Raw genomic sequence first — 56157 nt, 5'->3', positions numbered from 1 at the left:
GGCGGGCTTCCGTGGCGCGCTGACCCGTACCTTGAACAACTACATGGAAAGCGAAGGCTTCCTGAAGAAGGAAAAGGTCTCCACCACCGGTGATGACGCCCGCGAAGGCCTTACCGCGGTGATTTCGGTGAAGGTTCCGGATCCGAAATTCTCCTCACAGACCAAGGAAAAGTTGGTGTCTTCCGAGGTGAAAACCGCGGTTGAGCAGGTCATGGGCGAGCGCATGCATGATTACCTGCTGGAAAACCCGGCTGAAGCACGCCAAGTGGTGCAGAAAATTATTGATGCAGCGAGGGCGCGCGATGCGGCGCGTCGGGCGCGGGAAATGACCCGTCGCAAAGGTGCATTGGATATCGCTGGCTTGCCTGGCAAGTTGGCTGATTGCCAAGAAAAGGACCCAGCGCTGTCCGAACTCTACCTAGTGGAAGGAGACTCGGCGGGCGGATCAGCTAAACAGGGCCGTGACCGCCGTACCCAGGCGATTCTGCCGCTGAAAGGTAAGATCCTGAACGTGGAGAAGGCCCGCTTCGACAAGATGCTCAGTTCGCAGGAAGTGGGCACCTTGATCACGGCATTGGGCTGCGGCATCGGCCGCGATGAATACAACGTCGATAAACTGCGTTACCACAGCATCATTATCATGACTGACGCGGATGTGGACGGTTCGCACATCCGTACTCTACTGCTGACCTTCTTCTTCCGTCAGTTGCCAGAGCTGGTTGAGCGCGGCCATATCTACATCGCTCAGCCGCCGCTGTACAAGATCAAGAAGGGCAAGCAGGAAAGCTACCTGAAGGATGACCAGGCGCTGGAGGATTACCTGACCAATATAGCCCTGGAAAATGCCGCGCTCTACCCCGGCGCTGAAGCCGCACCGATCACTGGTGAGCGGTTGGATGCGTTGATTCGTGAGTACCGCCAGGTACAACGTCTGATTGAGCGTCAATCACGCGTATTACCTGAAGGCATCTTGCAGGAGTTGGCGTATCTGCCAGGATTGTCAGAAGAATTCTTGCGCGATAAAGCCGGTTTGGAAGGTTGGTGCAAAGAGCTAGAGCGCCGCACCAATGCCAATACCCCGGATGCCACGCAGTACACGGTGTCATTGGCGGAGGATGCGGAAAAAGGCGTGTTCCTGCCGAGTATTCGGGTATTGGCCCACGGCGTAGAACGAGATTACGTGATTTCCGAGGAGTTCATTGATTCGCCGGATTACGGCCGCATCCGCATGCTGGGCGACAAGCTTGCTGGCCTGCTGGATGCAGATGCATCGATCGCCCGTGGAGAGACCCGTCGTGCGATCGGCAGCCTTGCTGAAGCCATTGATTGGTTGATGCAGCAGGCGCGTCGTGGCGCCAATATCCAGCGCTACAAAGGTCTTGGCGAGATGAACCCGGAACAGCTGTGGGAGACCACCATGGACCCGGAGGTACGGCGCATGCTGCAGGTCACGGTGAAGGACGCGATGAGCGCGGATCTGATGTTCACCACCCTTATGGGGGATGACGTGGAACCACGCCGTGCCTTTATTGAGTCCAACGCCCTGCAGGTAGCGAACTTGGATATCTGATCCAGGTTTGCAGCCAATAAAAAAGGGGCCCTCATGGCCCCTTTTTTATTGCATCTGAATTTAGTGGATCAGATGGCGAAGTCTTCGAGCGCCTTGCCGTTGGCCAGCTCCGCGGCCAACCAGTTGGGACGCTTGCCACGACCGGTCCAGGTCAGGCTGGGATCTTCCGGGTGACGGAATTTCACCGGTGCCGGGCGACGTCCGGTTTTGGTGGTGGCTTGGGCACCGGCTTTCAGGCCCAGCAGTTCTTCGATGGTAATCCCGGCTTTGCGCGCAATAGCCTCCACTTCAGCACGTGCGTTGCGGATGTGTTCCGTCTTCTTTTTCTCAATCAGCGTCCGTGCGTCAGTGATGACTTGCTCCAGCTCTTCAACAGAAAGCGGTGCCAGGTTGATATTCATATTCCAAACCCTTTGTTGGCTTACATGTGTTTCCGGGCGGCATACCCAATGTGAATGCCAGCGGCGTCACTCTATCACGGTCAATACCATTGGGTATTGTGAATTGCACCGTTTGAGCGGCAAACCGGAGGGAAAGTTTCAATTTTTCCAATTGGGTCCCAATCTGCTAACGCCATTTTAATAAAACATGCGTTTGATCGGAACGAACGCCCCTATATAAAGGCCAACTGGCGGCATCGCGCAATGGGGTAAGTCGCATTAACAGGGTGCAAAAAGAGACGAAATCAAACTTTTACACGGAAGTGCCAGCGGCATCGCGTAAAAGCCAATCGACAAATGCAGGCAGGTCATCAAATACCGGGGTATCGGCAAACTCGGCGGGTAATCCTTTATCAAGGGTGCGCTGGCCCTTACCAGTGCGCACCAGCGCCGGCCGGCAACCGCGCGCTACGCCCGCCTGCAGGTCGCGCAGGGTATCGCCGACCATCCAGCCGCCGGCGACCGGTGCGCCGCGCAAAACGGCGATCTGGTCGAGCAGGCCTGGTAGCGGTTTGCGGCAGCCACATTGTGCATCGGGACCGTGGGGACAGAAGGTGATGCCATCAAAATGCGCACCGGCATCGGCGGCTATAGCGCACATCTTTTTATGAATATCACTTAGGGTGTCGAGCGAGTAATAACCTCGTGCAATACCCGATTGGTTAGTGGCCACATAGACATCGAAGCCCGCCTGGTTAAGACGGGCGACAGCGGCTGCCGCACCGGCAATCGGAATCCATTCCTGCGGTGATTTGATGAAGGCATCGGAGTCCTCATTGAGGACTCCGTCGCGGTCGAGAATAACCAGGGGTCGCATCAACTACCCAACTCGGAAATATCTGCCACGTTGAGGAACAGGTCACGCAGGAATGACAGCAGCGCCAGTCGATTTTCGCGCAGTGCGGCATCGTCAGCCATCACCATTACTTGGTCAAAGAAACGGTCTACCGGATCACGCAGATTGGCGAGCAACGCCAGTAGCGCCGCGTAATCACCGGCATCAATCAGTGGTTCGCCTTCGGCATAGGCGTCCACCACTGCGTTGGCCAAATCATTCTCGGCGTCGTCCACCAACAGTGCACCGTCGATTTCATCGCCGGGCGCGGTGTCGAGTTTCGACAAGATATTGGCCACCCGCTTGTTGGCTGCAGCCAGCGCGGCCGCTTCCGGACGGTTGCGGAAGGCGGCGACCGCTTTCACACGGCGATCGAAGTCCAGTGGCCGCACCGGACGCACTGCAAGCACTGCCAGGATGACTGGCGTGTCGATGCCACGGTCGTGGTAGAACGCGCGGTAACGGCCAAACAGGAACTCTAGCGCTTCACGGCCAGCGGCGGCATCAATGCGGTCGCCGAAGCCAGTGATGGCCTGTTCTACCAGGGCCTCGATATCCAGCGGCAGCTCGCATTCGATGATGATGCGCAGGATACCCAGCGCGGCGCGGCGCAAGGCATAGGGATCTTTGTCGCCGGTGGGTTTTTGGCCGATACCGAAGATACCCACTAGAGTGTCGAGTTTGTCCGCCAGTGCCACCGCTTGGCCGGTGCGGGTTGCCGGCAGCATGTCGCCGGCAAAACGTGGCAGGTATTGTTCGCGCAGTGCCTCGGCCAGTTCGTCTGGGCGGCCTTCATGGCGTGCCAGGTAATAGCCCATGGTGCCCTGCATGGTGTCGAACTCGTACACCATCTCTGAGGCCAGGTCGGCTTTGCAGAGACGGCCGGCTTCGGCCGCCAGTGCCGCATCGCCGCCGATGTCCTGGGCAATCACGGCAGCCAGCGACGCAATGCGCTGGCATTTGTCTGCCAGCGTGCCGAGCTGCTGTTGGAACACCACGTTCTGCAGTGGCTCGGCGTGTTGGTCGAGCCGCTTGGCGCAGTCGTTATCGTAGAAAAAGGCGGCGTCGGCCAGACGCGGACGCACTACTTTCTCGTTACCGGCAATCACTTGCGCTTTGTCGGTGCTGTCGAGGTTGCTGATGGTGATAAACGCATTCATCAGCCTGCCGTTGGCATCCACCACCGGGAAGTACTTTTGGTTTTCCTGCATGGTGGTGATCAGTGCTTCCTGCGGCACCCGCAGGAATTCCTCATCAAAGCGCCCCACCAGCGGCACCGGCCATTCCACCAACGCAGTCACTTCATCCAGCAGCTCGTCATCGATCACTGCGCTGCCGCCGGCATCTTTACCGGCCTGAATAGCGGCGCTACGGATCTGGTCACGGCGGGTGTTAAAATCGGCCACCACTTTGCCGTGCTGCTGCAGTGCCTGTTCGTAATCGCGGGCATGAGCCAGAGCCAAGGCCTGCGGTGCATGGAAACGATGGCCGTAGGTGTTGCGGCCGGCGTCCAACTCCAGCAGTGACAGCGGCAGTACTTCATCGTCCAGCAGTGCCACCAGCCAATGCACCGGACGCACGAACTGTACTTTGCGGGCGCCCCAGCGCATGCGCTTGGGGATCGGCAGTCGCTGCACCGATTGGGCCAAGAAGGCTGGCAGCAGCTCCACCAACGGACGCCCCGTTTCCTGGATCTGGGCGACCAGCCAAGCGCCTTTGTCGGTTTCGACACGGCTCAGTTGGTCGACGCTCAGACCCACCGATGCGGCGAAGCCTTGCGCGGCTTTGGTGGGCGTTCCATCCGCGCCGAAGGCCGCGGCCACGGCTGGGCCGCGGCGCTCAAGCGTGCGGTCGGCTTGGCGGGTCTCCAACGCTTCAATACGGAAGGCCAGGCGGCGCGGCGCGGCAAATACCTTCACCGCGCCGTGTGCCAGCTGGGCTTCGTCCAGTTGGCGCACTACTTCATCGGCAAACGCCTGCGACAGTGCTTGCAGGGATTTCGGCGGCAGTTCTTCGGTACCGAGTTCAATCAGCAGATCGGCGCGGCGCACCGCGTGTTCAGCAGCGCTCATCACTGGTCTCCCTTGCTGGCGCGGTCATTCTGGCGGGCGTCTTGTTGTTCCAACTGCGCCAATACTTCGTCACGCAGGGCGGCCGGGGCCATCGGGAAACCCAGTGCCCGGCGTGCTTGGAAGTAAGCGTCGGCCACGGCGCGGGCCAGCGCCCGCACGCGCAGGATGAAGCGTTGGCGCTCGGTGACGGAGATGGCCTTGCGGGCGTCCAGCAGGTTGAAGGTGTGGGACGCTTTCAGCACGTATTCATAGGCCGGCAGCGGCAAGCCCAGTTCGATCAGCTTGCGGCTTTCCTGCTCGAACAGGTCGAACTGCTCGAACAGCGCTTCCACATTGGCGTGCTGGAAGTTGAAGGTGGACATTTCCACTTCGTTTTGCAGGAACACATCGCCGTAGGTGACGGTGCCGAACGGGCCGTTAGACCACACCAGGTCGTAGACGGAGTCGACGCCTTGCAGGTACATGGCGAGGCGCTCAAGGCCGTAGGTGATTTCACCGGTGACTGGGTAGCAATCAATGCCGCCGACCTGCTGGAAGTAGGTGAACTGGGTCACTTCCATGCCGTTTAGCCACACTTCCCAGCCGAGCCCCCAGGCGCCCAGCGTCGGGGATTCCCAGTTGTCCTCGACGAAGCGGATGTCGTGTACCAGGGTGTCGAAACCGAGCCGTTTGAGCGAGCCCAAGTACAGCTCTTGAATGTTGTCCGGCGACGGCTTCAGCACCACCTGGAATTGGTAGTAATGCTGCAGGCGGTTGGGGTTCTCGCCGTAGCGACCGTCGGTGGGACGGCGCGACGGTTGCACGTAGGCACTGTTCCAGGTTTCCGGGCCGATGGCGCGCAGGAAGGTGCACGGATGGAAGGTGCCGGCGCCGACTTCCAGATCCAGGGGCTGCACGATCACACACCCCTGCTCTGCCCAGTATTGTTGCAGGGCCAGAATCAAGCCCTGGAAAGTGCTGCTATCCACTTGCGGTTGAGCCGCCATGATCAAACCTGCTGCGTTGAAATGGGACACGCGCCCGCAACACCAAGCATGGTGGGGGCGTCAAAACAAGGGGCCAAGTATAGCGATCCGTCGGGAGAGCGGATACCGGACGGCGGTGCGTGGCCATCGCAGCGAGGTGTTCTCGCTGCGATGGCCAGTCTCAGCGGTTGCTGCCGAACACGCTGCCGAGCAACGCGCTGCCGCGGCTGAGCGGATCCGCGCGCAGCAGGCTCTCTTCCTCGGCCATCTTGGTGAACAGGCCGTTCAGGCTCTGGTCCATGACGTAGTCTTCCAAATCCAAGTTCGGTTTACTGGCCAGCGGCAGAGCGTTGTAGGTATTCAGCAGCGTTTTGTACTGGTCGTAGAAGCCGACTCTTTCCAGCTGGCCACGAATGATCGGCTGGTAGCGCTCGCGCAGGGTGGGCTCCGAGGTGCGGCGGAAGTAGTCGGTGGCAGCGGTGTCATCGCCGCGGATGATGCCCATGGCATCGGTGACGGTCATTTGGCGAATGCTGGTGAGAAATACGTCCTTGGCTTCCGCAGCAGCCAACTCGGCGCCACGGTTCATCAGTGCTTCCACCTGCGTCACGTAGCTGTCGAGACCGAACTTGCTGAGCGTGGAGGTGATGGTGTCGAATTGCGCCGGCAGGCCCAGCCGCCGCTGCGGGTCGTTGGCGTAGCCGCCTGGCTGTGACAGTTCCGCCGAGGCGCGGTTGCTACTCAGCTCCAGCGCCTGCTTCACCGCAGCGGACAGGTCCAGCGGTGCACCGGCTTCGCGGCCGCCGCTGTCACTGCCGGCGTTGAGGAATTGGTTCATGCCTTCACAGCCGCTGGCAGCGAGGGTGATGGCGAGGATCAGAGCGGCCTTGCGCATGGGATCTCCTTGCAGGATGGACGTGCCGGAAACGGCGAAGTGGCTACTATAACGGACCGCTGTCCAAGATGGCTTTGCCGGAGTGCTTTGTGTCTGACGACGATCGTTACCGTGCCCAGCACCAACGCCGGTTGGCGTACATGCCGTGGTTGTATGCGCGTTTGAAAGCGCGCCACCGGGCCTGGGCAGAGCCGTGGCAGGCGGCGTTGCAGGCTGAACTGGCGGCAATGGAGACGGTACGTTTCGGCCGTGACTGTTTCATTGCCCCGGACGCGCAGCTGTTTGCCGAACCCGGGCGCGACATCGTGCTCGGAGATGGCTGTCTAATTGCGGCGGGCAGTTTCCTACATGGGCCGATCCGGCTCGGTCATGGCGTATCGATCAATCATGGTTGCAGTCTCGATGGCGGTGCGGCCGGCATCCACATTGGCGACCACACTCGTATTGCTGCCCGCTGCACCCTGTTTGCGTTTAATCATGGCCTCGACGGCGATCGGCTGATCAGCGAACAGCCGGTGTCGTCGCGGGGCATCCGCATTGGTCGTGATGTCTGGATCGGTGCCGGCGTCGGGATTGTCGACGGTGTCACCATCGGCGATGGCGCGGTGGTGGGCATGGGCGCGGTGGTCACCCACGAGGTGCCCGCTGGAGTGATTGTGGCCGGTAATCCGGCGCGGCCGATCGGCCAACGTCGTTAATACTCAGTGACGGATTGCCACGCCGGACGCCACAAGCCGGTGTTAAGCTGTGCCGATTTGCCGCTGGCTCTGCACAGGAACGCAGAACATGAAGGAAGCTGTCTCACTGACCGGGTTGTTGGCCAAACGCCGCTTCGGTCCTTACTTTGCGACCCAATTCTTCGGCGCATTCAACGACAACGTGTTCCGCCAAGCATTGATCCTGCTGATCACGTCCGGGGTGGTCACCCAGGTGGCACCCAACACCCTCAACAACGTGGCGTTGGGGCTGTTTATCCTGCCGTTCTTCCTGTTCTCCGCCCTCGCCGGCCAGTTCGCTGACAAATATGAGAAAGGCATGCTGATCCGCCGGCTGAAGCTGGTGGAGGTGGGCATCATGCTGATTGCCGCCATCGGCTTCTATTTCGATGCGGTGTATTTCCTGCTGGCAATCCTGTTCCTGATGGGGCTGCAATCCACCTGTTTCGGACCGCTGAAGTATTCGATCATGCCGCAGCATTTGGCCGAAACCGAGCTGGTGGCCGGCAACGCGTTGGTGCAACAGGGTACTTATGTGGCGATCCTGCTCGGCTCGATTTCCGGCGTGGTGCTGAATGCGCCCGGTGCCGCCAGTTGGTGGGGGCCGGTGGCGGTGGTGACGATCGCGGTGCTCGGTTATCTGTCGGCGCGCAGCATTCCAGCGGCCCCGGCGGCAGACCCGAATGTGCGCATCAACTGGAACATCTTCTCGGAAACCAAACGCGTGATGGGCCACGCCCGGGAAGTGAAGTCAGTGTGGTACTGCGTACTGGGGGTCTCGTGGTTCTGGTTTCTCGGCGCCGCCTACACTACCCAGCTGAAAGTCTATGTGGACGATTACCTGATCGGCTCGGAAATGGTCTACGCGCTGTTGCTGTCGGTGTTCTCGATTGCGATCGGACTGGGCTCGGTGCTGTGCGAGAAACTGTCCGGCAAGTCCGTGGAAATCGGTTTAGTGCCAATCGGGTCGTTAGGCTTGTCCTTGTTCGGCATCGACCTCTACTTCTCCTACCAAGCACTGACGATGCCCGTCGAAGGCGTGCAGACGGTGGCGCAATTCCTCGGCAGCGCCGGCGGCTGGCGAGTAGTGGCCGACTTTGCCGGGATCGGCATCTTTGGCGGCTTTTATATCGTGCCGCTGTTCTCGTTTATCCAGTGGCGCACGCGCAAAAGCCATCTGTCGCGGGTGATTGCCGCGTGCAACGTGCTCAACGCGCTGTTCATGGTGGGTTCTGCGGTGGCTGGCATAGTCATCGTTGGCTTGCTCGACTGGAGCATCCCCACCTTCTTCCTGGTGCTGGCGCTGGCCAACCTGCTGGTGGCGTTCTACATCTATCGCAAAGTGCCGGAATTCATGATCCGCTTCATCATTTGGATGCTGACCAAAGTGATGTACCGGGTGCGCCGCGAAGGGCTGGAAAACATTCCCCAGGAGGGCCCCTGCGTGTTGGTGTGCAACCACGTCAGCTACGTGGATGCGCTCTTAATCGGCGGTTCGGTGCAACGGCCGGTGCGTTTTGTGATGCAGCAGCAGATCTACAACGCGCCGGTGATGAATTATATCTTCCGCACCGGCCGCGCGATCCCCATCGACAGCAAGACGCGACAGCCGCAGGTCTACGAACAGGCGTTCGAACGCATTCGCGCCGAACTGGATGAGGGCAACGTGGTCTGCATCTTCCCGGAAGGCAAACTGACGCTGGATGGCGAGATCGCTGAGTTCAAGAACGGCATCGAGAAGATCATCGGCGATCGTCCGGTGCCGGTGGTACCGATGGCGCTGCAGGGCTTGTGGGGCAGTGCCTTCAGCCACAAAGATGGGCGCGCGCTGACCAAGCGTCCACGCCGTATGCGTGCCCGCGTGGCGTTGGTGGTGGCCCCGGCTTGGCCGGCTGAGCAGGTCACTGCCGCTGGCTTGGAGCAGGCCGTACGCGGTCTCCGCGGTGACCTCCGTTAATCAACAGGGATGATGTGCATGGCAGTTTCGCAACCCGCCACCGTGATCTGGATTCGTCGTCTGCTGGCGCTGGGCTGTGCGGTGGTGGTGGCCGTCATGAGTCTGCTGCCGGGCGATGAACTCGCCCGCATCGGCTTCAAGGTCTACAACGACAAGGTTTACCACGGCATCGCCTATTTCTCGTTGGCGATGCTGCTGGCGTTGGGCTGGCCACGTTGGCGGTTGTGGGCGATCTGGGGGCTGGCGTTCCTGTTCGGCGCCGGCATCGAAGTGGCTCAGGGCATGACCCCGAGCCGTTCGTTTGATGTGTGGGATATGGTCGCCAACGGCACCGGTGCCCTGCTCGCCTTGGTGCTGGTGCAGGGCTGGCGCTGCTGGCGGCGACGCTGATCAGACCAGCGCGCAGACGTTGTTGCCGCGGGCTTCCTGGCTTTCGATCCACTTCAGGATGCGCCCGCCCAGCGGCCGCTCGGTGGCTGCTGCGGCCAATCGCACCGCTTCACGCAGGCCAACAATGTCGATGCCGGTGTTGAGCCCGGCAGACTCAAACAAATAGACCAAATCCTCGGTGGCGACGTTACCGGTGGCACCCGGGGCAAACGGGCAGCCGCCCAAGCCGCCCACCGACGCGTCAAACTTGCGCACCCCTAGCTCGCAGGCGACCCACGCCATGGCTGCGGCCAATCCACGGGTGTCATGCAGGTGCACGAAAAAGCGTTCGGCACCGAAACTGGCAATCAGCGGCTGCATGATGTCCTTCATCTGGCGGGTATTGCCGCCGCCGATGGTGTCGGAAATCGCCACTTCGTCGGCGCCGCCGGCAAACAACTTCTCGCTCAACTCGATGCTGGTGCGGGCCGGCACCGGGCCGTCGTAGGGGCAGGCGAAGGCGCCGGATACATAGGCGCGGGTGGTGACCCCATCGGCTTTGGCCTGGGCCAGAATCGACAGGCAGCTCTCCAGCGCGGTATCCAGCGACATGTTGAGGTTGCGCTGGTTGAAGCTCTCGGTGGTGGAAATCACCAGTGCAATGGTGTCGTAACCGGCGGCACGCGCCAGTTGATAACCCTTCAGGTTCGGCACCAGGGCGGTGTAGTGCAGATCGGCGCGGCGCGGCAGGCGTGCGCTCAGTGCCGCCGCATCGGCCATGCGCGGTACGGCTTTCGGGCTGACGAAACTGACCGGCTCCAGATAGCGCACACCGGCAGCAATGAGGGCGTCGGCAATGGCGGCCTTGGCATCGGTGCTGACATGCACGGGCTGGTTCTGCAGCCCATCACGCAAACCGACTTCGTTGATGATCACCTGGTCTGTCATGGCTGTGTTCTCCTTATTGGGGGCCTTTCCCGGCAGCGCCCAATGGGGCTGCGGAGACGACAGACGAGGATGGTACACTCGCCGCTGGCCGAAATCACAGGAGCGGACGGCGGTGAATTTGCAAGCAAAATCCCTTTGGCGGCTGTTGCGCCAGTCGGTGGAGTATTGGCTTGGCCGGCAGGCGGCAATCTACGCCGGGGCGCTGGCGTTCTTCACGCTGTTTTCGATCGCGCCGGTGGTGATCCTGGCGGTGCAGGTGATCGGTTTGGTGCTGTCTACCGATGTGGCGATGGCGCAGATCCTCAGTCACCTAGAAGGTGCGATGGGGGCCGAAGCCGCCGAAGCGGTACGCAATGCCGTGGCGCGCACCGAAATCACCCACACCTCGCTGCTGCCGACACTGATCTCGCTGGGCACCATGGTGATCGGCGCCACCACCGTGTTTGCCCAGTTGCAGCGTTCGCTGAACAGCATCTGGGATGTCACTCCGCGGCCGAACCGCAACACCGTGCTGGAATTGATACGCAACCGTTTCCTGTCACTGACGATCGTGCTTTCAATCGGCTTCGTGTTGCTGGTGTCATTGCTGCTGAGCGTGATTTTGCGCGCGGTGATGGCGTTTGCCGCCGACTGGCTGCCGATGCCGGACGCGCTGGCGGTGGGTCTGGAAACCACGGTATCGCTGCTGGTGATCGGGCTGCTGTTCGCCACCATGTTCAAGGTGTTGCCGGATGTGAAACTGCGGTGGCGCGATGTGCTGCCCGGCGCACTACTGACCTCCGTGCTGTTTGCGCTGGGCCGCTCGCTGATTGCGGTGTACCTGTCCAACACCGCCACTGCCTCTACTTACGGTGCCGCCGGATCACTGGTGCTGCTGTTGCTGTGGGTCTACTACTCGTCACTGATTCTGCTGTTCGGTGCCGCCTTCACCCGCGCCTACACCGAGTTCCGTGGCCGCGAGGTGCAGCCGGTGGCCTCGGCAGTGCGCGTGGAGCGGTTGCTGGTGGATGAAACCCAGCCGGAGCAGAACGCATGATCTGGCTGCTGCGCCTATTGGTGTTGGTGTTGGCGCTGACTGCATTGCAGACGTTGCTGTTCTATCTGTTCTGGGCATTGGATCGGCGTCGCCATCCGCCGGCGTTGCTGCAACCGCTGGTGCCGTGGAAAGTGGTGCGCACTGTGGTACTGGAATGGTGGGCGATGTCGCTGATGGTGCTGGCGGCACCGCTGCGTTTCATTCCCTGGCGGCGGCGTTTGCGGCCGGCGGCGGGAGCCGTCCCGGTGGTGCTGGTACATGGTTACGGCGGCGATCACATCAATTTTCTGGCCATGCAGTGGTGGCTGCGTTGGCACGGTTTTTCTCAAGTACACGCGGTGAGCTATGTGCCGCCGGTTATTGATGCACGCCGTTTGGCGCAGCAGGTGGTCGATCATGTGCAACGCATTCGTGCCGCTACCGGTGCAGCCCAAGTGGACCTGGTGTGTCACAGCATGGGCGGGCCGCTGACGCGCTATGCGCTGCAGCATTTAGGGCTCGCCGGACAGGTGCGCCGGGCGGTATTTCTCGGCTCACCGCTGGCGGGGACACGACTGTCCAATCTGCTGCCGATCCCTGGCGCGGCCCATCAATTGCGCTATCAGAGCCCATTTCTCAGCGACTTAAACCGGCTCGGCGAACCGCCCGGCGATTGCCGTTTTTATGCCATTTATTCCGACATGGACAACTTCGTATTCCCGGCCGACAGCGCGCGGGTGGCGGTGGGTGAGAACATCCATCTGCCCTACCACGGCCACTGTGCTCTGCTGTACAGTCCGCAGGTGCTGCGCCGGGTGGTCCAGTGTCTCGACCAGCCGGAGCCGGCAGCCTGATTTCTAGGCGGGTGTGTTGCCCGCCGACCCCTGCACAAGCGACGTCTGTGGAGCTGCGGCTTCACTGGAGCGTGAGATCAGGCACCCCCAGAACGGTGCCGCCACCCTCAAACCGGAGAACCTTGATGAACCTGGATCAAAGCGAAATCGAACTGTTCCGCACCAATGTGCGCAAATATCTGGAAAAGGAAATCCTGCCCCACTACGCCCAGTGGGAAAAGGATGAAATCCTGCCGCGTGAAGTGTGGACCGGCCTTGGTGAGAACGGCTTCCTGTGTGTCGACGTGCCGGAGCAATACGGCGGTTTTGGTGCCTCGTTCCGGCTGTCGGCGATCGTGGTGGAAGAAGCTTCGCGCATGGGCTTTGGCGGTTTGGCGTCCAACATTTCGGTGCACTCCGACATCGTTGCGCCGTACATCCTGCACCTGGGCAGCGAAGAGCAGAAACAAGCATGGCTGCCGAAGATGGTCACCGGTGAAGCCATTGGTGCCATCGGCATGACCGAGCCAGGGGCCGGTTCCGATCTGCAGGGTATGAAAACCCGCGCCGAGCGTGATGGCGATGAGTTTGTCATCAACGGCCAGAAGACTTTCATCACCAACGGTCAGCATTGCGATGTCATCGTTTTGGCCACCAAAACTGATCCCAATGCCGGCAGCCGCGGCATGACGCTGTTCACCGTTGACACGTCCCTGCCGGGCTTCGCCCGTGGCCGCAACTTGGAAAAGATGGGCCACCACTGCGCTGATACTTCGGAACTGTTCTTCGAGAACCTGCGCGTCGGTGCCGACCAAATCCTCGGCGGCGAAGGTAAGGGCTTCGCTAACCTGATGAATGAGCTGCCGCGTGAGCGTCTGATCCTCGCCATCGGTGCTGTGGGTGCCTGTGAGGGCATGCTTGAGCGCACGGTGGAATACGTGCAGGAGCGCAAGGCGTTCGGCGCCAGCGTGGCGCAGTTCCAGAACACCCGCTTCAAGCTCGCCAACCTGAAAGCACAGATCGATGTGAACAAGGCATTCGTGGCCCAGTGCTCGGATCTGTACGACGACGGCAAATTGAGCGCGGTGCAGGCGTCCACTGCCAAGTACACCTCCACCGAACTGCAGGGCGTGGTGGCAGACCAATGCCTGCAGCTGCATGGCGGCTACGGCTATATGCAGGAATATGCCATTTCCCGCGATTACGTGGATGCCCGCATCCAGCGCATTTACGGCGGTACCAGCGAAATCATGCTGGAAATCATCGCGCGCGATTTGCTCGGTCGCGCCTGAGGCATCCCGGGCGGCGGCCACCGCTGTCGCCCGGCGCTGTCCTGCGGCTGTCACACAACATCGCTAGGCTGCGCAGTCCGCAGTTGATAGGGAACGCTGTGACTCCGATTCCTTCCTGGCGAGCTTTCATCGCGGTCTGGTGCCGAGTGGCGCTGCTGAGTGTCGGCGGCCCCGCCGGTCAGATCGCCGTCATGCACCGGTTACTGGTGGCGGAACGACGCTGGGTGTCGGATGCCGATTTCCTTCACGCGCTCAACTTCTGCATGGTGCTGCCCGGCCCAGAAGCCCAGCAACTTGCCACCTATCTGGGTTGGCGCCAACGCGGCGTGGTCGGTGCGCTGGTATCCGGCGGGCTGTTCATTGCGCCGGGGTTGCTGTCGATCCTGTTGCTGTCGTGGTTGACCTTGTCGTGGCAAGGCTACGGCCTGTGGCAAGCGGCGTTGGCCGGATTGCAGGCGGCGGTGGTAGCGGTGATGGCCGCGGCACTGCTGCGGCTTGGGCGCCGGACGCTGGTGGATCGGCCACGACAGGGGCTGGCGGTGGCGGCATTGCTGGCGCTCGCGGTGGGCCTGCCGTTCCCGCTGGTGTTGGTGTTCGGCGCGCTGGCGGGACTACGTTGGTTTGTACCCACTGACCTGTCGAGCCCGCAATCATCGATCCAATGGCGTCATGCACTGAAAGTGCTAGGGGTCGGTGGGCTGGTGTGGGCGCTGCCGATGCTGGTGATCGTGCTGGCATTCGGGCCGTCCCACGTGCTGGCGGCATTAGGGGTGTTCTTCGCCAAGGTGTCGCTGCTCACCTTCGGCGGTGCTTATGCGGTGTTGGGCTATGTCACCGAGGTGGCGGTGGAGGGGCACCAGTGGGTGGCCGCCGCCGACATGATGGACGCGCTGGCATTCGCCGAAGCCACTCCCGGTCCCCTGATCCAGGCGGTGCAGCACATCGGCTACGTGGCTGGCTGGCGAGCGCCGCAACCTTGGACGCCGGGCGCCATGGCGCTGGCTGGCGCGCTGATCACCACGTGGTCGGTGTTCGTACCGAGCATCACGCTGGTGTTGGCGGGGGCGCCGTCGGTGGAGGTGCTCGGGCAACGACCGCGGGTGGCAGCGGCGCTTCAGGGCATGGGCGCAGTGGTGGTCGGGGTGATTGCGCACCTGGCGCTGTGGTTCGGCTTGCAGGTGTTGTGGCCGGCATCGGGTTTCAGTGTCAGCGCACTGGTGCTGATGGGGTTAGCGGCGTTGCTGTTGGGGCCCTTCCAGCGCGGCCCGCTGCTGACCCTGCTGCTGTGTGCGGTGGTGGCGGTGGCTTGGCAGGGGCTCAGCTGACGGCGCTGGCGGCGCGGCGCTGACGCAGGGCGCGCAGCACGATGTTGGCTTGGTTGACGCCGTACTCACGAATGCAGGCTGCGGCGGCGGCGCCGTCGCGTTGCTGCACGCTGGTCAGCAGTTGGCCAAAGATGCGCAGCGTGACATCGAACTCGGTGGTTTCTTCCACCAGCGCCATATAGGAGTAGCGCTGCAGCAGTGGCGTCAGGTCCTGGATGGTGCGGCTCAGGTAGCTGTTGCGGCCGAAGCTGAGAAAATCCGGCAGGAAACTGAACACCATCTGGTGAGCGCCGGCCATGTCTTGGTTCTGGTGCGCTTGCACCAACATGCTCAACATCTGCATCAACCGGTCCAACTCCCCGCCCTGCCAGTTATTGGCGGTGCGTTCAGCCAGCTGCGCGAACAGCATGAACAGGAAGTCGTACAGCTCCACAACCTGAGTTTCAGTGATGTCGCAGACGCGCGCGCCACGGCGCGGCTGAATCACTACCAAGTGGCGTGCCTCCAGCACTCTCAGGGCCTCTCGAAGTGAGTTGGTGCTCACGTCAAGCCGCTTTGCTAATTCCACTTCATGCAGTTTCTCGCCCGGCGCCAGAGTGCCTTGGATGATCATTTCCGACAGGTGATCGGCGATTTGATCGCTCAGTGAAACGGCTTTCAACGACATCTTGCGCACCTCGGCAGGGAAACAGGCCGGCGCAGTATAGCATCAGTTTCGTCCCGTAATGACTAATTGAGTTGTTTGACAATTCAAAAGATCAAACTTAGCCTGTGAACAGATCACTTTGGCACCCGGTGCCGTGTTTCCGTGGGAGAACCGACATGTTTGAGAACGTAAGTCCCCAGCGCATGCAGACGCTGAAAAAGTGGGGCTATCCGCTGTTCTGGCTGATCATGGTGCCGTTGCTGCCCCTGACGGCGTATGTAGGCACCGAAAGCGGCACCCAGAACGCCTGGGCGTGGGGCCTCTACATCTTTATCTTCGGCATCCTGCCGATCCTCGATTACATCGTGGGCAAGGACCCGGCGAATCCGGATGAGCACACTGAAGTGCCGTCACTGATGGAAGAGAAGATCTACCGCGTCTACACGCTTGGCATGGTGCCGGTGTGGTTCGGCATCCTGTTCTGGGCGGGCCATGTATTCGTGACGAACGACTATAACTGGATCGGCATGCTCGGCTGGATCGTGTCGATCGGCACCGTCGGCGGCATCATCGCTATCAACCTTGCCCACGAGCTGATCCATAAAGACACTAAGCTGGAAGCCAACGCGGGCGGCTTGCTGCTGGCATCGGTCACCTATGCCGGGTTCAAAGTTGAGCACATCCGTGGCCACCACGTCACGGTGTCGACCCCGGAAGATGCCTCCTCATCGCAGTACAACCAGAGCATTTACCGCTTCCTGCCACGTGCTTTCGTGCACAACTTCATCAATGCCTGGCGGTTGGAAGCTGAATACTTGCGCCGCAAAGGCAAGAAAGCGTTCAGCATCCACAACGAACTGATCTGGTGGTACGGCATTTCCGCAGCATTGGCGGTGGCGTTCGGCCTGCTGTGGGGCGCCAAGGGTGTGTTGTTCTTCGTCGGTCAGAGTTTCTTCGCGTCGCTGGCGCTGGAGATCATCAACTACATCGAACACTACGGCCTGCACCGCCGGCTGTTGGAGAACGGCCGTTATGAGCGCGTGACCCCGGCGCACAGCTGGAACTCCAACTACCTGCTGACCAACATCGCGCTGTTCCAACTGCAGCGCCACAGTGACCACCACGCTTACGCCAAGCGTCGTTACCAAGTCCTGCGCCACTACGAGGAAAGTCCGCAACTGCCCGGCGGCTACGCCTCAATGTACGTGCTGGCGCTGATTCCGCCACTGTGGTTCAAGATCATGAACCCGCGCGTGGAGGCCTATTATCAAGGCGAAATGGACCAGCTGTTCCGTACTGCCAAGCGAGTTAACAACATCGCCTGACCGGCGGCCTACGGGCGGCAACACCAAAGCGGCGGGACCGGCAACGGCCCGCCTTTTTTTGTGCGTGAGTTAAATCTAGGGCCGCAGCCAAGGGTGTTTGCCCTGCTGGGGTGGGCGGATGGGTGTTTTTAGCCGCGCTGTCACTGACGCCAGAACAACGGCGTGAACAGCACCAGCAGCGTGAATACTTCCAGTCGGCCGGCCAGCATCGCCACACACATGATCCACTTGGCGCCGTTGGACAGATGGCTGAAGCCGCTGCCGACATCACCGAAACCCTGGCCGACGTTGTTGAGCGATGCGGCGGTGGTGGCGAGCGCCGAACCAAGATCCATGCCGGTCATCGAGAACGCCAGCGTCAGCGCCACCGACAGCATGATGTAGACGCCGACAAAGCCCCATACCGCCTGCAACACCCGGTCATCCGCGGCGCGGTGGCCGAACCGCACGGCAAACACGCCGGTGGGATAAATCAGCCGACGCAGCTCGCGCAGGCTGTGGTGGAACACTAGCGCCACCCGCACCACCTTCATGCCGCCGCCGGTGGAGCCGGCACAGCCGCCGATGAAACTGGTCAGCGCCAGTGTGTACAGCACCGCATTGGGCCAGCTCACCATGTCGGTACTGGTCAGCCCGGTGCCGGTGCTGAACGACATCACTTGGAACACCGAGTGGCGCAGGATGGTGAGCGGATCACCGTCGTAACGCTGCTCAAGGAACAGGCCGATCGACACAATGCTGACGTAGAGAACGATCAGCGTGACGAAGAAGCGGAATTCCGGATCGCGCCAGTAGGTCAGCGGGTTCTTGCCACGGAATACGGCAAAGTGCAGCGCGAAGCTGAGCGCACCGAGGAAGATGAAGAACGCCGCGATCATGTCCAGCAGCGCACTGTCGTAGTAGCCCATGCTGGCGTCGTGGGTGGAAAAACCGCCGGTGGAAACGGTACTGAAGCTGTGGGCGATGGCGTCGAACCAGCTCATGCCGCCCCAGCGGAACAACAGTGCGCAGCAGATGGTGAACACCAAGTAGATGAACCACAGCGTCTTGGCAGTTTCGGCGATGCGCGGCGTCAACTTGGCGTCTTTCATCGGCCCGGGGATTTCGGCCTTGTACAGCTGCATGCCGCCGACGCCCAGCATCGGCAGAATCGCGATCGCCAGCACGATGATGCCCATGCCGCCCAGCCACTGCAGTTGCTGGCGGTAGAACAGCAGTGACTTCGGCAATTGGTCAAGGCCGGTGAGCACGGTGCCGCCAGTGGTGGTGAGGCCGGAAATTGACTCGAACACGGCGTCGGTAATGCTCAGGTCGAGCGCCGGATTGAGTAAAAACGGCAGGCTCCCGACCGTACCCAGCACCGTCCAGAACAGCGTTACCACCAGGAAACCGTCGCGGGTTTGCAGTTCGGCGCGTTCACGCCACACCGGCAGCCACAGCACCAGCCCGAGGCAAAAGATGCTGGCGAACGAGCGCAGGAACGCCATTTCGCTGCCATCATGGAACAGGTAGGCCACCACCACCGGCGGCACCATGGTGAAGCTGAACACCATCAACAGGATGCCGAGGATCTTGGTGATCAGGGCGAAATGCATGGCCGCAGCCTCAGAAGAAGGTCAGACCGACCTGGAACAGTTTTTCCACATCGATGATGCGGCGCCGGTCCATCAAGAACATGATCACGTGGTCGTTCTGTTCGATCACTACATCATCGTGGGCGATCAGCACCGTTTCGCCGCGCACCACGGCGCCGATGGTGGTGCCTTCCGGCAGGTCAATTTGATCGACGCGACGGCCCACCACTTTGGAGCTGCGGGCGTCGCCCCGGGCGATGGCTTCGATCGCCTCGGCCGCGCCGCGGCGCAGAGAGTGAACACTTACCACGTCCCCGCGCCGCACGTGCGCGAGCAAATTGCCGATGGTGGCCTGCTGTGGCGAGATGGCGATGTCGATGTCGTGGCCCTGCACCAGGTCCACATAGGCGGGGTTGCTGATCAGCGTCATCACCTTGCGGGCGCCGAGACGCTTGGCCAGCATCGACGACATGATGTTGGCCTCATCATCGTTGGTCAGGGCGCAGAACACATCGGCGTTTTCGATGTTGGCTTTGATCAGTTGGTCACGGTCGGTGGCGTGGCCGGACATCACCACCGTGCGTGACAGGTGCTCGGCCAGCCAGGTGCAGCGGGCGCTGTTGCGCTCCAGCAGTTTGACCCGGTAGCGGTGTTCCATGCTCTGCGCCAGCCGGTAGCCGATGTTGCCGCCGCCGGCGATGATCACCCGTTTGTAGTTGTGCTCCAGCCGCCGCAGCTCGCTCATCACCGCGCGGATGTCGTTGCGGGCGGCAATGAAGAACACTTCGTCATCGGCCTCGATCACGGTGTCGCCTTCCGGCTGCAGTGCCCGGTTCTTGCGGAAGATCGCCGCCACGCGGGTGTCCACGTTCGGCATGTGCTGGCGCAGTGCGCGCAGCGCTTGGCCCACCAGCGGGCCGCCGTAATAGGCGCGCACCGCCACCAGCTGCACGCGGCCACCGGCAAAGTTCACCACTTGCAGCGCACCGGGCAGATCTATCAGACGGCGGATGTAATCGGTTACCACCTGCTCGGGGCTGATGATGACGTCGATCGGCAGCGCTTCCGGGTGGAACAGCTTCTCGTGCATCAAGTAGCTGGTGGCGCGGATGCGGGCGATCTTGGTGGGAATGCGGAACAGCGTGTAGGCCACCTGGCAGGCGATCATGTTGACCTCGTCACTGCTGGTGACGGCAATCAGCATGTCAGCATCTTCGGCGCCGGCCTGGCTCAGCACCGCCGGGAACGAACCGCGCCCGGTCACAGTGCGCAGGTCGACCCGGTCGCTCAGTTCGCGCAGGCGGTCACTGTCGGTGTCCACCACGGTGATGTCATTGCGCTCACCGGACAGGTTTTCCGCCAGTGTGGCGCCGACTTGGCCGGCGCCGAGAATGATGATTTTCAACGCCGCTCACCCGTGTCAGAGCTGTTTTCGCAACCGTGCGCAATAGAACCCATCGTGGTTCCGGTCCTCGTCCTGGGTGGTGGGCGCCCATTGCTGGCCGATGCTACCACCACTGCCCGGCGAATCTGCGCGGGCATCCGGGGTGCGGGCCAGGAAGGCCGCCATCTGGTCGGCATTTTCTGCGTCCAGCACCGAACAGGTGGCATAGACCAGACAGCCGCCCGGGCGGATCAGCGGCCATATTGCATCCAGCATCCGGGCCTGTAAACCAACCAGCTCGGGCACATCGCTGGCGCGCCGGTGCCACTTTACATCTGGCTGGCGGCGCAGGATGCCGGTGGCGGTGCAGGGGGCATCGAGCAGCACGGCATCGAACAGCTGGCCATCCCACCACTGGCTGGGATCGGCGGCATCGCCCGACTGCAACTGTGCCTTGAGGCCAATGCGGTCGAGGTTTTCCTGGACCCGCGCCAGGCGCTGGGGATCCACATCCAGCGCTACCACCTCGGCATCAGGGAAACGTTCCAGCAGTTGGCCAGTCTTGCCGCCGGGGGCGGCGCAGGCGTCCAGCACTCGGCCTTGCGGGGCCATGTCCAGCCATTCCACCGGGTTTTGCGCCACCGCGTCCTGCACCGAAAAGGCGCCCTCGGTGAAACCGGGGATGTCGTGCACCGGCACCGCGTTGTGCAGCGTGACGGCAAAGGGCGCAACGCTGCTGGCGCTGGCGGGTAGCCCGGCGGCGGCCAACGTTAGCAAGGCTTGCTCGCGGCTGTGTTGTTGGCGATTGACCCGCAGTGTCAGCGGTGCTGGCAGCAACGACGCGGCGGCCAGCGCCGGCGCCTGCTCACCCCAGTCGCGCTGCAATTGCTGCCACAGCCAATCCGGCAGCGATTGCGCCACTGCAGTAGGCAGACTGGCTTGCAATGCGTTGATGTCCTCGCGGGTGGCTTTGCGCAGTAGTGCGTTGGCCAGCCCGGCGGCCCAGGGCGCTTTCAGTTGGCGCATCAGGTCCGGGTAAGCATTCACCACCGCGTGGGCGGGACGGGCGCTGAACCACAGTTCATAGAGCGCACACCAGAGCGCCAATCGCACCGGTTGCGCACTGGCGCGTAGCGGTTTTTGCAGCTGCGCCGACAACCAATGATCGAGCAGGCGCCGATGGCGGCAAACGCCGTAGCACAGATCGACAAACAAGCCGCGATCGCCGGCGCTTAGCTCACCGCGGGGGCGTGCCAGCACTTCGCGCAGGCTGCGGCCACCGCCTTCGGCGGGCAGCACCTCGGCCAGCGCTTGAACCGCCAATTGGCGGGGACTCTTGCTCATGAGGCGCTGCCGAAGCCGTCAGCCAGCAACTGGCCGGGGCGCAGCAAGTGGGCACGGCCGCTCAGCAGGTCTTTGACTGGCTGCGCTTTTTTGCCAGGCAGCTGGGCCTCAGTGATGTGCAGGCTGCCTTGGCCGCAAGCGACTTCTAGAGAGTCCGGCGAGACGCTCAGCAGCGTGCCGGGGGCACCGCTGCCTGGTCCTGCATGGGCCTGCCACACTCGCAGTCGCTGGTCACCGAACGGCACTTGCGCCACCGGCCACGGATTGAAGGCGCGCACGGTGCGGGCCAGCTGCTCGGCGTCCTGCTGCCAATCCAGCTCCGCTTCTTGCTTGCCGAGTTTGTGGGCGTAGCTGACGCCCTGCTCCGGCTGCACTTCGGCGCCGACTTGGAATTGGGCTAGATCATCCAGCACCGTCACCAGCGCAGCGGCGCCGAGCTCAGCGATGCGTTGGTAGAGGCTGCCGCCGGTGTCGGAGGCGGTGATCGGCGTGGCGACCTTGTGCAGCATCGGGCCGGTATCGAGCCCGGCTTCCATCTGCATGATGGTGACGCCACTTTCGTCGTCGCCAGCGGCAATGGCGCGGTGCACCGGCGCGGCGCCGCGCCAGCGCGGCAGCAGCGAGCCGTGCACGTTGATGCAGCCATGGCGCGGTAAATCGAGGATCGCCTGTGGGATCAGCAGGCCGTAGGCCACCACCACCATTACATCAGCATCAAAACTGGCGAGCTGGGCACCAATGTCTGCGTCGCGCAGGGTGGTCGGTTGCAGCACGGGTAGCTGGTGTTGTTCGGCCAGCACCTTGACGTCACTGGGGGTCAGGGTGCGGCCACGGCCGGCGGGGCGGTCGGGCTGGGTCAGCACCGCCACCACCTGGTGGCGACTGGCCAGCAGCGCCGCCAGGCTGAGCGCGGCAAAATCCGGCGTGCCGGCGAACACAATACGCAAGGGCGTCACGGGGAACCTCGGGAAGCAGGAGTGGGCGTGTCAGGCGCGGGTACGCTGGACTTTCTCGATCTTCTTCTTGATGCGGTCGCGCTTGAGCCGCGAGATGTGGTCGACGAACAGCTTGCCGGCCAAATGATCGACTTCGTGCTGGATGCAGATTGCGAGCAGGCCCTCGCAATCCATCTCGAAGGCGTCGCCATCGCGATTAAGGGCACGCACCCGTACCCGCGATGGGCGCTCCACGGTTTCGTAGAAGCCGGGCACCGACAGACAGCCTTCGTCGTAGCGTTGCAGGTCCTCGGTGAGCGGCAGCAGCTGCGGATTAATGAAATGCAGCGGCTCGTTGCGCTCTTCCGACACGTCGATAACGATCACTTGCTGATGCACATTCACCTGAGTGGCGGCCAGTCCAATGCCTGAGGCGTCGTACATGGTCTCGAACATGTCATCAATCAGTTTGCGAAGCTCGTCATCCACCTTTTCCACCGGCTTTGCTACCGTGCGCAGGCGAGGATCAGGGAATTCGAGGATGTCCAGTACAGCCATGATGGGTTCCGCAGGTCAGCTGCCAGGCCCGGGGGGGCCGGGAAGCGGGTTGAAAACGCCCGGACCGGGTTGCTAGTATCAGCCGAAAATCGTATCCGAAGAATACGACAAAAGGGGCTCATCCATCTCAAGCAACACCTGGCATGCAAAGGTGCCAGCCAATCGGGGGCCGACCAGTCGCCTGGTCGCGAACATGGCAGTCATGATAAGGGGATTCCGGCAATGATGAAATCACTGCTGCGGGCGCTGTCCTGCGGCGTTCTGCTGGGTTTTGCAGGGTGGGTGGGTGCGGATGTGGCGCTGCGTAGCGACCCGCCGCAGGAGTACCACGTCAAAAAGGGCGATACGCTCTGGGATATTTCCAACGCTTTCCTGCGCAATCCGTGGCAGTGGCCGGCGCTGTGGCACCAGAATCCGCACATCGACAACCCGCACCTAATCTACCCGGGTGACGTGCTGCATCTGGTCTACATCAATGGCCAGCCGCAGCTCGACATAAGCCGGGTGGTGGCGTTGTCACCGGGGGACGAGCGGCTGTCGCCGCAGGTGCGCGAGTTGCCGCTGTCGTCCGCGATCCCAGCGATTCCGCTGTCCAGCATCCAGAGTTTCCTGCGCGAAGCGCTGATCCTGTCCAAAGAAGACGTCGATAACGCCCCCTACCTGGTTGGCGGCACCGACCGCCGGGTGATTTACGGCTCCAACGACACCGTCTACGGCCGTGATCCGGTGAACAAGTGGCAGGATCTGGCGCCGGATTACGGTGTTTACCGGGTCGGCCAGCCTTACATCGACGCCACTACCCGTGAAGTGCTGGGTTATGGCGCAGTGCGCATCGGTACCATGCGTGTCACCGCTCAGGATGGGGAACTTGTGACCTTCCGGGTGACCGCCGCTAACGAAGATCTGCGTGCGAATGATCGGATTTTGCTGAGCCCAGAACACCGCCAGCAATCAATCTATTACCCCTCTGCGCCTGACAACATGCAGGACGGCAACGTGCTGCAGGTGTTCGGCCGCCTCAACAGCGCCGCCCGCCATGACGTAGTGGTGCTCAACCGTGGCACCCGCGATGGCGTGCAGGAAGGTAACGTACTGGAAGTCTTCCAGCGGGGAGAACAGGTGCGTGACCGCAACCGTGGAGAAATGCTGCAGCTGCCGGATGTGAAGGCCGGCACCTTGGTGGTGTTCCGGGCGTTCGAGAAGGCGTCCTATGCGCTGATTATCGAATCCACCCGCGCCATCTATGTGCAGGATCTGGTGCGCAGTCCCACCGTCGATTAACGCCCGCCGGGGCAGGCCCGCCCGCCCCGCTTGCGTCCCGCTGGCCCATTGGCCGGTTACGGATGCTGTCATGGACCACCCTGCCCTCGCCCTAACGCTGCTGTGCCAGCACAACCCGCCGTTGCTGTACCGCCTGTTGGCGGCCCATCCCGACCCCGCCGCCGCTTGGCTGGCGCGTGCTGACTGGGGGCTGAGTGGCGATCCGTCTGCCGAGGTGGCGCGCTGGCGCCCGTGGCTGGCGCGCCACGGCTGGCAACTGATGCTCTCCACTGATGCAGGCTACCCCGAGTTGCTGCATAGCTTGCCGGATGCGCCGGGGATGCTGTTCGTGCAAGGCAACCTCCAAGCGCTGTCGCAGCCGCAGTTGGCAATAGTGGGGGCCCGCAGTGCCAGCCCAGATGGTCTGCGTTGGGCACGTGAGCTGGCCGCCGGGCTGGCGGCAGCCGGGTTTACCGTCACCAGTGGGCTGGCCCGTGGCATTGATGGCGCTGCTCACCAAGGAGCGCTGGCCGCTGGCGGCACCACGGTGGCGCTGATGGCATCCGGTCCCCAGCAAATTTATCCGCGCGAGCATCAGGCTTTGGCGCGCCAGCTGGTGGAGCGCGGCGGCGCACTAGTGACCGAGTTCCCGCCGGGTGTGCGGCCACTGCGGCACCATTTCCCGCTGCGCAACCGGCTGATTAGCGCGCTGTCGCTAGGTGTGGTGGTGGTCCAAGCTCTGCGGGCGTCCGGCTCGCTGGTCACCGCCCGTCATGCCGCCCAGCAGGGCCGCACCGTGTTTGCGGTGCCGGGGGTGCCAGGCGCGCCGCTCAGTGCTGGCCCCCACCAGCTGCTGCGGGAGGGAGCGGTGTTGCTCGAGTCGCTGGACGACATCGCCGCAGAACTACCGGACTTTCAACAGCTTGCCGCTGGCGCCAGCTCGCTGTTGGAAACGGACACCGGGGTGCTGGCATTGCTGGCGGAAGGCCCTCGGGATTTCGATCAGTTGCTGGCGGTGTGGCAAGACGGCGAAGCGGCGCTGGCCGATGCGTTGTTGGAGCAGGAGCTGGCCGGCCGCGTGCGCCGTTCAACGGGCCGTTATCAGCGCATTTTCTAGGCTTGTGCAGGGACCAGCGCTCCGGTACTTTGCACCCCCCAATTGCCAACAGAAACCACGAGGCTTCACATGAGCACGCCCTTCGTTGCGGTCCTGATGGGATCCGATTCTGACCTGCCGCAGGTACAGACGACGCTGGACACTCTCAATGGACTGGGTATTCGCGTGGAAGCGCGAGTGACATCAGCCCACCGCACCCCAGTGCGCACCCACGAATTCGTCAAAGACGCCGAAGCGCGTGGCTGCCAAGTGTTCATCTGCGCCGCTGGTTTGGCGGCCCACCTCGCGGGTGCTGTGGCGGCCGCCACGGTGCGTCCGGTGATCGGCATTCCGGTGGAAACCGGTCCGCTGAGCGGTGAGGATGCGCTGCTGTCCACGGTGATGATGCCGGGCGGTATTCCGGTGGCCACGGTGGCGATCGGCAAGGCCGGTGCCAAGAACGCCGCCTACCTGGCCGCGCAAATGATGTCGCTTGCTGATCCGAGCCTGTACCAGCGCCTGAAGGACGACCGCGAAGAAAACGCCCGCGCGGTGGAAGCCAAGGACGCCGCGTTGCAGGCTAAGCTCGCCGGTAAGTGAGCCGGTTGCGCGTTGCCACGTTGCCGTCCGTTGCCCGTTGGGTGCGGGACGGGGGCGTGGTGGCGTATCCAACCGAGGCCGTTTACGGCCTCGGTTGTGACCCTCTTTGCGAGGCTGCGGTGTTGCGCATCCTTGCCCTCAAGCAGCGCCCAGTAGAGAAAGGCCTGATCCTACTCGCCGGCAGCGTTGAGCAGTTGCTTCCTTTCATTGATGTCAGTACGGCCGAACAGGCGCGCATGGCAGCCCGCTGGCCGGGACCAGTGTCCTGGGTGGTGCCGGCCAGCGCACGGGTGCCGGCCTGGGTGCGTGGCGCCCACACCACGGTAGCGGTGCGGGTTAGCGGCCATCCGTTGGCGCGAGAGCTGGCCCTAGCCGCGGGCACGCCGTTGGTGTCTACCAGTGCCAATTTGGCGGGTCAGCCGTCGCTGCGCGATGCTGACAGCGTTTTGCAGCAACTCGGTGACGGGCTCGATGCAGTGCTCGGCGGTGAATGTGATTCGACCGCAAAACCCTCTACTATTGTCGACCTTCATACCGGCGCGGTACTGCGTTCCTAAGGCGTCGGTCCACCTGTTGTTCGGGATGCCCCACCATGACTTCGATCGACGTCGACGCCGTCAAGGCGTACCTGCTCGGGTTGCAGGACGATATCTGCCGCCAGTTGGAAGCGGAGGATGGATCCGCCGTGTTTGTCGAGGATGCCTGGCAGCGTCCGGAAGGCGGCGGTGGCCGCAGCCGGGTGCTCACTGAAGGCGCCGTGATCGAGAAAGGCGGGGTCAACTTTTCCCACGTGTTCGGTCCCGGCCTGCCGCCGTCGGCCACGGCCGCGCGCCCGGAGCTGGCCGGCCGCAGCTTCCAGGCCATGGGCGTGTCACTAGTGATCCACCCGCACAACCCCCACGTTCCTACCAGCCACGCCAATGTGCGCCTATTCGTGGCGGAAAAGGACGGTGAGCAGCCGGTGTGGTGGTTCGGTGGCGGCTTCGATTTGACCCCGTTCTACGGCAACGAAGACGACGTGCGCCACTGGCACCAGGTGGCCAAGGACGCCTGTGATCCGTTCGGCGCCGAGGTCTATCCGCGTTTCAAGCGCTGGTGCGATGAATACTTCTTCCTGCGTCACCGCAACGAATCGCGCGGTGTCGGCGGATTGTTCTTCGACGATCTGAACGAACTGGGCTTCGAACAGAGCTTCGCGCTGATGCGCAGCATCGGTGATGCCTACGTGAAGGCCTACCGGCCGATCATGGCGCGCCGCAAGGACACTCCCTACGGTGACCGTGAGCGCCAGTTCCAGCTCTATCGCCGTGGCCGTTATGTGGAATTTAACCTGGTGTTCGATCGCGGCACCCTGTTTGGTCTGCAGTCCGGTGGCCGCACCGAATCGATCCTGATGTCGCTGCCACCGCTGGTGCGTTGGGACTACAACTGGGCGCCGGAGCCGGGTTCCGCCGAAGCGCGGCTGTACGAGGAATTCCTGCCACACCGCGATTGGCTGGCGCCGTGAGCAGCCGTTACGCGGTATTCGGCAACCCGATTGCCCACTCCCGTTCGCCGGCGATCCACCAGGCGTTTGCGGCCCAGCGCGGCGAGGCCTTGGATTACCAACGCATTGAAGCACCATTGGACGACTTTGCCGGCGCTGTGGCGGCGTTCTTTGCCGACCGCGGTGCTGGCGCCAATGTCACGGTGCCGTTCAAGGAGCAGGCGTTCCGGCTGTGTGGCCAACTCACCGAGCGCGCGCGCAGCGCCGGCGCGGTGAACACCTTGTGGCAGCAGGACGGCACACTGTGGGGCGACAACACCGACGGTATCGGCTTGGTCACCGACCTGACCGATCATCTCGGCTGGACACTGCGTGATGCGCGGGTGCTGGTGCTCGGTGCCGGCGGTGCGGTGCGCGGCGTGCTGCAACCGTTGTTGGCGGCCGCGCCAGCGCAGTTGGTGATCGCCAACCGCACCGCTGACAAGGCGACGGCTTTGGCGGCGGAGTTCGGTGGGGCGGTACAAGGAGGCGGCTTTGACGCGCTGCACGGCCATTTTGATGTGGTCATCAATGGCACCGCTGCCAGCCTCAGTGGCGCGGTGCCGCCGCTGCCGGCCGGCAGCATTGATCAGCACAGCTGTTGCTACGACATGGTGTACGGCGACCAGCTGACACCGTTCTTGCAGTGGGCGCAGCGCCAGGGAGCGGCGGTGGCAGACGGCCTCGGCATGCTGGTGGAACAGGCGGCGGCCTCGTTCCGGCAGTGGCATGGCTGGGAGCCAGATACGGTGCCGGTGCGCGTCGCACTGCGCGGCCGGTAACAAGTTTTACCTCCCTTTTGCGCTGCGCTGGCAGTCCGGCGCGCGTCTGTGGCTAGAATCGGGGCGCTTTTTCCCTCCCGGATGTCGATGGCGGACAGCATGACCTTCAAGCAGTGGATCTACGCGGCGGCCTTGAGTGCCGCTGCGGTACCCGCCCAAGCCGGATTGTTGAATCTGGCCTGGGACAACGATTTCCTCACCGGTTCTGACCGCGGCTACACCAATGGCGTGCGCCTGTCCTGGCTGGGCGACAGTGCTGAAAGCAACCCCCGCTGCGATCAAGGCTGTGCCACCAATCATGTGCGTACGGCGCTGTCATGGCTGCCGGGCATCGGCGGTGCCGATCGTCAGCACGCGCTCAGCATCAGCGTCTCGCAAGCGATGATTACGCCGGAAAACATTGAGTCGCGTGAGCCGATCTATGATGACTTGCCTTACGTCGGCTATCTGGCGGTGCAGCCGGGCATCTATGCCTGGAGCGACCGGGTGCTGACCGGCTACGCGCTCAACGTCGGCGTGGTGGGTAAGGAGTCCGGCGCCAGTCAGATGCAGCGCTGGGTGCACCACATGATCGGCAGCACCCGGCCGCTGGGATGGGACAACCAGCTTGGCACCGATGTACTGGGCGGTATCAGCGCCATCCACGTGCGGCGGCTGTTCACCGGCCAGCTCAACAATGGTTTGCAGCATGAGTGGACCTGGGGCGTGGGCGCGCGCCTGAACAGTTTCATCAGTGATGCGGAAACCGGTTTTTCCTACCGCATCGGCCGCAACCTGCCGGGCAATTTCGTGCCTGAATATGCCGGCGCGTCGCCGTCACTGGGGCTGCCGGGGTTGCTGGAGACCCAGAGTTGGGGATGGGATGTGTTCGCCAGCGTGCTGGTGCAGGGCGTCGCCTACTCCTATATCGAGGAAAAGGGCGGGCCCTACAACTACCGCAAGAAAGACGCCGTCGGTGCGCTGACGCTGGGCGTCGGCCTACACAGTCGCAATTTCCATATGGCGCTGGCGGTGCGCGCTTCCACCGCCCAGGAAGACGAGAATAAAGAGGCGATGACGTTCGGCACCTTGTCGTTTTCCTGGCGGATTTGAAACCGTGGATTACTCCGCTTCAGCGCGGTACTGGTTCTTCAGCTTGACGTAATTGCCGGCCACGTAAGGCAAAAACGCGCGCTCCTCATCGGTCAGTGGGCGCGCGGCAGTGGCCGGGCGGCCACGATACAGGTAGCCGCTCTGCAACCGCTTGCCCGGCGGCACCAGACTGCCGGCAGCGAGGATCACATCATCCTCGATCACCGCACCGTCCATGACGATGCTCTGCATGCCGATCATCACTCGATTGCCGATGGTGCATCCGTGCAGCATCACTTGGTGCGCCAGCGTTACGTCGTCGCCGACCTGCAGCGCAAAGCCGCCGGGGTTGAAACTGGAGTCGTGGGTGATGTGCAGCACCGCGTTGTCCTGCACGCTGACCCGGTTGCCCAGCGTGATGCGCTGCATATCGCCGCGCACCACCGCGCACGGCCAGACCGAGCAATCTTCACCGAACTGCACGGCGCCAATGACCTGCGCTGACGGGTCCACCCAGGTGCTGGCGGGAACAGCCGGCGTCTTGCCGGCAAAGGAACGGACTGCCATGCTGCGGCTCCTTGTTTTATCGGTGGGGACTTGAAGTCGCCATTGTCCACCCAGATATCCCTGCTGTCTGCCATCACTGCCAAGAGTCCGTTCCATGAGTCGCAATCCGCTGATCGATTACCCCGGCCTGCCCCCCTTCGCTGCCATCCGCCCCGAGCACGTGGAGCCCGCCGTGCAGCAGCTGATCGCTGATGGGCGCGCGCGCATTGAGCAGGTGCTGGCCGCCGGCCAGTGGGACTGGGACAACCTGGTGCTGGCGCTGGATGAGGAAGACGAACGGCTCGGTAAAGCCTTCGGCCCGGCCGGCCACCTCAATGGTGTGGCCCAAACCGACGCTTTGCGCGCCGCTTACAATGCCTGTCTGCCGGCGCTGTCTGAGTACGGCACTGAAGTGGGCCAGAACACCCGGCTCTACGCCGCTTACCAATCGCTGCGCGACAGCGGCGACTACGCGGCGCTGTCCCCGGCGCGGCAGAAAGTGCTCGATAACACCCTGCGCGATTTTCACCTGTCTGGCGTCGATCTACCGGCCGACAAGAAAGCGCGCTACATGGACATCAGTAAGCGTTTGTCTGAGCTGACCTCCACCTTTTCTGACAACGTGTTGGACGCCACCCAAAGCTGGCAGCGCCCGGTGACCGACGCGGCAGAACTTGACGGCGTGCCCGAGGTGGCACTGGCCGGTGCCGCTGACAAAGCCAAGGAACAAGGGCTGGATGGCTGGCTGCTGACGTTGGACTTCCCCTGCTACTACGCGGTCATCTGCCACGCCCGAAACCGCAGCCTGCGCGAGGAAATCTACCGCGCCCACGTCACCCGCGCCTCCGACCAAGGGCCGGATGCTGGCAAGTTCGACAACAGCGGGCTGATGGACGAAATCCTGTCTTTACGCCAGCAATTGGCCCAGTTGCTTGGCTTCGGCAGCTACGCTGAGAAATCGCTCGCCACCAAAATGGCGCGCAGCACCGATGAAGTATTGGGTTTCCTGCGTGATCTGGCCCGCCGCGCTAAACCGCAGGCGGAAACCGAGTTAGCGGAACTGCGCGCATTTGCTGCTGAGCAGGGCGTAACCGAACTGGCGCCGTGGGATATCGCGTTCTGGAGCGAGCGCCTGCGCGAAGCCCGCTATAGCCTGTCGGAAGAAGAATTGCGGCCGTGGTTCCCGGCGGAAACCGTGATTGCCGGCATGTTCGACATCGTGCAGACGCTGTTTGGCATCCGTATCCGGGCCCGTGATGGCGTGGAAACTTGGCATGCCGACGTGCGTTTCTACGACGTGCTGGATGATGATGGCGCGCCGATGGCGAGCTTCTACTTGGATCTGTACGCCCGCACCGGCAAGCGTGGCGGTGCCTGGATGGACGACTGCTTGGTGCGTCGTCGCCGCGCGGACGGCAGCTTGCAGCAGCCGGTGGCGTACCTGACCTGCAACTTCGCGCCGCCCGCCGGCGGCAAGCCGGGGCTGCTGACCCACGACGAGGTGGTGACGCTGTTCCACGAGTTTGGCCATGGGCTGCACCACATGCTCACCGAGCAGGAGGATGCGTCAATTTCCGGCATCAACGGCGTTGCCTGGGACGCGGTGGAACTGCCCAGCCAGTTCATGGAGAACTGGTGCTGGACCGAGGAAGGCCTGCGCCGCATCTCCGGCCACTACGAAACCGGCGAACCGCTGCCGGCCGACCTGCGCGACAAGCTGCTGGCGGCGAAGAACTTCCAGAGTGCGCTGGGCATGGTGCGGCAGTTGGAGTTCTCGCTGTTCGACATGTTGATCCATGGCGACAATCCGCAGCAGCTGAGCATCCAGCAGGTATTGGACCAAGTGCGTGAGGAGGTCGCGGCGATCATTCCGCCGGCGTTCAACCGCTTCCAGAACTCGTTCTCACACATCTTCGCTGGCGGTTATGCGGCCGGTTACTACAGCTACAAGTGGGCGGAGGTGTTGTCGGCCGATGCCTATTCGCGCTTCGAAGAAGAGGGCGAATTCAATCCGCAGACCGGCCATGATTTCCGCCGCCATATCCTTGCGCAAGGTGGCAGCCGTGAGCCGATGGAGCTGTTCGTAGCCTTCCGTGGCCGCGAGCCGTCGGTGGATGCGCTGCTGCGCCACAGCGGGATTGCGGCCTGATGCGGCGCCACTTCATTGCCGGCGCCAGTTGCCCGGAATGCGGTGCGGTGGACCGCATCCAGCGGGTGCAGGATGACGGCCGAGTGTGGATGGAATGCGTGGCCTGCAACATGGTCCGTGATTTGGATGCGCCGCCACCGGCCGCGCACCCACCGGAGCCGGCCAGCAGTTCCGGCCCGGTGATCTGGAAGTCGCCGAAGAGTTCATGAACACCACCTGCGCCCGCTCTGCGGGCGCAGTGCTATTGGGCTGCAGCGGCGGTTAATTGCGTTAACTCCTCGTGGTGTAACTGACCGGACAGATAGCGCAGTTGCAGCCAAGCGTGCAGGGCGTCGTGACGCGCTTGCAGCAGGTCCTGCCGAGTGCTGTACCGCGGGTGCTCGGCATCCAGTGGATCCAGATTGATGCGCTCGCCGCCCAGCACGCTCTGGCGCGTGGCCGTTACCAGCGCGACGGCATAATCCTCCGCGGCTTGATAGGCGTCGATGCGGTTTTGCCCGCGCGTGGCGCGACTGTATTGGCGCCGCAACTCGTTGAGCAGGTCGCGGGTGTCGGCATTCAATTCCGAGCGTGCTTGCTCCAATTGGTGGTGTGCCTGGCGCACCGCCGCTCGCAGACCCCTGCACGCCGACGCGCGGCTGATCGATATCTCTGCGGCGCAGTGCCCAATTAGCCGCACCACACTGTCCTTAGCGAGATCAGCGGCAAGGCGGTTGGTCAGTGTTTCATGCAGAAGCCGAAACGCAGCGATTGAAGGTGCTGCCATGGAAGCCCGTTGGCGCCCGCGGTGGCTCCAACGGCTGGTTTCACGGCAATGTCATCGTCGATAACCCAAGCCGCTTCCCGCCGTGAACGGCTGCAGGGTCGGCAACCCTGATGCCAAAATGGTCGTCATGAGGGGGCGGAGAAGGATCTTGTCCGACAGCTCGAACATTTTAATGAACGATCGTTTTCGGCGACTTTAAAAAGAATAAATCGTTTATTTATCAGATGGATGGTCCTTATCCGACAGTCCTTCCAGCGCCGCCAATCAATGCTTTTTTACTCCGCTATGGTCGGCGCCCAGGCGCAAGGGTTTCCGCCCCCGGCAGTTGTGCTACATTCCAACCGTGACATTGACCGATGTAAGAATAACAACGCTAGAGCTAGGAGGTGTGCCGTGCTCAGTCGCTTGGATCCCAATACTGTCTTACGCATGAAGAAGTGGGGGTACCTGCTTTTTTGGTTGGGGGTGCTGCCACTCTTGCCGATTTCCGCCATGATCGGCCGCGACAGCGGCACTCAGGACTATTGGGCCTGGGCCATCTATTTGGTGATCTTCGGCCTCGTTCCCATCCTCGACTACATCGTTGGCAAAGACCCCAGCAATCCGGATGAAGCCGAACAAGTCCCGGCCATGTCGGAAGAAATCACCTATCGGGTGATTACTCTGGTCATGGTGCCGGTGTGGATTGGCGCCATGTTTTATGCCGGCTGGGTGTTCTTCAACAACGACTACTCTTGGTTCGGGAAACTGGGCTGGATGGTGTCCATTGGTACCGCCGGTGGCGTGATCGCCATTAACCTCGGCCACGAGTTGACCCACAAAGACCCGCGCATTGAAAACTGGGCAGGCGGCCTGATGCTCGCCTCGGTGACCTACGGCGGTTTCAAAGTGGAGCACATCCGCGGCCACCACGTGACGGTATCCACCCCGGAAGATGCCTCTTCGGCGCGCTATGGGCAGAACGTCTATGCCTTCCTGCTGCAGGCGTTCCCCCGCAACTTCATCAACGCCTGGCGCTTGGAAGCCCAGCACCTGCGCCGCAAGGGGCACAGCCCGTTCAGCTGGCGCAATGAATTGATCTGGTGGTACGGCATTTCCGCGCTGTTCGCGCTGGCGTTTGCACTGGCATTCGGCTGGGCGGGCGCCTTGTACTTCCTCGGCGTCAGTTTCATCGCGGCCTTCACGCTGGAAGTGATCAACTACATCGAGCACTACGGCCTGCACCGCCGGCTGCTGGAAAACGGCCGCTACGAGCGCGTCACCCCAGCGCACAGCTGGAACTCCAACTACTTCCTCACCAACTTGGCGCTGTTCCAGCTGCAGCGCCATAGCGATCACCACGCCTACGCCAAGCGCCGTTACCAAGTGCTGCGCCACTACGATGAAAGTCCGCAGTTGCCGGGTGGTTATGCGGCCATGTACGTGCTGGCGCTGATTCCGCCGCTATGGTTCAAGGTGGTGAATCCGCGTGTGGAAGCCTATTACCAAGGCGAGATGGACCAACTGCTGCGTTCCGCCAAGCGCGTCAACAACATCACCGCCTGATCTGCCAGCGATACCCGGCGCGCGCTCGCGCGCCGGGCTCTCTTGAAAAGTCTGCCGCGATCCCCACTATCGTCCGATCAGATTCTGCTTTAGATCGGGACAGAGGACTTTTCGCACCATGACTGCCACCACGCCCCAGACCGAACGCCGGGAATTCCAAACCGAAGTGAAACAGCTGCTGCACCTGATGGTGCATTCGCTGTATTCCAACAAAGAAATTTTCCTGCGCGAATTGATTTCCAATGCCTCCGACGCTGCTGACAAGCTGTCGTTTCTGGCGTTGCAGGACGCTGCCCTCTATGAGGGCGACGGCACGCTGCAGATCCGTATTGAGACCGACGAGGCGGCCGGTACCCTGACCATCGCCGACAACGGCATCGGCATGAGCCGTGACGACGTGGTGGCCAATCTTGGCACCATCGCCCGCTCCGGGACCGCGGAATTCATCCAATCGCTGAGCGGTGACCAGAAAAAAGATTCGCGCCTGATCGGCCAGTTCGGTGTCGGTTTCTACAGCGCCTTCATCGTTGCCGAGCGGGTTGAAGTATTCACTCGCAAAGCCGGCTTGGCGGCCGATCAGGGCGTGTACTGGTCCAGCGAAGGCGACGGCGCCTTTGAGTTGGGCGATTGGCACGGCGAACAGCGCGGTACCCGCATCGTGCTGCACCTGCGTGACGAGGAAAAAGAATTCCTCAGCAGCTGGCGGCTGAAAGAGCTGGTGCGTAAATACAGCGACCACGTGGCGATCCCGGTGATGATGCGCGATGAGCCCGCTAAAACCGAGGACGGTGAGCCGCCGGCGGAGCCGGGCTGGAGCCAAGCTAACGCCGCCACTGCCCTGTGGACGCGCAATAAGTCCGAAGTCAGCGACGAGGAATACCAAGAGTTCTACAAGCACCTGTCGCACGACTTCAACGACGCTCTGAGCTGGAGCCACAACCGGGTGGAAGGCAAGCTTGATTACAGCTCGCTGCTGTTTATTCCAGCCAAAGCGCCGTTCGATATGTGGCAGCGCGATGCTTCCCGTGGCCTCAAGCTGTATGTGCAACGGGTGTTCATCATGGATGACGCCGAGCAGTTCCTGCCGTTGTACCTGCGTTTCGTCAAAGGCGTGGTCGATACCAATGACCTGTCGTTGAACGTTTCCCGCGAAATCCTGCAGAACGACCGCACGGTGGCGTCGCTGAAATCAGCGCTCACCAAGCGGGTGTTGGGGATGCTGGAAAAGCTGTCCGGCGATGCCGAAAAATACCAAGGCTTCTGGAACGAATTCGGCAATGTACTCAAGGAAGGCGTGACCGAAGACATGGCCAACCAGGAGACGTTGGCCAAGCTGATGCGCTTTGCTTCTACCGAAACTGGCGACGCGGCGCAGACTGTATCGTTGGCAGATTATGTGGCGCGCATGAAGGACGGGCAGGAAAAAATTTACTACCTGGTCTCCGACAGCCATGCCAATGCGGCTGGGAGTCCGCACTTGGAAGTGTTCCGCAAGAAAGGCATCGAAGTGCTGCTGCTGTCTGACCGCATTGACGAATGGGTCATGGGCTACCTGAACCGCTTCGATGAAAAAGATCTGGAAGATATTTCCCGCGGCGCGCTGGATCTTGGTGCGTTGGAAGATGAGCAAGAAAAGCAGGCCCAGCAGGACACCGATACCGCCTTTGCGGGGCTCACTGGCCGCATCGCTGAGCTGTTGCAGCAGGACGTGGACAGTGTGCGCACCACTCACCGGTTGACCGATTCTCCTGCCTGTCTGGTGGTGGCTGAGCACGATATGGGTGCGCAGATGCGCCGCATTCTCGAGGCCGCCGGTCAGCAGGTGCCGGATAGCAAGCCGATCCTTGAGATCAACCCGCAGCATCCGTTGGTGGAGCGCTTGAACCAGGAGGCGGACGAAGACCGCACCCGTGATCTGGTGATGGTGATTTACGAACAGGCGCGTCTCGCCAGCGGTGAGCCGCTCAAAGATGCGCCCGGTTATGTGCGGCGTATCAATGCGCTGCTGATGCAGTTGGTGTGATCTAAAAAGCCCGGCGATTGCCGGGCTTTTTTATGCTGCGAATAACAGAAATCGCGTTACACATCTAAATAATCCTGCGAGCCTTTTAGCCAGCGTTTTTCCAGCGCCTTGGCAGCATCAGGCTGCTCGGAAAGAATGCGTGCGGCCAGCGTGCGCGCGGGCTCCACCAGCTCTTCGTCGCGCATCAGATCAGCGATACGCAATGACAATTCACCGGTTTGGCGGGTGCCAAGCCACTCCCCTGGCCCGCGCAGGCGCAGGTCTTCTTCGGCGATGCGGAAGCCGTCGGTGGTTTCGCGCATCACCGCCAGTCGTTTCTTTGCTGTCAGTGACAGCGGCGGCTGATATAGCAGCACGCAATAACTCTGCTCCGCGCCACGCCCGACCCGGCCGCGTAGCTGGTGCAGTTGCGACAGGCCCAGTCGTTCGGCGTTTTCCATCACCATCAGCGTGGCGTTGGGCACGTCCACCCCCACCTCGATCACAGTGGTGGCCACCAGCAGCTGCGCTTCACCGCCGGCAAAGCGCGCCATGGCCGCGGCTTTTTCTGCCGGCTTCATGCGGCCATGCACCAGTGCCACGGTCAGGTCTGGCAAGGCTTCACACAGCGCCTGCCACGTCGCCTCGGCCGCCTGTGCCTGCAAGCTGTCGGACTCTTCAATCAGAGTGCACACCCAATAAATCTGGGTGCCGCTGCGCGCTGCGGCATGCACGCGGGCGATCACATCCGCGCGGCGGCTGGCGGGCAGCACCAGGGTTTCGATGGGCTGTCGGCCGGGCGGCAGTTCGTCGATGACCGAGGTATCGAGGTCGCCGTAAACGCTCATGGCCAGTGTGCGCGGAATCGGTGTGGCGGTGAGCACCAGCTGGTGTGGTACCTGCTGCTGGCTGCGACCCTTATCACGCAGTGCCAGCCGTTGATGCACGCCGAAGCGGTGTTGCTCGTCAATGATGGTCAGCCCCAACCGCTGGAATTGCACCCGTTCCTGAAACAGCGCGTGGGTGCCAACCACCAGCCCGGCGCGGCCTTCTGACAGCGCGCTTTCCACTTCCCGGCGGGCCTTCTGCCCGAGGCTGCCGGACAGCCAGGCCACCTCTAGCCCGAGCGGTGCCAGCCAGCGCTGAAAGCTGGCGTGATGCTGCTCGGCGAGCAATTCGGTGGGTGCCATCAGCGCTACTTGGTAGCCGGACTCGATGGCATTAAGGGCTGCGGCCGCGGCCACCAGCGTCTTGCCGGCACCCACATCTCCTTGCACCAAGCGCAGCATCGGCGATGGCTGCGCGAGGTCGGTGTTGATCTCTTCAATCACCCGTTGTTGAGCACCGGTAAGCTGAAATGGCAGGCTTTCGCGCAGCTGGCGGAACAAGCGCTCGCCTTGCAATGCTGGCGCGCCCAACGCTTTCTGGCCGGCGCGGCGCGCCAGCATCACCACTTGGTGGGCCACCATTTCTTCCACCACCAGTCGCTGCAGTGCCGGGTGAGTGCCGCCCAGCAGAGCGTCGATGCCGTCATCCGGGTCTGGCGCGTGCAGGGTCAGCAGCGCATCACGTAGGCTCGGCAGATGGGCGGCGGCGCCGTCCGCCGGCAGCAGATCCTTGGGCGGAAATTGGCGCAGCACCGCCAGTGCTTGCTCCATGGCGCCGCGCAGAGTGCGTTGATGTACGCCGTCGGTGGTCGGGTACACCGGCGTCAGGCAGCGCTCCAGCTGCGGCAGCGCGCCGTCGACGGCCACCACGTATTCGGGGTGGAAGAACTCCAGCCCGGTGCTGCCGACGCGCACCTCGCCGAATACGCGCACCTGCTGGCCCACTTCTAGGCTGTTTTTTTGCTGCGCGTTGAAGTGAAAGAAGCGCAAATTGATCTGACCGCTGTGGTCGCGGATGCTGCACAGCAGGCTGCGACGCCGGCTGAACAGGATGTCGGTGCGCAGAATCTCGCCTTCCACTACCACATGCTGTTCCGGTCGCAGGCGACCGATTTCGGCGACTTGGGTGCGGTCTTCGTAGCGGAACGGCAGGTGGAACAGCAGGTCCTCCACCGTGTGCAGGCCCATGCCGGCCAAGCGTTCGGCGGTTTTCGGGCCGACGCCTTTGAGCGTGGCGAGCGACCGTGCGGCCAGCTCATTCAATGGCTGAGCTCCTCGCGCGGTACCGCTTGGCGCACTACTTCGATGGCGCGCGGGCGCGGGAAGCTGTCGCGCCACACCAGCGCAATGGTGCGGCGCGGTACCGGCTTGATGAACGGCCGCACTTCAAACGCATCGTCGTTGTAGCTGTGACTGCTGATCGCCGAGTTCGGCAGGATGGTGATGCCGAGTCCGCCGGCCACCATGTGGCGCAGAGTTTCCAGCGAGCCGCCTTCGATCTGCACCAGGTTTTTGTGTTTTTCTGAATCGATCGCCGGGCACAGTTCCAGCACCTGGTCGCGGAAGCAGTGGCCTTCACCGAGCAGCAGCAGGTTCTCGTCCAGCAGTTGTTCCGGGCGCACGGTTTTTTGTTTGCGCCACGGGTGGCCGGCTGGCAGCAGCACCGAGAACGACTCCTCGTACATGTGCGCGCGTACCAAGCCACCGCCGGAGAACGGCAGCGCCACGATGATGGCATCCAACTCACCGCGCTCCAGTTTGCTGCGCAGCACATGGGTGTAGTTTTCTTCGATGAACAACGGCATGTCCGGCGCCGCTTTGCGCACCCGCGGCACCAACACCGGGAACAGGTAAGGCGCCACCGTGAAGATAGCGCCAAGGCGCAGCGGGCCGGCCAGTTGGTCGCGTTGGGTGTTGGCCAGTTGCTCCAGCAGCTCTACTTGTTCCAGCACTCGTTGTGCTTGGGCGATCACTGGCTCGGCATCGTGGGTGACCCGCACTTCCCGCGGGCGGCGCTCGAACAGCGTCAGGCCGAGCGTGTTTTCCAGCTTGCGGATGGCGGCACTGAGGGTCGGTTGGCTGACATGGCACATCTCGGCGGCACGGCCGAAATGTTTCTCGCGCGCTAGCGCGACCAGATAACGGAGTTCGGTGAGCGTCATGGGGGCTCCTGGTCAGCCATCATCTTTAACTATGGATTGGTGACAATTAGTAGGCGTATGGTACTGCTTCGTCAAGCCGGCAGGAGACTAAAACCGTGGCACATATTCTGCTTTGTGGACTGGGTGATCTGGGCCAGCGGGTGGCCCGCAGCCTGTGTGAACGTGGCCATCAGGTGAGCGCGCTGCGGCGCCGTGCGGAAGCGCCGGACGGCGTCGAAGTGTTTCCCCAGCAGCTCGGTCAAGAGCCGGTGCAGCTACCGGCAGCGCCGGTGGATCTGGTGTACATCGTCATGGCGCCAGATGAGCGCACCGAGGCGGCCTACCGCGATGCCTATATCCGGGCGCCGATTGCAGTGCTGGATGCATTGGCGGTGCGTGGCGAACGGCCGCCGGCGCTGTTCGTGTCCAGCACCGCGGTGTACGGCGCCGACCAAGGCGAGGTGGATGAGCTGACCGCGCCGGCGCCGGACGGCTTCAATGGCCGCGTGTTGTTGGAAGCGGAAACCGCCGTGTTCCAACGCACCACGGCGGTGGCGGTGCGACTTAGCGGCCTGTATGGGCCAGACAGTGTGCGGTTGTTGCGACAGGTGCAGCAGTTGGCTGCTGATGGCGCTGCGTTGCCGGCGTCGGTCTGGAGCCACCGTATCCATCGCGATGATGCGGCGGCGCTGCTGGTGGCGTTGGGCGAAGCGCGTTTGGCCGGGCAGGCGTTACCGCCAGTGGTGATCGGTACCGATCCGCAGCCGGTATCCAACCATGAGGTGCTGCACTGGTTGGCGAGCGAGTTAGGGCTCACCCTGCCGCCGGCCGCAGCACCCGCCGGCAAGCGACTGCGCAGCCGCTACCTGGCGGTGCGGCCAGTGGCTTGGTGTTATCCGGATTACCGTGCCGGCTACCGGCCGGTGTTGGAGCGGTTTCGCAACGGCGAACTCAGTTGAGCACCAGCACGCCGTCCATTTCCACTGCCGCGCCGCGCGGCAGTGATGCCACGCCCACCGCCGCTCGGGCCGGGTAAGGGGCTTCGAAGTACTGCGCCATGATGGTGTTGACGGTGGCGAAGTCGCCGAGGTCGGTGAGGAAGATGTTCAGCTTCACCAGTTGCTGCAGTGAGCCGCCGGCGGCGTCGCAGACCGCCCCCAAGTTTTCGAACACGCGCCGGACCTGGGCCTCGATGCCGCCGTCGACCATGTCCATAGTGGCGGGGTCGAGCGGAATCTGGCCGCTCAGATAAACGGTGTCACCGACCTTGATGGCCTGCGAGTAGGTGCCGATGGCGGCTGGCGCTTGGTCTGTCTGGATGATCGAACGGTTGCTCATGGGCGGGTCCTGTCGGGTGCCGGTCACGCGTTGACGCGGCTGATTCGGTAGACGTTTTCCAGTTTGCGCAAGCGTTTAATTACCCGCGCCAGATGGATGCGGTCGCGCACCGTGACGGTGGCGTTGATGACGGTGGTGCCGGCGTCGCGGTCCTGCATGGTCAGCGTATCGATGTTTGAGCCCATCTCGCTGAAGGTGTTGGCAAGGGTGGCAAGAATGCCCTTCTTGTTGAGCATCTCGATGCGGATGGCGGCGCTGAATTCTTGGTCCACCGCGCGATCCCAGTACAGCGCGATGCATTTTTCCGGGCTGTTGCGCATCTCTGCCAGCAGGTTGTTGCAGGTGTCGCGGTGCACCACGATGCCGCGGCCAGCGCTGAGGTGGCCGATCACCGCGTCGCCAGGCAGCGGGCAGCAACATTTAGCGTAGCTCACCATCAGGCCCTCGGTGCCGCGAATCGCCAGCGGCCGGCGGTCGTCGGCGTCGCTGCGGGTGTCATCACGCGGGCCGAATAGCTTGCGCGCCACCAGCGGCGCCAGCCGGTTGCCGAGGCCGATGTCTTCCAGCAGGTCATCAAGAGAGCCGTAGCCGTTGGCGCTCAGCTCGCTGATCACGCGCTCGATCGGCAATTCGTTCATGGTGATGCCGTAGCTGGTGAGGGACTTTTCCAGCAGCCGTTCGCCGAGCTGAATCGAATCTTCGCGGCGTTGGTGTTTGAGGAAGTGGCGGATGTTGGTGCGCGCTTTGGCGGTGACGACGAAGTTCAGCCAGGAAGGATTCGGGGTGGCATTGGGCGCGGTAATGATGCGCACCGTCTGACCCGACTCCAGTGGCGTCGACAGCGCCGCGAGCTTGCCATCGATGCGCGCCGCCACGCAGGTGTTGCCGATCTTGGTGTGCACCGCGTAGGCAAAGTCCACCGGCGTGGCGCCGATCGGCAGCTCCTTGATTTCGCCCTTGGGGGTGAAGATGTAGGCCTCGTCCGGGAACAGGTCCACCTTCACGTTCTCGATGAACTCCATCGAGTTGCCGGCTTTTTGCTGCATCTCCAGCAGTCGGCTCATCCACGCTTGGGCGCGGGTGTGGGTGGGCGTGGCGCCGCCAGAGGTGTCTTCTTTGTAGAGCCAGTGGGCGGCGATGCCGTTGTTGGCCATCGCTTCCATTTCTTCGGTGCGGATCTGGATTTCCAGCGGAATGCCGCTGCGCGCCTTCAAGGTGGTGTGCAGGCTCTGGTAGCCGTTGGCCTTGGGAATGGCGATGTAATCCTTGAACCGCCCCGGGATCGGGGTGAAGTAGTTGTGCACCGCGCCGAGCACCCGGTAGCAGGTATCGACCCGGTCCACCACGATGCGGAAACCGTACACATCCATGATTTCGTTGAAAGACTTATGTTGCTCCTTCATTTTGTTGTAGATGCTGTACAGGTGCTTTTCGCGGCCGAGGATGCGGGCGTCGATGCCCTCGTCCTGCAGGCAATTCTCGATGTTGTTCTTCAGCGTCGAGAGGATTTCCTTGCGGTGGCCGCGCGCCGAGCGCACCGCCTTGGAGATCAGGTTGGCGCGCATCGGGTAGATGGCGTTGAAGCCCAGATCTTCGTACTCCACCCGCATGTTGTACATGCCGAGCCGGTTGGCGATCGGGGCGTAGATTTCCAAGGTTTCGTAGGCAATGCGTTTGCGCTTTTCCGGCGGCATCGAGTGCAGCGTGCGCATGTTGTGCAGGCGGTCGGCCAACTTCACCAAGATCACGCGGATGTCGCGTGTCATGGCCAGCATCATTTTGCGCAGGTTCTCGGCCTGCTGTTCGGCTTTCGACTCGAACTTGATCTGGGCAATCTTGGACACGCCGTCCACCAGCTCGGCTACATCCGGAGAGAACTTCTCAGCCAGCACTTCCTTGCTGACGCCGGTGTCTTCGATCACATCGTGCAGCATGGCGGCCATCAGGCTCTGATGGTCCATGTGCATGTCGGTGAGAATGTTGGCCACCGCCAATGGGTGAGTGATGTAGGGATCGCCACTGCGCCGGTACTGGCCCTCATGGGCTCGCTCGGCGAACTCGTAGGCGCGCACCACCTGGGCGATCTGGTCATCGCTCAAGTAGCTGTTAAGACGTTTGACCAGGTTCTGAATGGTGGACAAAAGCAGGCCTATCAGCTTCGGAATGGGTGTGGCGAAAGGATCAGCGCATCACCTAAGACTAATTACGAAGCCGGGGCTTGTCCACGGCGCTTTCCGGGTGAAAACGCCGTGAGTGCTTGAAAAGCTGGAAGGTTTTGCGGTGCGGGATTATTCGCCGAAGGAACTGGTCAGCAGCGCCAGCTCATCAAGCTCGCCGCTGTGGTCAGCCAGTTCGGCTTCTACCGAGTCACGGGTGACATAGCCTTCAGCGATTTCGCGCAGCGCGACCACTGCGGGCTTGTCGTTGTCCCATGCCACGCGCGGCTCCTTGCCACCGGTTTGCAGTTGGCGGGCGCGCTTGCTGGCAACCAGCACCAGCTCAAAACGGTTGTCCAGTTTTTCCAGGCAATCTTCAACAGTGACGCGGGCCATGGCTACCTCAAGAGACGCTCAAATCGGGTGTGCCAGGGCAACAAAGCCGGGCACCGGGCCGGCGATTCTACCCGTTGGCCGGGGGCGACAACAAGTCGGCCAACCGCGCCGCATGGCGTTGCTGCTGCAGCGGACGTGCCAGACGGTTGGCGAGGAAGATTGCTTTCAGGTCGGTCAGCGCGGTGTCGAAGTCATCATTGATGAGCAGGAAATCGAATTCGCCGTAGTGGGTCATTTCTTCTTGGGCGCCGGCCACGCGGTGGGCAATCACCTCATCGCTGTCTTGGCCACGGCCGCGCAACCGCCGCTCCAGCTCTGCTACCGACGGCGGCAGGATGAAGATTGAACGTGCTTGCGGCACCAGCCGGCGTACCTGAGCGGCGCCTTGCCAGTCGATCTCCAGGATCACGTCTTTGCCGGCGGCACGTTGGGCATCGACCCAGTCGGCACTGGTGCCGTACAGGTTGCCGAACACCTCGGCGTGCTCCAGGAAGCGCCCCGCCGCCACCGCCGCCAGAAATTGCTCGCGGTCGGTGAAGTGATAGTTGACGCCATCCTGCTCGCCCGGACGCATCGGCCGGGTGGTGTGGGAAATCGAGGTCTGCACGTCGGCCAGTTGTTCGGCGAGCGCCGCCACCAGGCTGGTTTTACCAGCGCCGGAAGGCGCCGAAACGATGAACAGGGTGCCAAGGCAAGAGTCGGATTGCATGCTGGAAGTCGGCCGTACGAGGTTGGAAGGCGCATGGTGGCGATGGCGCCGCGGCTTGTCAAAGCCCGCTCCCTGACGGCGGACGTTGTTCGGCGCGCCGCAGCCGCTCCGGTGCTAAGTGGTCGATTGGCGGCGTCTGGCGCCCGTAGCTGCGGGTGCGGCTGCGCTCCCGTGATACCGGGTAGTCGTGCAGTACCCAGTGGCGCCGAGCGCGGGCTCGCCAGCGCAGGGCCAGATCAATCAGCGGTCGCCAAGATGGTGTCGGAGCGCGGGCGCCAATAGCGGCTAAAAAGCGGGGATCGTCGTCGAACAAGCTGTATACCACCGGCGCCACGCGGCTGCGCAGCGGGCCCGGCAACCAGGCTTCCATGATCGCAATGGTGCTGGCCGCCACTCGCGCGCTAGCGGGGTTGGCGACAAAGTGCTGTTGGCAGTAGCGCTCCACCCAATCATCAAAGTCGGCGCGGGTGGTCGGCAGACCAGTAAGGCCCATGCGTTGGCCCACTTCGAGCCAGAACACCAGCCAAGCCTGCTGCTCATGGGCGGTCATCGGCCGGGCGCTCCAGCGTTGGGTCCAGCGGATCGGAAACGCAATGAAGGTCCACAGCGTGAAGATGAAGTCGTCCATGGCAATACGATAGTGGCTGTGGGAGCGGTTGATGCGCGTCAGTGCCGCTGCGCCGTCGCCGTGCTCATAGCCGCATTCGAGCAGATAGGCGACCAGCAGTTGGGTGTCGTCGTAGCGTTTCTGGCCATGGCGCTCAAACTCGCCGGTACGGTCCAGCAATGTCGCGATCGGTTGGCTGGCATAGGTGTAGAACAGCGCCAGTTCCAGCGCCCGGTTGAAGTCCCATGGAAATTCATAGGCGCTGAGCAGGTAGACGATGCGCTGACAGTCGCGTTCGGCATCCAGGCTGGCGATTTCGGCAGCCACCGCCGGGTCCGGGCGCAGCCCAAAACGTTTGCGATAGGTCGGCATGGTGATCTCCTGCGGGTCACGGAGCCTTGATGCTGCGGGCTGTCATCCTTGGGCGGGAGTGCGCAAGCCGTCAGTCGGGGGACTTTTCCGGCCAATCGCGCTCGTGCTGGCGCCGCCACGGCCCCGGTGCCTCACCGGTCCAGCGCTGGAACGCGCGCCGGAATGACGCCACATCTTGGTAGCCGAGCATCAGCGCCACCGACGTCACGGTATGATCCGATTGCCGCAGCAGTTGGCGGGCTTGGCGTTGCAGTTCCTGGTCGCGGAGTTGCTGGTAGCGATGTCCCTCCCGGTGCAAGTGGCGGGTCAGGGTACGCGGCGCCACATGCAGGGCGCGGGCAATGTCTTCCAGCGGCCAGAGCCGGCCAGGGTGTTGGCGCAGCAAGGCGGTAACGCGGGTTTGCCACTGACTGAACGGCTGCTGCGGGGTTTGTAACTGCTCACACAGCGCGAGCGCGTGCGGGTGCAGCAGCGGGTCGTGAAGCGGGTTGGGGTGCAGCAAGGCGCTGCGCTGAATGCGCAGTTGATGCGTCGGCTGGCCGAAACGCGGCGTGATCCCGAGCAGGGCGCGGTAAGCGTCGGCGTGGTCGGGTGGCGAGAACGCCAGCGACAGCTGCGGCGTGCCACGTTCGCCGATGAAGGTGAGTGCCGAGGCTAGGAGCACCTCGATCAGGAACCGCCCGACGGCGTCCATCGGCAGTTGGCTGTGGACCTCCAGCGTCACCCAGTGGTCGCCTTCGCTGACGTGGGTGGTGAGTACCGGCACGCGCAATTGGCCGAAACGGGCCATCACCCGGAATGCCTCCAATGGCGTCGGCGCCGTGGCCAGCGCCATGCCGATGGCGCCATGGGCTGACAACGGCATGCGGCAGCCAATCCAAAGCCCCAACGCCGGCTGGCGCTCGAACGCCAGCGCATTGCGGATCAGCCGGTACTGGTCCGCTGCCGACACCGTGTGAGACAGCGACAGCAGATCGTCCGGGGTCAGCGCAGTACCGGCTAACAGCGCCGGCAAGGTATCGCCCGTCAGTTGCAGCTCATTGGCCAGCAGGCGCGAGTAGGTGGCGGGAAAACCCGCCGATTGGGCAGCATCGGTCATGGCAGAGCAGTCCCCGGACGGTGGCAACAGACAGCGGCAACCGGGTGCACCAGGCACCCGGAATCAGCATGCCCGCTGGCGTACAAGCCGTCACTGACCGGCTTTACACGGCGGGTCAATTCGTGGCCAGCGCCCGGATCGGGTACCCTTCCAGGCCGATCATCTGCAAACAGGAGTGCTTCTTGCTCAGCGATTCATGGATCAATACCGACCCTTGCGACATGCTCGGCATGCATTTGGACGTGCCGTTTGTGCCCACCGACGAGCGTATTGTTGACGCCATGCTCGATCTCGCCGGCGTCGACCACGAAGACGTGCTGTTCGATCTCGGTTCCGGTGATGGCCGCATCGTGGTGGCCGCCGCCCACCGTTTTGGCGCCCAAGCGGTGGGCGTGGAAATCGACCGCAACCGCGTCACCATGGCCAACGCCTACGCGGTACAGATGGGCGTCGAGCACCAAGTGTGCTTCCTCGAAGGTGACCTGTTCGAATTCGATTTTGCCCCGGCCACGGTGGTGTCCATGTATTTGCTGCATGGCGTCAACCTGAGCTTGCGCCCGCGGTTGCTGACCGAGTTGCAGCCCGGCGCACGCATCGTTTCCCACGCGTTCGACATGGGCGACTGGCGCCCCGACCGTAAGGTGAAGGTGCGTGGCTCGGCGCTGTTTTTGTGGGTGGTGCCGGCGCAGGTGGCCGGCGACTGGCAGTGGCGTGATGACGACGGCCGCCAGTACCGGCTGGCGCTGACCCAGCACTATCAGGAAGTGTCCGGTGAACTGTGGATCGACGAGCAGCCGGTGCCGCTGCAACGGACGCGGCTGTGGGGCGATCTGTTGGAGTTAGTGATTCAGCCGCCTGGCGCCGATGAACCGCTGTCGTTGGTGATGCACTGCCAGCCGCTGGAATGGCGCGGCGTTGGCACTCACCAAAACGGGGTACGGGTCGAGCGCCTCGCCGCCTGATCCAGCGCTGTAGCGCGGTCACTCGATGTTCTGGACTTGCTCACGCATCTGCTCGATCAGCACTTTCAATTCCACCGCCGCTTGGGTGGTGTCGGTATCAATGGACTTGGAGGCCAGCGTGTTGGCCTCCCGGTTCAGCTCCTGCATCAGGAAGTCCAGCCGCCGGCCAACGTGACCGCCCTGCTTCAACGTGCGGCGCACTTCTGCCACGTGGGCTTCCAGCCGGTCGAGCTCCTCGGCCACATCCATTTTCTGCGCCAGCAATACCAGTTCCTGCTCCAGACGATCTTGGTCCGGCTGTGCCACGACTTCTTCTACCCGCCGCTGCAGTCGTTGGCGCAGCGCTTCCTGGATGCGCGGCAGCGCCGCCCGAGTGCGGGCCACTTGTTCGGTCACGCCCACCAAACGGTCTTCCAGTAGCTGGGCCAGCACCGCGCCTTCGCGAGCACGTTGCTCGACCAGTTCGGCCAAGGTGGCATCCAGCAGTGCCAGCGCCGCCGGCACCAGGCTGCTGAAGTCCTGCTCCGGGGTTTGCAGCACGCCGGGGTAGCGCAGGATGTCCGCCGGGTTAATGGCAGCGGTGGGGCCGAGCACCGCACCGATCTGGTCCAGCGCGTCGCCAAGCTGTGCCACCAGCGCGGTGTCGATGTGCAGCTGGTTGCTGGCGCTCTGCTGCTGGTAGCGCAGGCCGATTTCGACTTTGCCGCGGTTCAGGTGCACCCGGCAGCGTTCACGCAGCGGGCCTTCCAGTTCGCGGAAGGCGTCCGGCAGGCGTGGCGTCAGCTCTAGGTAGCGGTGGTTCACCGAGCGGATCTCCCAGACCAGGGTGGTGTGGTCATGGTGTGCATCACGGCGGGCAAAGGCGGTCATGCTCTGGATCATGGGCGGCTCCGGTGGCTGGCAAAGTGCCTGAGTCTACCGGCTGCCCCGGCCAGCCGCGAGCCAGCGCCGCCCCGGTGGTGCTGTGCTAGACTTGCGCCCTTCCCTTTCTTGAATCAGGACACAGGAGCCAGCATGCGTCCCTCCGGCCGTGCCCCGGCGCAATTGCGCGATATCCGAATCACCCGTCAATACACCATGCACGCCGAAGGCAGTGTGTTGGTAGAATTCGGCAACACCAAGGTGCTGTGCACCGCCTCCGTCGAAGACGGGGTGCCGCGCTTTATGAAAGGCCAGGGCAAGGGCTGGATTACTGCGGAGTACGGCATGTTGCCGCGGTCCACCCATACCCGTAATCAGCGCGAAGCGGCGCGCGGCAAGCAAGGCGGCCGCACGTTGGAAATCCAGCGCCTGATCGGCCGTTCACTGCGTGCCGCGGTGGACGCGAAAAAGCTTGGCGAGAACACCATCCTGATTGACTGTGATGTGCTGCAGGCCGATGGCGGCACCCGCACTGCGTCCATCACTGGCGCCTGCGTGGCGATGGTTGATGCCCTCACCTTCCTGCTCAACGCGCGCAAGGTGAAAGAAGACCCGCTACTGGGTCTGGTGGCCGCAGTGTCGGTCGGTGTCGTCAAAGGCGTACCGGTGCTGGATCTGGATTACGACGAAGACTCCAGTGCCGACACCGACATGAACGTGGTGATGACCCAGCACGGCGGTTTCGTGGAAATCCAAGGCACGGCGGAATCCGAGCCGTTCACCTTCGAGCAGCAGCAAGCGATGCTGGCCCTGGCCAACGATGGCATCCGCGACATCATCCGCCAGCAGCAGCTGGCGCTGGGCTGGTAAGGAGCGCTCATGCACGCATACCAGCAGCAATTTCTCGATGTGGCGCTGCAGCGCCAGGCGCTGAAGTTCGGTGAGTTCACGCTCAAATCTGGCCGCGTCAGTCCGTACTTTTTTAATGCCGGCACCTTCCATACCGGCCAAGCGCTGGCGGATCTGGGCCGTTTCTATGCCGCCGCCATCGTTGCTTCCGGCCTTGAGTTCGACATGCTGTTCGGCCCGGCGTACAAGGGCATCCCGCTGGTGGCAGCGGTGTCCATTGCGCTGGCACAGGACCATGGCCGCGATGTGCCCTGGGCGTTCAACCGCAAGGAAGCCAAGGACCACGGCGAAGGTGGCACTTTGGTCGGTGCACCGCTGCAAGGCCGCGCGCTGGTGATCGACGATGTGATCACTGCCGGCACCGCGATCCGAGAAGTGGCGGAGCTGTTCAAGCACAGCGATGCCACCATGGCCGGGGTGGTAGTGGCGCTCGACCGCCAAGAAAAGGGCCAGGGTCAGCGCTCGGCGATTCAGGACGTGGAGCACAGTCTCGGGGTGCAGGTCTGCAGTATCGTGCGCATGGCCGACATCATTGATTACCTGTCCGCCAACGGCCATGCCGAGGAAACCGCAGCGATGCAGGCCTACCGGCAGCAATACGGCGTCTGACAGGGCTCGGGAAGGACGACAGCAACATGACCATGCGTGGGGGGATGGCAGCAGTGTTGCTGCTGTGGACATCGTTGGGCATGGCAGCCCCACCGGCGCCGGCTCCGGTGCCGCCGGGGGCCATGTACCGCTATACCGATGATCAAGGGCGCCGGGTGATGAGCCCGCGCCCGAGTCCGGAGGCGGCACGTTTCGGTTACCAGATCGTTAGCCGCCAAGGGGTAGTGATCCGCACCGTGCCGCCGGCACCCACCGCGGCCGAGTTGGCAGAGCGGGAAGCAGCGGAGGCGGTGGCCGAGGCGCGGTTGGAGCAGACCCGGCGCGATGCCGAGCTGCGCCGGCTGTATGCGCTGCCGGACGACGCCGAACGGGCCCGCGATCGTCAGATCACCGCGCTGCAGCTGAGCATCGACTACGCGCGTAACACCATCAACCAGACCCGGGGCCGGCTCGATCAGGAAACCGCCCGGGCAGCGCAGATGGAGCGGCGCGGCCAAGCGGTGCCGGACGCCACCACCAAAGTAATCGACCGTTACAGCCGCCAGATTGGCGAGCTGGAGCGCGATATCGAGCAGCATGAAGCGGACATCGAGAAAGTGCGGCGGGAATATCAGCCGATCATCGAGCGGCTGCAGGTGCTGGTGGAGACGCCATGAAAAACGCCCCGGAAGGGGCGTTTTTTGTATCAGTCTCGGAACACGCTGGCAGCCAGCAGCGGCCATTGTTCGTTCCAGCCTTGGGTCGGCAATTGCCGGAAGCCCGAGCGCACGAACTGCGCTACCCGGCCTTCCATCACCGCCATCAGCAGGTTGGCGGTCACCGTCGGCGTGGCCGCGGTACGCAGCCCTTCACGGAACTCTGCATCGCGCAGGATCTGCTTGAGCTGGCTTTCCAAGCGGTCGAAGAACTGCTGCACCCGTTGACGCAGGCGTTCGTGTTCGCCGGCCAGCGCATCGCCGGTTAGCAGCCGGGTGATGCCTGGGTTGCGCTCGGTAAAGGTCAGCATCAGTGCTAGCACTTGTTCCACTTGCGCCAGCGTGTCCGGCACGTCTTGGGTGATGCGGTTAACGCGGCTGAAGATGGTTTCTTCGACGAACTGAATCAGCCCTTCGAACATCTTCGCCTTGCTGGGAAAATGCCGGTACAGCGCCGCTTCCGAGACGCCGACTTCACGCGCCAGCCCGGCGGTGGTGATGCGACCGCCCGGCTCCGCTTCCAGCATGTGCGCAAGGGCCTGCAGAATCTGGTCCTTGCGCGAGAGTTTGGTGTCACTCATCGAGGTTGAATTCCCCTGGTCGATGGCTGCTCTCAGCGGGTAATGAGGGTGCCGATGCCGCGGTCGGTAAGGATTTCCAGCAGCACCGCATGGGGCAGACGGCCGTCGAGGATATGGGCGCTTTGCACCCCACTCTGCACCGCTTCCAATGCGCAACCGATCTTCGGCAGCATGCCGCCGTAGATGGTGCCGTCGTCGATCAGCGCTTCCACCCGCTCGGCGGTGAGGCCGGTGAGGATGTTGTCTTGCTTGTCCTTCAGCCCGGCCACGTTGGTGAGCAGGATCAGCTTTTCGGCTTGCAGCACTTCGGCCACTTTGCCGGCCACCAAGTCAGCGTTGATGTTGTAGGAGCGGCCCTGCTCATCGACGCCGATCGGTGCAATCACCGGGATGAAGTCGCTCTTCACCACCATGTCCAGCACCGACACATCGATGCTTTCCACTTCGCCAACCTGGCCGATATCGATCAGGCCATCCGCGCCCACTGATGGGTCATCGCCGCTTGGGCGCAGCTTCATGCGCTTGGCGCGGATAAAGGCGCCGTCCTTACCGGTCAGACCGATGGCGCGGCCGCCATTGCGCTGGATCAGGCTGACGATGTCCTTGTTGACCAGGCCGCCGAGCACCATCTGCACCACATCCATGGTTTCGCCGTCGGTGACGCGCATGCCTTGGATGAAAGAGGATTCCTTGCCGAGGCGCTTGAGCAGGTCGGCAATCTGCGGGCCGCCGCCGTGCACCACCACCGGGTGGATGCCGACCGCTTTCATCAGGATCACATCGCGGGCGAAGGAGTTTTGCAGCTCCTCTGAATCCATGGCGTTGCCGCCGTACTTGATCACGACGGTGGCGCCGGAAAAGCGCTGAATGTAAGGCAGCGCCTCGACCAGAATGCGCGCCGTCTCACCTGCCCGTTGCTGATCCATGATGTCTCCTGATTAAAAAGGCAAAGTCAGTGTCGAATCTTGCTGCTGCAGCAGGGTCCGGAAGCGCGCGCTGATGCGCTCCAGCGCCGCGTTGTCGCGGCCTTCCAGGCGAATGCCCAGCGCAGCTTCAGTGGTGCTGGCCCGCAGCGACACCCAGCCGTCCTCAAAATCCACACGCAGCCCATCAACAGTGGACACGGTGGCGTCGGCGAACAGGTTGGGTTGGCTGGCGAGGGCCGCCACCCGTGCTGCGGCGCTGCCGTCGGGGACCGCAATGCGCAGTTCTGGGGTGGCGGGGCCGGTCCGCAGGCGGGCAAACACATCGTCGGTGCCGACATGCTCCTGTGCCAGCAGCTCCAGCAGCCGGGCGCCAGCATACAGCGCGTCGTCCATGCCATGCCAGCGGTCGGCAAAGTAGAAGTGGCCGCTTTGCTCGCCGCCCAGCCGCGCGCCGGTGTCGCGCAGGCGCCGGATTACGCCGGCGGGCCCAGTGGGGCACATCATCGGGCGCCCGCCCATGCGGCTGACCAGCTTCACCAGTTCGCGGCTGCAGCGCACGTCGAACAGGATATCGGCGCCGGGAGTGCGGCTGAGCAGGTCGCGGGCAAACAGCATCAGCACGCGGTCGGCCCAGATGATGTCGCCGTTGGCGGACACCACGCCAAGGCGGTCGCCATCCAGATCCAGCGCCAGCCCCAAGTCCGCGCCGTGGGCACGCACCGCCTCGGCCAGCGCTTGCAGGTTTTCCGGGCGCGCCGGGTCTGGGTGGTGCTGGGGAAACTGCGGGTCCGGCTCCGCATTAAGCGCGATCACCTCACAGTGCAGCGCGCTGTAAAGCGCTACGGCCAGCGCGGCGGCGGCGCCGTTGCCGGGATCGACCACGACTTTCAGTGGCCGCGCCAGCGCCACGTCATCGACCACGGCACGCAGGTAACGCTCCTGCAAGTCACTGCGGCTGACGCTGCCGGTGCCTTCACTGAGGGCACCACTGGCCCAGCGCTGACCCAATGCCGCCAGCGCTTCCGCCTGCAGCAACTCGCCGGCCAGAATCACTTTCAGACCGTTGACGCTGGCGGCGCTGTGGCCGCCGGTGACCATCACCCCGGTTTGGGTGTCGAGCACCTGCACCGCGTGGTAAAGCACCGGCAGCGGCACCATGCCGAGATCAATCACATCGCGGCCGCTGGCGGTGAGGCCGCGTACTAGCGCCTCAGACAGCGCTGGCGATGAAGCGCGCACATCCCGCGCCACCACCACCCGCTGCTGGCCGGCATCGATGGCGGCCGAACCGATGGCACGACCGAGCGCTTCGGCAGCGTCGGCGGTGAACTGCTCTTGCACCGGGCCGCGCAGGCTGTGGCGACCGAACAGGCGTGGGTCGAGCGTGATGCGGCTGTCCGCTGGCGGCGCTGCGGTGGGGGCGTCGAGTTCTTCCACTTCCGGTGCCAACTCCACCATCGCTGCGGTGCGGGGCGGCTCGCTGTTGGTGATGGCGGGCTCGCTGTCGCGTCGGCGCCGGCGCTCGGCCAAATCGTCCTGCAGCAGCTGGTCCAGTGCGGCCAGCGTCTTGAACCGGAACCGGTGCCGTGGCGGTTGTTGGCCGGTGCGTAAGCGGTGGGCCACGGCGGCGGTATCTTTCTGCACGCCGCCGGCTTGCGCGCGCAGCGTCAGATACAGCACCAGCATCAGCAGCAGCGCCAGCACCGCCATGATCCACAGTGCCGGCGTCGACAGCAGGCCCGGCGCGGTGGCCGGGGCCAGATAGGACAGCATGAAGTCGCCGGCCAACGGCAGTTGATAAAGCGGTTCGCCGCTGCGCTGGCCGAAGCCTAACAGCGGTCGGTTGTCGCTGCGCAGTGACAGCGTCACGCCGCCGCCGCCCCACTCCAGCCGCTGCAACTGGGCCACCAGTGCGGTGAGGTCTTGCTCCAGCAGCACCAGGGTGTTGCCGTCGTTGCTGGGGCCGGCCACTAACACCCGCAGCGGCACCCCCGGCATCAGCACGGGTGCTGTGGCGCCTTTGCGTGCTTTCTGCAGCAGGTCACGGGCGGTAAATGACAGCTCCTGGCGCGGCCGGGTCTCTTGGGGGCTGACCAGATGCACCTGGCTGTCCACCAGACCGGCCGTCAACTGTGCCGCCAACGGCGCCAGTTGCTCAGGTGTCAGCGGGCCGCCACGCAAGGCGGGATGCGCGGTCAGCACCGCCAGTTGGGTTTGGCTGCGTTGCAGCTGGTACTGAATCAGCTGCGCGGCGGGCGCGGTGAGTTCCACCGCCTGTTGCTGGCGTTGCAGCTGCTGGTCCTGGTGGAGCAGCAGCACCAATGCGCTGGCGGCGGCGGCCAACAGCGCCAGCGTGGCGAGTAAGGCAAGAATCAAGTAACGGCGCGGATGCCCGGCATCCGCCCGGCGCGCCGTGGCCGGCCCGGTCTGTGTTGCAGTAGTCATGGCGCTTCCCCCCGAAAGCGTAGGTCCTGCTTGTTATTGGCGACCGCTGTGCCCGAATCCCCCACTGCCGCGGTCGCTGGCGTCAAACTCTTGCACTTGCTGAAGTTCTACTTGCATTACCGGCACGATCACCAGCTGGGCCAAACGCTCGCCCGGCTGCATTTCGAAGCTGCTGGTGCCGCGGTTCCAGCACGACACCATCAACTCGCCCTGGTAATCGGAGTCGATCAGGCCGACCAGATTGCCGAGCACGATGCCATGTTTGTGGCCAAGCCCGGAGCGCGGCAACACCAGCGCGGCATAAGCCGGGTCAGCGATGTGTACCGCCAGACCGGTGGCAATCAGATGGGTGCTGCCTGGCTCGATGGTGAGCGGAGCGTCCAGCATGGCGCGCAGGTCGAGACCTGCGGAGCCGCTGGTGGCATAGGTCGGCAACGGGTAATCCCGGCCAAGGGCCGGATTGAGAATCTTGAATTGCAGGCGCATGGGCAGTCCTAACGTTTGTAACGGATCGCGATCAGTTCCATCAGCTGGTTGGCCAGCTGACGCTTGGCGGCCAATGGCAGCACCTTGTGGCCGCCCTGCCAGATCACGGTCAGAGCGTTGTTATCGCTGTTAAAGCCGACATTGGGGCCGGACACATCATTGGTGGCGACCATGTCGAGCCGCTTGTTCTCCAGTTTGCCCTGGGCATAGGTCAGCACGTCACGGGTCTCGGCGGCAAAGCCAACGGTGAACGGACGCTGCGGATGGGCCGCTACAGTGGCGACAATATCTGGGTTCTTCACCAGCGTTAGCACCAAATCGCCGTCCGCTTTCTTGATCTTGTGCTCGGAGAGTTCGGCTGGGCGGTAGTCAGCCACAGCTGCGGTGGCAATGAAAATATCGCAGCCGGCATCCACCACCGCCATGGTGGCGTCATACATTTCCAGTGCGCTGATGACATCGATGCGGTGCACCCGGTTGGGGGTCGGCAGGCTCACCGGTCCGCTGATCAGCGTCACCCGGGCGCCCGCTTCGGCAGCGGCTTCGGCAATCGCGTAGCCCATTTTCCCTGAGCTTTGGTTGGTGATGTAACGCACCGGGTCCAGCGCCTCACGGGTGGGGCCGGCGGTAATCACCACGTGGCAGCCGGTCAGCGCGCGGTGCTCGAACATGTCGGCCGCCATCTGTACCAGCTGCTCCGGTTCCACCATGCGGCCAAGGCCCACATCGCCACAGGCCTGCGAGCCCGCCGCCGGGCCGAACACCCGCACGTTCTTTTCTTGGATAATCAGCAGGTTCTTCTGCGTCGCCGGATCGGCCCACATCTGTTGGTTCATGGCCGGGGCAATGGCAATCGGGGCGCCGGTGGCGAGGCACAGGGTGCTGAGCAAATCGTTGCCGTGGCCGTGGGCCATGCGGGCCATAAAGCTGGCGGTGGCCGGCGCGATCAATACCAGGTCGGCCCAGCGTGCCAGCTCAATGTGGCCCATGCCGGCTTCTGCTTTGGGGTCCAGCAGGTCGGTATGCACCGGGTGGCCAGACAGCGCCTGCATGGTCAGCGGCGTGATGAACTCCTGCGCACCGGCGGTCATCACCACCCGCACCTCGGCGCCGGCGTTCTGTAGGCGGCGTACCAGATCGGCGCTTTTATAGGCGGCAATGCCGCCGGTCACGCCCAGCAAAATACGTTTGTTGACCAGTCGTTCCATAGTGCCTGTTGCTCATGTGGCTGCGCCGGGGAAAGGCGCAAGCGTAGCACCGAACCGCAGTGGCTCCCAACGGGCCGCCAGCCTGGGAACAAGGAGGAAGTGCCCATGACCATCAAGCATTGGCCGCCGGATGAGCGGCCGCGGGAAAAACTGCTGGGCCACGGCGGCATGGTGCTGAGCGATGCCGAACTGCTGGCCATTTTCATCGGCAGCGGTTGTGGTGGACAGGACGCGGTGACCTTGGCGCGAGGCTGGCTGCAACAGTTCGGATCGCTGCAGGGACTGCTGCGGGCACCGGCGGCAGTCTTGCAGCAGTTGCCCGGCGTTGGGCCGGCGCGCTTGGCGCTGGTGCTGGCGGCGGCGGAACTAGGCCGCCGTTGTGTGCTGGCACAGTATTGCGGTCAGGGCGAGCCGGTGTCGCTGGAGCAGG

54 protein-coding genes (2 of these 54 running past the window's edge) are annotated in these 56157 nt (G+C 63.0%); 26 read left to right on the top strand and 28 right to left on the bottom strand.

Translation table 11 applies throughout. The features are described 5' to 3' along the window. On the top strand, positions 1–1570 hold the 3' portion of the coding sequence (gene gyrB / locus AB5I84_RS00520; protein ID WP_369453873.1) for a DNA topoisomerase (ATP-hydrolyzing) subunit B. 845 nt of this gene lie to the left of the window's left edge; the window shows 1570 of its 2415 coding nt (coding positions 846–2415); the start codon falls outside the window, past its left edge; it ends in the stop codon at positions 1568–1570. A 68-nt stretch (positions 1571–1638) separates the two neighbouring features. Here the strand turns inward: gyrB and AB5I84_RS00515 are convergent, their stop codons facing one another. From AB5I84_RS00515 to AB5I84_RS00495, 5 genes are all read right to left on the bottom strand, one after another. Then, positions 1639–1971 (bottom strand): H-NS histone family protein, encoded by a 333-nt coding sequence (locus AB5I84_RS00515; protein WP_369453872.1) that lies wholly within the window; start codon positions 1969–1971, stop codon positions 1639–1641. 292 nt (positions 1972–2263) lie between these two features. Further along, positions 2264–2827, bottom strand: coding sequence for a D-glycero-beta-D-manno-heptose 1,7-bisphosphate 7-phosphatase (gene gmhB, locus AB5I84_RS00510; RefSeq protein WP_369453871.1), 564 nt, complete (start codon positions 2825–2827; stop codon positions 2264–2266). Next, positions 2827–4917 carry a glycine--tRNA ligase subunit beta gene (gene glyS / locus AB5I84_RS00505; RefSeq protein WP_369453870.1) on the bottom strand — a complete coding sequence of 697 codons (2091 nt, stop codon included), beginning with the start codon at positions 4915–4917 and terminating at the stop codon, positions 2827–2829. Before glyS ends, gmhB begins: the two co-directional genes overlap by 1 nt. Then, entirely contained in the window at positions 4917–5903 is a 987-nt protein-coding gene (gene glyQ / locus AB5I84_RS00500) for a glycine--tRNA ligase subunit alpha (RefSeq protein WP_369453869.1), read from the bottom strand. The genes glyS and glyQ overlap by 1 nt, the downstream gene beginning before the upstream one ends. A gap of 160 nt (positions 5904–6063) precedes the next feature. Further along, a complete protein-coding gene (locus tag AB5I84_RS00495) occupies positions 6064–6777 on the bottom strand; it encodes a DUF4197 domain-containing protein (protein WP_369453868.1) in 714 nt (237 codons plus the stop codon). Positions 6778–6866: 89 nt separating this feature from the next. Here AB5I84_RS00495 and AB5I84_RS00490 point away from each other — a divergent pair, with 89 nt between their 5' ends. The 3 genes from AB5I84_RS00490 (at position 6867) to AB5I84_RS00480 (ending at position 9840) form a co-directional block, all read left to right on the top strand. Continuing rightward, complete coding sequence (locus AB5I84_RS00490) at positions 6867–7475, top strand: acyltransferase (RefSeq protein ID WP_369453867.1); 609 nt, start codon at positions 6867–6869, stop codon at positions 7473–7475. An 88-nt stretch (positions 7476–7563) separates the two neighbouring features. After that, the gene (locus tag AB5I84_RS00485) at positions 7564–9450 is read left to right on the top strand and encodes an MFS transporter (protein ID WP_369453866.1); all 1887 of its coding nucleotides are present in this window, start codon (positions 7564–7566) and stop codon (positions 9448–9450) included. Between the two features lie 18 nt (positions 9451–9468). Beyond that, positions 9469–9840 carry a VanZ family protein gene (locus AB5I84_RS00480; protein WP_369453865.1) on the top strand — a complete coding sequence of 124 codons (372 nt, stop codon included), beginning with the start codon at positions 9469–9471 and terminating at the stop codon, positions 9838–9840. Here the strand turns inward: AB5I84_RS00480 and AB5I84_RS00475 are convergent, their stop codons facing one another. Next, entirely contained in the window at positions 9841–10767 is a 927-nt protein-coding gene (locus tag AB5I84_RS00475; RefSeq protein WP_369453864.1) for a hydroxymethylglutaryl-CoA lyase, read from the bottom strand. Positions 10768–10879: 112 nt separating this feature from the next. Here AB5I84_RS00475 and AB5I84_RS00470 point away from each other — a divergent pair, with 112 nt between their 5' ends. The 4 genes from AB5I84_RS00470 to chrA all read left to right on the top strand — a co-directional run bounded on the left by AB5I84_RS00470 (position 10880) and on the right by chrA (position 15232). Next, positions 10880–11803 carry a YihY/virulence factor BrkB family protein gene (locus AB5I84_RS00470; RefSeq protein ID WP_369453863.1) on the top strand — a complete coding sequence of 308 codons (924 nt, stop codon included), beginning with the start codon at positions 10880–10882 and terminating at the stop codon, positions 11801–11803. Next, on the top strand, positions 11800–12636 hold the full coding sequence (locus tag AB5I84_RS00465) for an esterase/lipase family protein (RefSeq protein WP_369453862.1): 837 nt from the start codon (positions 11800–11802) through the stop codon (positions 12634–12636). Before AB5I84_RS00470 ends, AB5I84_RS00465 begins: the two co-directional genes overlap by 4 nt. 125 nt (positions 12637–12761) lie before the next feature. Next, positions 12762–13907 (top strand): acyl-CoA dehydrogenase family protein, encoded by a 1146-nt coding sequence (locus tag AB5I84_RS00460; RefSeq protein WP_369453861.1) that lies wholly within the window; start codon positions 12762–12764, stop codon positions 13905–13907. Between the two features lie 98 nt (positions 13908–14005). Beyond that, entirely contained in the window at positions 14006–15232 is a 1227-nt protein-coding gene (chrA, locus tag AB5I84_RS00455) for a chromate efflux transporter (protein ID WP_369453860.1), read from the top strand. Here chrA and AB5I84_RS00450 read toward each other — a convergent pair. Continuing rightward, the gene (locus AB5I84_RS00450; RefSeq protein ID WP_369453859.1) at positions 15225–15899 is read right to left on the bottom strand and encodes a GntR family transcriptional regulator; all 675 of its coding nucleotides are present in this window, start codon (positions 15897–15899) and stop codon (positions 15225–15227) included. The two genes, chrA and AB5I84_RS00450, sit on opposite strands and share 8 nt — an antisense overlap. 155 nt (positions 15900–16054) lie before the next feature. On the opposite strand from AB5I84_RS00450, the gene AB5I84_RS00445 reads away from it, so the two are divergent. After that, positions 16055–17203, top strand: coding sequence for an alkane 1-monooxygenase (locus AB5I84_RS00445; protein ID WP_369453858.1), 1149 nt, complete (start codon positions 16055–16057; stop codon positions 17201–17203). A gap of 140 nt (positions 17204–17343) precedes the next feature. Here the strand turns inward: AB5I84_RS00445 and AB5I84_RS00440 are convergent, their stop codons facing one another. The 5 genes from AB5I84_RS00440 to def are packed head-to-tail and all read right to left on the bottom strand — an operon-like array spanning position 17344 to position 22998. After that, positions 17344–18798 carry a TrkH family potassium uptake protein gene (locus AB5I84_RS00440; RefSeq protein ID WP_369453857.1) on the bottom strand — a complete coding sequence of 485 codons (1455 nt, stop codon included), beginning with the start codon at positions 18796–18798 and terminating at the stop codon, positions 17344–17346. A 10-nt stretch (positions 18799–18808) separates the two neighbouring features. Continuing rightward, positions 18809–20182: a Trk system potassium transporter TrkA gene (gene trkA, locus AB5I84_RS00435; RefSeq protein ID WP_369453856.1), complete on the bottom strand. Its 1374-nt coding sequence runs from the start codon at positions 20180–20182 to the stop codon at positions 18809–18811. A 15-nt stretch (positions 20183–20197) separates the two neighbouring features. Beyond that, entirely contained in the window at positions 20198–21505 is a 1308-nt protein-coding gene (gene rsmB / locus AB5I84_RS00430) for a 16S rRNA (cytosine(967)-C(5))-methyltransferase RsmB (protein WP_369453855.1), read from the bottom strand. After that, positions 21502–22461, bottom strand: coding sequence for a methionyl-tRNA formyltransferase (fmt, locus tag AB5I84_RS00425; RefSeq protein ID WP_369453854.1), 960 nt, complete (start codon positions 22459–22461; stop codon positions 21502–21504). Before fmt ends, rsmB begins: the two co-directional genes overlap by 4 nt. A gap of 30 nt (positions 22462–22491) precedes the next feature. Beyond that, on the bottom strand, positions 22492–22998 hold the full coding sequence (gene def / locus AB5I84_RS00420) for a peptide deformylase (RefSeq protein ID WP_369453853.1): 507 nt from the start codon (positions 22996–22998) through the stop codon (positions 22492–22494). A gap of 222 nt (positions 22999–23220) precedes the next feature. Between def and AB5I84_RS00415 the strand changes: the two genes are divergently transcribed. From AB5I84_RS00415 to AB5I84_RS00385, 7 genes are all read left to right on the top strand, one after another. Continuing rightward, on the top strand, positions 23221–24279 hold the full coding sequence (locus AB5I84_RS00415; protein WP_369453852.1) for a LysM peptidoglycan-binding domain-containing protein: 1059 nt from the start codon (positions 23221–23223) through the stop codon (positions 24277–24279). A 70-nt stretch (positions 24280–24349) separates the two neighbouring features. Next, entirely contained in the window at positions 24350–25375 is a 1026-nt protein-coding gene (gene dprA / locus AB5I84_RS00410) for a DNA-processing protein DprA (protein WP_369453851.1), read from the top strand. 69 nt (positions 25376–25444) lie between these two features. Then, positions 25445–25954, top strand: a complete 510-nt coding sequence (gene purE / locus AB5I84_RS00405) for a 5-(carboxyamino)imidazole ribonucleotide mutase (protein WP_369453850.1) — start codon at positions 25445–25447, stop codon at positions 25952–25954. Positions 25955–26010: 56 nt separating this feature from the next. Further along, positions 26011–26511 (top strand): L-threonylcarbamoyladenylate synthase type 1 TsaC, encoded by a 501-nt coding sequence (gene tsaC / locus AB5I84_RS00400; protein WP_439650169.1) that lies wholly within the window; start codon positions 26011–26013, stop codon positions 26509–26511. 35 nt (positions 26512–26546) lie between these two features. Further along, positions 26547–27461: an oxygen-dependent coproporphyrinogen oxidase gene (hemF, locus tag AB5I84_RS00395; RefSeq protein WP_369453848.1), complete on the top strand. Its 915-nt coding sequence runs from the start codon at positions 26547–26549 to the stop codon at positions 27459–27461. Next, on the top strand, positions 27458–28261 hold the full coding sequence (gene aroE / locus AB5I84_RS00390) for a shikimate dehydrogenase (protein WP_369453847.1): 804 nt from the start codon (positions 27458–27460) through the stop codon (positions 28259–28261). The genes hemF and aroE overlap by 4 nt, the downstream gene beginning before the upstream one ends. 87 nt (positions 28262–28348) lie before the next feature. Beyond that, on the top strand, positions 28349–29353 hold the full coding sequence (locus tag AB5I84_RS00385; protein WP_369453846.1) for a lipid A deacylase LpxR family protein: 1005 nt from the start codon (positions 28349–28351) through the stop codon (positions 29351–29353). Between the two features lie 9 nt (positions 29354–29362). On the opposite strand, the gene AB5I84_RS00380 is transcribed toward AB5I84_RS00385, so the two are convergent. After that, positions 29363–29899 (bottom strand): gamma carbonic anhydrase family protein, encoded by a 537-nt coding sequence (locus AB5I84_RS00380; RefSeq protein WP_369453845.1) that lies wholly within the window; start codon positions 29897–29899, stop codon positions 29363–29365. 94 nt (positions 29900–29993) lie between these two features. On the opposite strand from AB5I84_RS00380, the gene prlC reads away from it, so the two are divergent. Together prlC and AB5I84_RS00370 are read left to right on the top strand one after the other, a co-directional pair. Then, positions 29994–32027 carry an oligopeptidase A gene (prlC, locus tag AB5I84_RS00375; RefSeq protein WP_369453844.1) on the top strand — a complete coding sequence of 678 codons (2034 nt, stop codon included), beginning with the start codon at positions 29994–29996 and terminating at the stop codon, positions 32025–32027. Next, positions 32027–32236 carry a YheV family putative metal-binding protein gene (locus tag AB5I84_RS00370; RefSeq protein ID WP_369453843.1) on the top strand — a complete coding sequence of 70 codons (210 nt, stop codon included), beginning with the start codon at positions 32027–32029 and terminating at the stop codon, positions 32234–32236. The genes prlC and AB5I84_RS00370 overlap by 1 nt, the downstream gene beginning before the upstream one ends. A gap of 32 nt (positions 32237–32268) precedes the next feature. Here the strand turns inward: AB5I84_RS00370 and AB5I84_RS00365 are convergent, their stop codons facing one another. Further along, positions 32269–32631: a TolC family protein gene (locus AB5I84_RS00365; protein ID WP_369453842.1), complete on the bottom strand. Its 363-nt coding sequence runs from the start codon at positions 32629–32631 to the stop codon at positions 32269–32271. A 591-nt stretch (positions 32632–33222) separates the two neighbouring features. Here AB5I84_RS00365 and AB5I84_RS00360 point away from each other — a divergent pair. Then, positions 33223–34338 (top strand): alkane 1-monooxygenase, encoded by a 1116-nt coding sequence (locus tag AB5I84_RS00360; RefSeq protein ID WP_369456045.1) that lies wholly within the window; start codon positions 33223–33225, stop codon positions 34336–34338. Positions 34339–34456: 118 nt separating this feature from the next. After that, positions 34457–36361, top strand: a complete 1905-nt coding sequence (gene htpG / locus AB5I84_RS00355; protein WP_369453841.1) for a molecular chaperone HtpG — start codon at positions 34457–34459, stop codon at positions 36359–36361. Between the two features lie 56 nt (positions 36362–36417). On the opposite strand, the gene recG is transcribed toward htpG, so the two are convergent. Then, the gene (recG, locus tag AB5I84_RS00350) at positions 36418–38490 is read right to left on the bottom strand and encodes an ATP-dependent DNA helicase RecG (RefSeq protein WP_369453840.1); all 2073 of its coding nucleotides are present in this window, start codon (positions 38488–38490) and stop codon (positions 36418–36420) included. Next, entirely contained in the window at positions 38487–39389 is a 903-nt protein-coding gene (locus AB5I84_RS00345; RefSeq protein WP_369453839.1) for a hydrogen peroxide-inducible genes activator, read from the bottom strand. Before AB5I84_RS00345 ends, recG begins: the two co-directional genes overlap by 4 nt. 95 nt (positions 39390–39484) lie before the next feature. On the opposite strand from AB5I84_RS00345, the gene AB5I84_RS00340 reads away from it, so the two are divergent. Next, positions 39485–40327, top strand: a complete 843-nt coding sequence (locus tag AB5I84_RS00340; RefSeq protein WP_369453838.1) for a Rossmann-fold NAD(P)-binding domain-containing protein — start codon at positions 39485–39487, stop codon at positions 40325–40327. Here the strand turns inward: AB5I84_RS00340 and AB5I84_RS00335 are convergent. From AB5I84_RS00335 to AB5I84_RS00310, 6 genes are all read right to left on the bottom strand, one after another. Next, the gene (locus AB5I84_RS00335; RefSeq protein WP_369453837.1) at positions 40320–40706 is read right to left on the bottom strand and encodes a RidA family protein; all 387 of its coding nucleotides are present in this window, start codon (positions 40704–40706) and stop codon (positions 40320–40322) included. The genes AB5I84_RS00340 and AB5I84_RS00335 overlap by 8 nt on opposite strands. A gap of 23 nt (positions 40707–40729) precedes the next feature. Then, positions 40730–42847 (bottom strand): bifunctional GTP diphosphokinase/guanosine-3',5'-bis pyrophosphate 3'-pyrophosphohydrolase, encoded by a 2118-nt coding sequence (spoT, locus tag AB5I84_RS00330; protein ID WP_369453836.1) that lies wholly within the window; start codon positions 42845–42847, stop codon positions 40730–40732. A gap of 147 nt (positions 42848–42994) precedes the next feature. Next, complete coding sequence (gene rpoZ, locus AB5I84_RS00325; protein WP_369453835.1) at positions 42995–43258, bottom strand: DNA-directed RNA polymerase subunit omega; 264 nt, start codon at positions 43256–43258, stop codon at positions 42995–42997. 67 nt (positions 43259–43325) lie between these two features. Then, on the bottom strand, positions 43326–43967 hold the full coding sequence (gene gmk, locus AB5I84_RS00320) for a guanylate kinase (RefSeq protein ID WP_369453834.1): 642 nt from the start codon (positions 43965–43967) through the stop codon (positions 43326–43328). A gap of 58 nt (positions 43968–44025) precedes the next feature. Continuing rightward, positions 44026–44946: an oxygenase MpaB family protein gene (locus AB5I84_RS00315; RefSeq protein WP_369453833.1), complete on the bottom strand. Its 921-nt coding sequence runs from the start codon at positions 44944–44946 to the stop codon at positions 44026–44028. A gap of 70 nt (positions 44947–45016) precedes the next feature. Further along, positions 45017–46045, bottom strand: a complete 1029-nt coding sequence (locus AB5I84_RS00310; RefSeq protein ID WP_369453832.1) for an AraC family transcriptional regulator ligand-binding domain-containing protein — start codon at positions 46043–46045, stop codon at positions 45017–45019. Positions 46046–46227: 182 nt separating this feature from the next. On the opposite strand from AB5I84_RS00310, the gene AB5I84_RS00305 reads away from it, so the two are divergent. Beyond that, positions 46228–47007 (top strand): class I SAM-dependent methyltransferase, encoded by a 780-nt coding sequence (locus AB5I84_RS00305; RefSeq protein WP_369453831.1) that lies wholly within the window; start codon positions 46228–46230, stop codon positions 47005–47007. An 18-nt stretch (positions 47008–47025) separates the two neighbouring features. Here AB5I84_RS00305 and AB5I84_RS00300 read toward each other — a convergent pair whose 3' ends face one another. Further along, positions 47026–47889: a YicC/YloC family endoribonuclease gene (locus AB5I84_RS00300; protein ID WP_369453830.1), complete on the bottom strand. Its 864-nt coding sequence runs from the start codon at positions 47887–47889 to the stop codon at positions 47026–47028. 132 nt (positions 47890–48021) lie between these two features. Here AB5I84_RS00300 and rph point away from each other — a divergent pair, with 132 nt between their 5' ends. Genes rph through AB5I84_RS00285 form a run of 3 tightly spaced genes read left to right on the top strand, consistent with a single transcriptional unit; the run spans position 48022 to position 50042 of the window. Continuing rightward, positions 48022–48738: a ribonuclease PH gene (gene rph / locus AB5I84_RS00295; RefSeq protein WP_369453829.1), complete on the top strand. Its 717-nt coding sequence runs from the start codon at positions 48022–48024 to the stop codon at positions 48736–48738. A gap of 9 nt (positions 48739–48747) precedes the next feature. Beyond that, positions 48748–49386 (top strand): orotate phosphoribosyltransferase, encoded by a 639-nt coding sequence (gene pyrE, locus AB5I84_RS00290; protein ID WP_369453828.1) that lies wholly within the window; start codon positions 48748–48750, stop codon positions 49384–49386. Positions 49387–49412: 26 nt separating this feature from the next. After that, positions 49413–50042, top strand: a complete 630-nt coding sequence (locus tag AB5I84_RS00285) for a hypothetical protein (protein WP_369453827.1) — start codon at positions 49413–49415, stop codon at positions 50040–50042. Positions 50043–50071: 29 nt separating this feature from the next. Here AB5I84_RS00285 and slmA read toward each other — a convergent pair whose 3' ends face one another. The 5 genes from slmA to coaBC are packed head-to-tail and all read right to left on the bottom strand — an operon-like array spanning position 50072 to position 55727. Further along, the gene (gene slmA / locus AB5I84_RS00280) at positions 50072–50662 is read right to left on the bottom strand and encodes a nucleoid occlusion factor SlmA (protein WP_369453826.1); all 591 of its coding nucleotides are present in this window, start codon (positions 50660–50662) and stop codon (positions 50072–50074) included. Between the two features lie 32 nt (positions 50663–50694). Next, positions 50695–51588, bottom strand: coding sequence for an acetylglutamate kinase (argB, locus tag AB5I84_RS00275; RefSeq protein WP_369453825.1), 894 nt, complete (start codon positions 51586–51588; stop codon positions 50695–50697). 12 nt (positions 51589–51600) lie between these two features. Continuing rightward, positions 51601–54033 (bottom strand): phosphomannomutase/phosphoglucomutase, encoded by a 2433-nt coding sequence (locus AB5I84_RS00270; RefSeq protein WP_369453824.1) that lies wholly within the window; start codon positions 54031–54033, stop codon positions 51601–51603. Between the two features lie 33 nt (positions 54034–54066). Then, a complete protein-coding gene (dut, locus tag AB5I84_RS00265) occupies positions 54067–54519 on the bottom strand; it encodes a dUTP diphosphatase (RefSeq protein ID WP_369453823.1) in 453 nt (150 codons plus the stop codon). 8 nt (positions 54520–54527) lie between these two features. Then, positions 54528–55727 carry a bifunctional phosphopantothenoylcysteine decarboxylase/phosphopantothenate--cysteine ligase CoaBC gene (coaBC, locus tag AB5I84_RS00260; RefSeq protein WP_369453822.1) on the bottom strand — a complete coding sequence of 400 codons (1200 nt, stop codon included), beginning with the start codon at positions 55725–55727 and terminating at the stop codon, positions 54528–54530. Between the two features lie 105 nt (positions 55728–55832). Between coaBC and radC the strand changes: the two genes are divergently transcribed. Then, positions 55833–56157: the 5' portion of a RadC family protein gene (gene radC / locus AB5I84_RS00255; RefSeq protein WP_369453821.1), read on the top strand. It continues 365 nt past the right edge of the window; the window shows 325 of its 690 coding nt (coding positions 1–325); its start codon is at positions 55833–55835; the stop codon falls past the right edge of the window.

The organism is Alcanivorax sp. REN37 (genome assembly GCF_041102775.1).
GTDB classification, from domain to species: domain Bacteria; phylum Pseudomonadota; class Gammaproteobacteria; order Pseudomonadales; family Alcanivoracaceae; genus Isoalcanivorax; species Isoalcanivorax beigongshangi.
This window is presented reverse-complemented; position numbering and strand designations above follow the sequence as displayed.

What these genes read in the sequence shown, in the direction of transcription:
- AB5I84_RS00440 (WP_369453857.1), bottom strand. Translation starts at nt 18,798, where the DNA reads ATGCATTTCGCCCTGATCACCAAGATCCTCGGCATCCTGTTGATGGTG.
- prlC (WP_369453844.1), top strand. Translation starts at nt 29,994, where the DNA reads ATGAGTCGCAATCCGCTGATCGATTACCCCGGCCTGCCCCCCTTCGCT.
- AB5I84_RS00380 (WP_369453845.1), bottom strand. Translation starts at nt 29,899, where the DNA reads ATGGCAGTCCGTTCCTTTGCCGGCAAGACGCCGGCTGTTCCCGCCAGC.
- dprA (WP_369453851.1), top strand. Translation starts at nt 24,350, where the DNA reads ATGGACCACCCTGCCCTCGCCCTAACGCTGCTGTGCCAGCACAACCCG.
- AB5I84_RS00465 (WP_369453862.1), top strand. Translation starts at nt 11,800, where the DNA reads ATGATCTGGCTGCTGCGCCTATTGGTGTTGGTGTTGGCGCTGACTGCA.
- argB (WP_369453825.1), bottom strand. Translation starts at nt 51,588, where the DNA reads ATGGATCAGCAACGGGCAGGTGAGACGGCGCGCATTCTGGTCGAGGCG.
- dut (WP_369453823.1), bottom strand. Translation starts at nt 54,519, where the DNA reads ATGCGCCTGCAATTCAAGATTCTCAATCCGGCCCTTGGCCGGGATTAC.
- rpoZ (WP_369453835.1), bottom strand. Translation starts at nt 43,258, where the DNA reads ATGGCCCGCGTCACTGTTGAAGATTGCCTGGAAAAACTGGACAACCGT.
- coaBC (WP_369453822.1), bottom strand. Translation starts at nt 55,727, where the DNA reads ATGGAACGACTGGTCAACAAACGTATTTTGCTGGGCGTGACCGGCGGC.
- rph (WP_369453829.1), top strand. Translation starts at nt 48,022, where the DNA reads ATGCGTCCCTCCGGCCGTGCCCCGGCGCAATTGCGCGATATCCGAATC.
- AB5I84_RS00450 (WP_369453859.1), bottom strand. Translation starts at nt 15,899, where the DNA reads ATGTCGTTGAAAGCCGTTTCACTGAGCGATCAAATCGCCGATCACCTG.
- AB5I84_RS00310 (WP_369453832.1), bottom strand. Translation starts at nt 46,045, where the DNA reads ATGACCGATGCTGCCCAATCGGCGGGTTTTCCCGCCACCTACTCGCGC.
- gmhB (WP_369453871.1), bottom strand. Translation starts at nt 2,827, where the DNA reads ATGCGACCCCTGGTTATTCTCGACCGCGACGGAGTCCTCAATGAGGAC.
- AB5I84_RS00370 (WP_369453843.1), top strand. Translation starts at nt 32,027, where the DNA reads ATGCGGCGCCACTTCATTGCCGGCGCCAGTTGCCCGGAATGCGGTGCG.
- rsmB (WP_369453855.1), bottom strand. Translation starts at nt 21,505, where the DNA reads ATGAGCAAGAGTCCCCGCCAATTGGCGGTTCAAGCGCTGGCCGAGGTG.
- AB5I84_RS00315 (WP_369453833.1), bottom strand. Translation starts at nt 44,946, where the DNA reads ATGCCGACCTATCGCAAACGTTTTGGGCTGCGCCCGGACCCGGCGGTG.
- AB5I84_RS00360 (WP_369456045.1), top strand. Translation starts at nt 33,223, where the DNA reads ATGAAGAAGTGGGGGTACCTGCTTTTTTGGTTGGGGGTGCTGCCACTC.
- gmk (WP_369453834.1), bottom strand. Translation starts at nt 43,967, where the DNA reads ATGCAATCCGACTCTTGCCTTGGCACCCTGTTCATCGTTTCGGCGCCT.
- AB5I84_RS00480 (WP_369453865.1), top strand. Translation starts at nt 9,469, where the DNA reads ATGGCAGTTTCGCAACCCGCCACCGTGATCTGGATTCGTCGTCTGCTG.
- glyQ (WP_369453869.1), bottom strand. Translation starts at nt 5,903, where the DNA reads ATGGCGGCTCAACCGCAAGTGGATAGCAGCACTTTCCAGGGCTTGATT.
- AB5I84_RS00460 (WP_369453861.1), top strand. Translation starts at nt 12,762, where the DNA reads ATGAACCTGGATCAAAGCGAAATCGAACTGTTCCGCACCAATGTGCGC.
- pyrE (WP_369453828.1), top strand. Translation starts at nt 48,748, where the DNA reads ATGCACGCATACCAGCAGCAATTTCTCGATGTGGCGCTGCAGCGCCAG.
- AB5I84_RS00415 (WP_369453852.1), top strand. Translation starts at nt 23,221, where the DNA reads ATGATGAAATCACTGCTGCGGGCGCTGTCCTGCGGCGTTCTGCTGGGT.
- AB5I84_RS00485 (WP_369453866.1), top strand. Translation starts at nt 7,564, where the DNA reads ATGAAGGAAGCTGTCTCACTGACCGGGTTGTTGGCCAAACGCCGCTTC.
- AB5I84_RS00385 (WP_369453846.1), top strand. Translation starts at nt 28,349, where the DNA reads ATGGCGGACAGCATGACCTTCAAGCAGTGGATCTACGCGGCGGCCTTG.
- AB5I84_RS00445 (WP_369453858.1), top strand. Translation starts at nt 16,055, where the DNA reads ATGTTTGAGAACGTAAGTCCCCAGCGCATGCAGACGCTGAAAAAGTGG.
- glyS (WP_369453870.1), bottom strand. Translation starts at nt 4,917, where the DNA reads ATGAGCGCTGCTGAACACGCGGTGCGCCGCGCCGATCTGCTGATTGAA.
- AB5I84_RS00270 (WP_369453824.1), bottom strand. Translation starts at nt 54,033, where the DNA reads ATGACTACTGCAACACAGACCGGGCCGGCCACGGCGCGCCGGGCGGAT.
- AB5I84_RS00475 (WP_369453864.1), bottom strand. Translation starts at nt 10,767, where the DNA reads ATGACAGACCAGGTGATCATCAACGAAGTCGGTTTGCGTGATGGGCTG.
- slmA (WP_369453826.1), bottom strand. Translation starts at nt 50,662, where the DNA reads ATGAGTGACACCAAACTCTCGCGCAAGGACCAGATTCTGCAGGCCCTT.
- purE (WP_369453850.1), top strand. Translation starts at nt 25,445, where the DNA reads ATGAGCACGCCCTTCGTTGCGGTCCTGATGGGATCCGATTCTGACCTG.
- AB5I84_RS00285 (WP_369453827.1), top strand. Translation starts at nt 49,413, where the DNA reads ATGACCATGCGTGGGGGGATGGCAGCAGTGTTGCTGCTGTGGACATCG.
- AB5I84_RS00495 (WP_369453868.1), bottom strand. Translation starts at nt 6,777, where the DNA reads ATGCGCAAGGCCGCTCTGATCCTCGCCATCACCCTCGCTGCCAGCGGC.
- AB5I84_RS00515 (WP_369453872.1), bottom strand. Translation starts at nt 1,971, where the DNA reads ATGAATATCAACCTGGCACCGCTTTCTGTTGAAGAGCTGGAGCAAGTC.
- AB5I84_RS00300 (WP_369453830.1), bottom strand. Translation starts at nt 47,889, where the DNA reads ATGATCCAGAGCATGACCGCCTTTGCCCGCCGTGATGCACACCATGAC.
- AB5I84_RS00335 (WP_369453837.1), bottom strand. Translation starts at nt 40,706, where the DNA reads ATGAGCAACCGTTCGATCATCCAGACAGACCAAGCGCCAGCCGCCATC.
- hemF (WP_369453848.1), top strand. Translation starts at nt 26,547, where the DNA reads ATGACTTCGATCGACGTCGACGCCGTCAAGGCGTACCTGCTCGGGTTG.
- AB5I84_RS00345 (WP_369453839.1), bottom strand. Translation starts at nt 39,389, where the DNA reads ATGACGCTCACCGAACTCCGTTATCTGGTCGCGCTAGCGCGCGAGAAA.
- def (WP_369453853.1), bottom strand. Translation starts at nt 22,998, where the DNA reads ATGGCTGTACTGGACATCCTCGAATTCCCTGATCCTCGCCTGCGCACG.
- htpG (WP_369453841.1), top strand. Translation starts at nt 34,457, where the DNA reads ATGACTGCCACCACGCCCCAGACCGAACGCCGGGAATTCCAAACCGAA.